The organism is Flavonifractor sp. An4 (assembly GCF_002161755.1).
GTDB lineage: Bacteria > Bacillota > Clostridia > Oscillospirales > Oscillospiraceae > Flavonifractor > Flavonifractor avicola.
On sequence record NZ_NFIL01000015.1, the window covers coordinates 1 to 55,455 of the forward strand.

Here is a 55,455-nt window from a genome sequence, read left to right on the forward strand (position 1 = left end):
CATCACCGCCGAACTCACCGCTCACCTGGAGGACCACCGGGACGCCCTGCTGGAGGCCCGCCCCGACCTGACCCCGGAGGAGGCCGAAGAGGCGGCTGTCCTGGCTATGGGTGACCCGGAGGAGCTGGGCCGGGCTCTGAATGAGAGCCACAGTCCCCTGCTGGGGTGGTTCCAGATCTGGTTTCAAGCGGTGGTGTGGCTCTTGTCGGCCATCATTATAATATTTTGCCTGTTCCACCTGCCCGGCACCTTGGAGAACCTGACCGGAAAGCCCGATTCTGTCAGCAGCGATCCCGCCCTCTACTTTGAGCGTCATGTCCACCCGGACAATCTGGTGGCTCAGTATGAGACCAATGCTGTCTATCAGGACCCGCCCTATACCTACACCATAAAACAGGTCGGTATTGAAAACTACTCCGGCGCCCGCTATGTGGACTGTATCCTCCAGGTAACGCAATCCAATCCCTGGCTGCGCTGTCCCGCCTTTGGCTATGACTTGTGGGCGGAGGACGATGTGGGCAACCGCTATCCCTCTCCCCGGGAGTGGCAGGCTCTGGACGAAACCGTCTTTTCCAGAGTGCAGGTCAGCACCCCCATGGGTGATTTCCCCTTTGCCACTCACTACTGCCTCACCGTCACCAATGTAGACCCGGCAGCCACCCAGTTGGCCTTCCGCTTCGACCGCTATGGAGAGGTCCGCCTCTCCCTCACCGTTCCGCTGAAGGGAGGCGAAGCAGATGGCTGAACGTCCTATCTCCCAGCGGGGCCGCAAATGGCGCCTCCTGCGGGACGCCGTGATCCTGCTGCTTACTCTGGTTTTCCTGGCTGTCACCCTGGATTTCCCCATGTTTACCGCCAGACAGGCCCTGCGGGCCACTCAGACCCGGTATTACTGGGAGGACGGCCAGGTGGTGGCCGATCTGGGGTCCGGTCCTCTCTATGACCGCCAGTACCTGCTGCGCATGGGAAACTGGTACGCCTGGTGCGGTCTGTCCCGGGAAGGGCTGCTCTGGGATTCCGGCACGCTTGTGTCCCTTTACCGGGACCCGGAACAGCCGCTGAGTGCCGTCACGCCCCACAATCTGGGGGTTGTTCTGGTGTTGGCCGGTGACCCGGACATTGTCCAGGTGGAGGTGGAATACCCGGTGTTGGTCTCTGAGTCGGACGCCGGCATGGTCTATGGCCTGAATACCCTCCGCCAGGGCCCGGCGGCAGATGGCTGCTTCTGGTTTCAGCTCACCGGGAACCTGCTCCCCGCCTATTATATGGACCGTATTCGCCTCCGTGGCTACGACGCCGACGGAAGGCTGATCTACCAGTCCCCTGAACCGGAATCCTGGACGACTCGTTATGAACTGAGGTGAGTGTATGTCCTCCAAAACCTTTGATAGTTTCTGCGATCAGGTGTGTGCATCTATCCGCTGGCCCCCCGCCCAGCGTCTGGCCCGTGAGGAACTGACCGCCCACCTGGAGGACCACGCCGCCGCGCTGGAGGAGAAAGGGATCTCTGCTGAGGAGGCCGCAGTCCAGGCCGTGGAAGCCATGGGAGATCCGGAAGAGATCGGACGCCAGCTGGACCGCTGTCACAGTCCTCTGCTCCCCCGGCTGTCCAAAATCTTTGCCCTGTGCGCCTGCGCCCTCTTTCTCATCGGCTTCTGCGCCAGCGTTCTGCATCAGACTGGTTTCTTCCGCTATGAAACCGTGCTGCTGCCCACCCCCACCCTGCCCGGCTGGGACGATGGAGACCTGCTCTGCGAGGGAGATGCCCAGGGCGGCGGCCATATGGGGGGCTATACCATCCGGGCCAAAGACGCCGCTCTGGTCCACCGCCCCAGCACCAAATTCCGCCCCTCCATGCTGGAAATCCAGGCCGCTGTCACCGTCTCCCACTGGCAGCCCTGGCTGGACCACCTGACCCCCTCCATCCCCGCCGTCTGGACCGACTCCGACGGCGCCTCCGGTACGGTCTCCTGTTGCCCCATGGCCTCCACCCTTCTGGCTCAAAACTGGTATCTGGTTCTGGAGGACCCCACCCCCGGCTGCAGCTGGTTCTCCGTCACTCTGGGCAGGCCCGGCGATCAATGCACCCTGGAAATCACTCTGGATAAGGAGGTGCCTCCGGCATGAAACACTTTCGCTATTACATCCTGCCCCGCCTCCTGCTGGTTCTGAGTATCATAGCCGCTCTGTTCTGTCTCTTCTTCCTGTGGCTTTCACTGGATGCCCCGCTCCCCTCCCCGGCCGCCATCTGCGCCCGGATAGATCGGGAAAACTACAGCTCCGGCGGCGAGATCGTGGCCTCCGGCCCCATCGATATGACGGAGGAAGGGATCATCATCAAAAGTGATTATACCGACCGGGACTGCTGGTGGTTCATACGCCGCAGCGGCGATCGCTTTCAGCTCCAGGTGCTGGAGCGGCTGGCCGGGTTCCTGTGGCGCCCATTGGACCGCGCTACCCGTGGCCGTTCCTATCAGCTCTCCCTCCAGGATCAGCCCATCGGATGTACCTTTGACATCACCCAGCTGACCTCCCTGGATGGCTTCTCTGGTATGGATGCCTCAAAGGTCATTCCCATCCTCCTCTGTGCGGACCCCGCTGTGGTGCGGGTGGAGGCCCAACTGGTTGCCCTGTCAGAGGAGGACTTGGCAGATCCACAGGCCGCCATCGCCCAGCGCGGAGTCTCCCCCACCTTCACCAAGGCGGGAGACGGAGTATGGGTAGGTCCCTCCCCCTATGTCCTGATCCCCTGGGTATCCTCTGACAACAGCGGCCATCTGGTGGCCTTCTGCCAGGGCTATGACGCCGACGGCAATCTGGTCTGCTCCTATGATCCCACCAAAGACAGGGAATGAGGTGAATCCGCCTTGTGCCAGCCATTTGAACAATTCTGCGACCAGGTGTGTTCTGTCATCCGACTGCCGCTGGCAAAACGTCTGGCCCGGGAAGAGCTGACCGCTCATCTGGAGGACCACGCCGCCGCACTGGAGGAACAGGGCATCGAACCTGAGGTAGCCGCCCGCCGGGCGGTGGAGGCCATGGGAGATCCCTATCAGATCGGCCATGAGCTGGACCGCTGCCACAGCCCCCTGGTCCCCGGCCTGACCGCCCTGTTCACCGTGCTGGGCGTCATGCTCATTCTGGTCAGCACCGTGGCCAGCGGCCTGCATCAGACCGGCCTCTTTGCCCACACCTCCCTGCTCCCGCCCTCCTGCACCCTTCCCTCTCAGCCGGACGAAACTCTGGTGATCTCCGGCTCCGCCTCCGGCAGCGGAACGGTGGGCGGCTATACCATCACCGCCCACGACGCCGCCCTGATCCGCACGCCGGATTACCCCAACCATCCCCAGCTGGAACTCCAGGTTTCCCTCTCGGTCTCCCACTGGCAGCTGTGGCTGGATAACCTGGAACTGTACGAGGTACCGTATACCTGGATCGACTCTACCGGCGCCACCGGGGAGGCCTATTGCTTCACCTGGTCCACCTCGCCTCTGGCCACCGGCGGGTATCTCGCCATCGCCGATCCCACACCCGGCGCCCAATGGTTTACCGTCACCCTGGGCAAGCCCGGCGACCAGATCATACTCCGCATCGATCTGGAGGAGGAGGTGCCGCTGTCATGACTCATTTCCGCTATTATACCCTGCCCCGCATCCGCTGGGTCCTGAGCATCCTGCTGCTCTGCCTAGGACTGCTCTCCGCCTGGATCGCCTTGGATACGCCCCTCCCCTCTTCCTCCGCCGCGTGTGAGCGCCTGAACCGGGAACACTATGTGATAGATAACACCATCCTGGCCTCCGGCCCCATCCAATACCAGGAGATCCAAGGTGACTATGTACCAAAAAACACCTGGTGGTTTGTGGGCCGTCAGGGGGACACCGTGCAGTTTTATACCCTGGACCAGCTGGTCGGTTTCCTGTGGCGGCCTGCGGATACCCTTCCCTTTTGGCAGCTGGATCTCACCCAGCTGGAAGATCCCATTTATTGCAATCTGTTCGGCTCTTGGCCCGGTTTTGACCTTGCCTTTGAGGCCACCCCTGTGGTGATCTGCACCGACCCCAGGGTGGTGCGGGTGGAAGCCCAGCTGATTTCTCTGGGTACCAGTGAGCGGGCCGATCCCCAGGCCGCCATAGACAGCCGCGGCGTCTCCCCTACCTTTACCCAGGTGGCCGACGGCGTGTGGGCCGCTCCCTCCACCCTGGCCCCCGGCCCATCCGATGACAGCGGTGCGGCCTGGCTGGCCTGGTGCCAGGGCTATGATGCCAGCGGTAATTTGATCTGCCAGAATTCTCCCACTTCCTGACCTGCTGGAAGCTCTTCCAATGATTGACTTGAAGTCCTCTTGATGCTAACATTGCCTTGGGTGGTTGGTCCCTCTGTCCAACCACCCAAGATGAGATGAAACAGGAGGGCGGTCACGTTGAAGAAAAGCCAGTGGATGGGCCACGGGATGGCCCTGATCTGCGTTGTGGTCTGGGGCTCCACCTTTATGGTGAGCAAGGGCCTGATGACCTTTCTTCAGCCCGTCCAGTTGATGCTGCTCCGCTTCATTCTGGCCTATCTTCTGCTGTGGGTCCTCCATCCCAAGTGGTATTTCCGCTGGCGGGAGGAGTGGCGTTTCCTCCTGTTGGCCCTGTTTTCCAACACCCTCTACTGTCTGGCGGAGACCAACGCCATCACCCTGACCCAGACCTCCAACGTGAGCATCCTGGTCTCCACGTCCCCCATCTTGATGGCGCTGCTTCTGGCGGTCATCCGAAAAGAGGAGCACCTGAAACGGGGCCAGATCACCGGCTACGCCGTGGCCTTCGTGGGCGTGGTGCTGGTGGTCCTCAACGGTATGACCGCCCTCCATCTGCGGCCTCTGGGAGACCTGCTGGCCCTGTCTGCCGCCGCCTCGTGGTCGGTCTACTGCCTGCTGCTGCGCCGGTGGTCCCCGCTGTACGACGGCCTGCTCATCACCAGAAAGCTGATGTTTTACGGCATCCTGACGGTGCTTCCTCTGGTCCTGCTGGACGGTCATCCCATTCCCTTTGAATCGGTGTTCACCTGGGAAAATGGGCTGAAACTGATGTATCTGGGCTTTGTGGGCAGCGCTCTATGCTACCTGTTCTGGAATAAGGCCACTCAGAAGATCAGCGTGCTGAAAGCCAGCCTGTACATCTACATGGTCCCCCTGGTTACCCTGGTGGTCAGCGCCGTGGCCCTCCATGAGACCATCACCGTCACCGGCGTGATCGGCATTTTCCTGGTGATTGCCGGCATGGTCCTGGGCACGCTTTAAACTACATAACCAACAAGAAGCACAGACGGTCAAACAGGCCGGTCTGTGCTTCTTCTGTTTGTTCTCCCCACCGGCTGTTACTCCACCATCTTCTCCAGTTCCTCCCAGGTGGGTCCCAAAGTCTCGATCTCGCCCCAAGTGGAAAACTTCTGTTCCATCAGTGCCCAGGTGATATACCAGTACACATATTCTACGCCCAAATGGGCGGGCAGAATGCTCTCAATGATCTCCCGCAATTCTTCAAACCCATCGGGGATTCCGGGTACATCAGGGAAGTAAACCTCTACCGTCCCCGCCTTTCCGGTCTCTCTGGCCTGGGCATTGATGCCGCAGCCTTTCAGGTTGTCATTGATGGCCGCCAGAGTGAAGCTGTCTCCACCGATGCGGAGCAGGGCGGCCAAGGCCGCCCGCCGCATTTCCAGATCGGCGGTCACCGGCCGCCGGGTCAGCAGGCTCTCCACAGCCTCCAGCCCCCGGTCCTCCGCCGTGGAGAGCAGCATCTCCCGCTGGATCTCCTCCAGACCAGCTTCCACGCCGTCCAGTGCCTGACCCTGGGCCTCCAGCTCCCCGCCGTTGGCGGTGCCCTCCAGTTCATAAACCCGCAGGGGCCGCAGCAGGTCCTTCAAATATTCCGCGTAGCCGCTCATGCCGTTCCCTCCGTCCGGGTGACCGAGACAGTGTTCAGTTGGGGCAGTACATCGTGCTCCACCGTCACATCGGCGGCGGGGGCGGTAAGGGTGTAGTTTTCCACTCCGTCCACCTCATAGATCAGCTGGCCCAGCTTAGCCCGCAGGATGTTCTGGCCCAGTCGCTGTCCATTAAACCAGCTCCGAATGGCCTGCTCCACATTCTGCCGCACCGTATCTCCATCCCGGTTGGCCGCTGTCTGGATCTGAGCGGTCACATCCACATTCTGTACCTCCGGGGCACGCACCTGCACATCCACGGCGATCTCCCGCCGCTCCTCAAAATAGGCCTGCAATTCCCCCAGCAGTTCCTCATCGGGCACTCCGGCAGCGGTAGCCACAACCACATCCACCGAGCCCACCCCTCTGGGCCGGGATACCACCGCCGCAGCCGCCACCTGAGGAAAGGACATGGCGCTCTGCTCATAGTAGGCGGCGTTTGCTCCGTTGGGCATCCGTTGGAAGGTCTCCATCACTCTGGCCCGCAGGGTCTCGTCGTCCTCCTCGTCCAGGCCGCCGGAGAAGCCGTCCGGGTTGGTGCACCGGCCGATCCCCACCGGGGCCACTGCCATGGCCCGGATGGCGCCTGCCGCCACATTGCCCGCCGTCCCCGGCTCCAGGGCGGTTGCCGGGGCGTCCACCTGGGTTTCACCGGCCTGGAGGGTAACCTCCTGGGTGGTCTCAAAGCGGATCAACCCCGCCGTCATACACACCGTCCCCGCCGGGATGGTCAGATCAGCCTGGGCGGCACTGTCCGTCTGGAAACGAATGGTCCCCTCCGCCGCCACAGCCTCACGGCGTTCCAGGCCCCGCAGCTGGGCGTGCTTGTCCAGATATTCCCCCTCCGCACTCTGGGGAAAGCACTGGCGGTTTACCCAGTCGGCCTGAATGTACAGGGCGTAGATCTGGGCAGCCACGGCGTACAGCCGCACCGCCATATCTCCGTCTCCGGCCAGAGCAATCCCCGTCTCTTTCTCAAAGATGGCCGTCATCTCTCCATAGATCTCGTCAATGGATCTCACCAAATCCCTCCCGTCTCAACCGTCAGCTTCAGCTCCTCCCCCTGCCAGGTCAGCGCCACCTCCATGGTGCCGTCCTCCTTCAGGCTCACGGCAGTCACCGTCAGGTCAGGCTCGTCCTCCAGGGCCTGGGCCACATATTGCTGGGCCAGGTTCTGTCGCTGGGCGGGCTTGCAGCGGCCCAGCTGGTAGAGCTGGCTGCCCAGGTTGGGCAGAAAGGGGAAGCTGCCCCGCGGGATGGATAGCTTCCACAGCACCCTCTGGAGCAGCTCCTGGCTGCCCTCCGCCCGCCGGTAGCCGCCCCCCTCGTCGGGCACATAGTCGCCGTCCCTTACCATCAGTTCCATCTGCTCACTCCCTTGTCATGACCTCCTTGCCGTTGACCAGCAGTTTGCCGGTCACGGACACCGTGCCGTCCATGCCCAGGCGAATGGAGGTGCCTCCGCTGTAGAGCAGCACCTCACCTTCTGCCACGCCGTACTCCTCGGCACACCGTGCCCCCGCTACGCAGGGGGCCTCACCGTCGGCGCCGGTCTTGAGGACCAGCACCTGGTCACCCCGGGCTGGACGCCATACATAGCCGCCGGGGGCAAATACCGGCAGGTCACGCCGCTCGCCGTCCAGGCATACCCCTGCCGGGTCGCCCCCCAGGGTAACGGTGCCCACCTGAGAACCTCCATCTTTTCTTCTACGCCGCTGCTGCTGTGCCAGCCACATCTTGTCTCCCTCCTACTTCAATGCCGCCGGGTCCCCCAGCACCAGCCGGGTGTAGGTTCCCTTCTCGTCCATTCCGCTCACCATTTCCGCTACCCGCCAGGTACCCCGACCCACCGGTTTGTTCAGGCGGACCTCTACCAACTCCCCCGGCCAGGTCACAAAGGCCCCGGGCAATTCCAGCTCCAGCTGCCGCAGCTCCTCCGCCGACCGCTCCAACTGGTAGCTGCCGGAATAGCGCATGGTCTGATAGCTGCTCTTCCCCGGCATGGTGAGCACCCTCCGGCACCGGCCGCCCCGCCGGGCGAAGTCCTCGTTTTCCACCGTCTGCACCGCTCCGGTGGTTCTGTCCCGCACCAGGATCTGGGACAGAACACCGTACCGCTGATCCCGCAGGGTAAGGGCGGTCACTCCCGTGTCCTCGGACAGCACCAGCTTCTCCCCTGTCTCCCAGGGGGTGACCACCAGCCTCCCCAGCCGATCGAACCGGGGGGTAATCCCGCCGTAATACCGGCAGAACTCATAGACCACCTGCCACTCGCTGCTTCCCACCGCCACGGAAAAGCCGGGCACGGCGGTGAGTTTGGCACCCGGCGCCGCCTCCACCCCGTAGGGCGTCACATGGTCCCGCAGGATGTCCTGCCAGGTGGCTACCTGGTAGTCCATACCCAGAGCCTCGTTGTCCAGCAGCCGGGCCGCCATACCTCGACCGGATATGGTCAAAAAGCTGCCCTGTTCATCCCAGCTCCGCTCGCACTCGTCCACCAGGCCGGTGAATACCCGCTGGCCCCCCTCATCGGCGGTAAAGCTGACCGCCTCCGCCAGCAGATCCTCCTCCGGTTCCCACAGGCAGCGCACCTCGAAGCTGTCGCAGGGGGTGCCCAGCCCATACTGAAACTTCCATTCCGTTATCTGGGGCAGAGCGATCTGACTTCCGTCCCAGCAATGCAGTACGGCCTCCATCACGCCACCCGCACTTTCTGCCCCGGGTAGATCAGGTTGGGATTTTTGATCTGGGGATTGAGGGCGATAAGGTCTGTCAGACTCACTCCATACCGCCGGGCAATCCCCCACATGGTGTCCCCCCGTACCACGGTGTACCACCGCTCTCCGGTGGAACCAGTCTGGGCAGTCCCTCCCGTCGTTCCGCCAGAGGTGGTGGTCACTCGGGTACCTGTGCTGTGCCCACCAAACTCCTCCCAGAAGGTGAAGGTGTACTTCACATAGTCGGCTCTGGGCTCCTGACTGAGGGAGAGCTCCACAAAGTAGGCGTTGGCCGTCTGCCACACCGGGTGGACCAGGATACCCGGCCCCTGGTTGTAAAAGACGGTGGCCAGCTTCTTAAACTCATCGTAGGCCCCCTCCCCCACAAACTCTCCTTCTCCCCGCATGATGCGGTAAGAGGGTCCCAGATCCTGCAGGGCATAGTGGCCGAAGGGCACCTCCCTGGCCCCCACCTTCCGCTTGAAGGAGATGGAATACACCCTGGGATTGTGGGGCCATACATAGTTTTTATAGCGCATTGCCGCCAGTCTCACAGCAGTTGAAACCCCCCGTCAAATCTTCGTGCGTCCCGCCGCACCAGCCGGTCCAGCCGCCGCAGCCCATCCTGACCGCCGTTCTGTTCTCTGCCCGGCGGCTCCAATGTCACCACTTGGGTCTGCCGCTCCGCCACCGGAAGGCCCGCCAGGCTGATCCGTACCGCCTGATCCAGCTCCCGGACAGCCTCCGTCCAGGCCCGGTCAGTCTCCGGCCCGCCATTCGTCCGGCGCTCCCCGGCCTGATCCAGCACATCTAACCCCACCATCCACCGGAGGATATCTCCGCCGGTGACAGTTCCGGAACCGCCCGCCGTCAGAGGCAAACCGGCCCCGTCCCTGCCCTCCAGACTGGACAAGACAGCTTCTTCCGTGTTCTCTCCGCTCTGTCCGGCCTCTTCTTCTCCCACAGCAGGGAGGGGGACCCGCACCGGGCCGGTCTTCCAGACCCCGTCCCTTTCCTCCCGCTCCAGCTGCTGCTCCAGCAGCTGTCCAATATAGTCGATCATGCCTGCTCCCCCCGCATCAGCCGTTCAAACCGCTCCTGATCGAAGGAGGCGTTCTGTCCACCCATGGTGGTCCCCGCCGGCTGTCCGCATACCGGGCAGCACACCTCCTCCGCCTTCTGTCGGCAGGAGGGACAGAGCTGCTCCAGCACTTCCTCCCGGTCCAGCATCAGGTTGAGCGCGCACCACAGGTAGTCTCTGGCCTTCATTTTTTGGGCCCGTTCCTCCGTTGGAAGAGCCCCAAACGTCTTGAGCACACGCCAGCGAAGGCGCTCATAAGGCGTATGCTCCAGGCTTTTTTTATGGGTTGGGTCTCCTCCTCCCCATCCTCAGGGGAGGGATTTTCCGCCCGATCCAGCTCATCCCACAGCCGGGCCAGGTTTGCCACCTCCCGGGCGCTGAGATGTTCCAGCACCGCCCGGCCGGAGGAGAACAGGGGCTTGCCGTTCTCCTCCAGGGCGCGGGCCAGCAGGCAGGCATTGGCGCACAGAGCCCGCTCCCCTTCGCCCTGAGCCAGTTCCTCCCCCTCCCGGCGTGCCTCCAGCACCTCCAGGGCGGAGAGCAGCCGCAGCTGGGTGCCGTCCTCCAGGGTCAGCCGGTCTTTTCGATTCAGCAGGGACTCCATCTTGCAGTCTCCCCCACTCATACCGCCGTCTCGATCCGCTTGGCCGCCACCACCGTGATCTTTTCCACTACCATAGCCCCCAGAGCACCGGTCTCGCCGATGGCGCTCCACTGGCAGCCGGAGTAGATGATCTTCCGGTCCGGCTTACAGATCACCAGGCTGAAATCCTCCAGGTCGTGGAAGTTGATGCCGTCCCGGATGGCCTCGTCGGTGGCGTACAGCCGGGTCAGCTCCAGCACGTGGCTGCGCGGACCAGGAATGGTAGCCACCGGCTCCTCCTCGCCGAAGGCCTCCACGCTCTGGCTGGAGCGGGTGGTCTTGGCGGTGTAGCTCTGGACCACCGCCACCTTTTTCCCGTCGATCTCCAGGTAGATGTCGCTGCTGGTGGGAAAACCAGAAATCTTCATGCCGTTGCCTCCTTATACCGTGATGTGGGCGGTGAGCCAGATCTGATTGAGGCCGTGGGCCACCGTAAAGGTAAAGTCCACCAGACAGACGGTGGGATTTTCCGTGTCCGCCTCCACCGTCACCTGATCGTAGCCGGTAATGATCTCCCTGGCCAGCTTGTTCTCCAGCTCCAGCACCACCTGGGAGCGGATAGCTCCCCGTGTCTGCTCCGTGTTCTTGGTCCTGCGGAACTTGGCCCGCAGGGAGTTGCGGATGGTGGGAATCACGTCGTCCACAATGCGGATGGTGGTCAGTTCCCGCCAGGTGGCATCCTCCGCCTCTCCGGTCTTGGTACGGGTAGTAACGCCCCGCACCACGCTGACCACGCCGCTCACATTTTCCAGGGGGGTAACGCCGCCCCGCACCAGGGTATCGATCTCGGTGTCAGCGTACCGGGCCTCCATCCCCTCCAGGCCCTTCAATTCCGCGCCGCCCAGAGGGATGGCGGGGTCGCTCTCTCCGGCAATGGCCCCTGCCACGGCAGCGGCGGCCAGTCCGGTGTCGTCTCCGGGGGCCGCCAGCACCACCCGCTCGCTGTTAAGCCCTTCCGCCCGCTGGACCAGGGCCTCCACATTCTCGCTCTGAGCGCCGCCCACCACGGCAATGCGCTCCCGTCTGGCCTGGGATGCGTCACAAACGCTCTGCCGCAAAGCCTGCTGGACGGTCAGTTCCGTGCTGTCGCACACCACCACAGAGATATCCTCCTCTGCCGCCAGCAGGTCAAAGGCTCCCTGATAGTCTTCCTGGCCGCTCACCGGGGCCGCCACCACCTTGGCCGCGCCGTTGCGGAACAACACCTGTACCAGCTTGGTCAGATTCTCCTCCTGCCCAAACTGGGTCACCGCGTCCTCATAGCGGTTAAGGGTATACAGCTTGCCACTCTCCCCCTCGCTGACCAGGCCCACCAGGCCCACCGTACGGCCGCCACCGCTGCCGCTGATCACGGTGGAGGCGTCGTAGCTGGAGTACACTCCAGGCCGTTCATGGATCGTCATACTCAAATCCGGCTCTCTCCTCTCACAATAAAGTCCAGGAAGGTGCCGCCCTCCTGGGCCACCGCATACAGGTAGCCCCGGCATACCGCCTCCACCGTCCGGTGGTAGAGGCCGGCCCCCTGGTCAAATTCCGTCTCTCCGCAGGAGAGCTCCTGGAGGGTGAGGCCGGGAGGTCCCTCCCGCTGCAAGGCCTCAGCCATCCGGTCAAAGGTCTCCTGGATGCCCGCCGCGCCGCAGCCCTGGGGAGCGTACAGGTCCAGCCCGAAGGTGAGGACGATCTTCCTCCCGTACAGCTCCTGCCACTGGCCGCTCTCCTGGTCGTACCGCTCTCCCAGGTAGTCCCGGAACCCCTCCGGTCCCCCCTGGCAGGCCCGGAGGGAAACGGCGGTTACCACTCCATCTCTCCGAGCCCGCCTCATCTCCGGGTAGGCGCATTGGGCGTCAATGCCCTGCTCCTGCAGATAGTCCGCCATCCGCTCCCGGATCGTTCCAAACTCCATTGCTCTCCCCCGCTTCCCACAGTCTTTCCACCCGTCAAAACACTCCAGGTCACGCTCAATCTCTTACCGCCAGCAGTCCCCACCAGTACACCAGTTCCTCCCCCAGGTATACCGGCTGGGCACTGCGCACCGTAAAGGTCTGGTCTCCCCAGGCAAGGTACCCGCCGTCCAGCTCATTCAGAGCCATATCCGGTCCGCCCAGACAGATCCACCGGTCCTGCCGCACCAGTCCCAGAGGGGTGGGCTGCCGCTGGAAGAAATCCGCCCCCTTCTCCAGGACGGGCTGGAGGAAGGCCCGGCACGCCGTGCCCTCCTCCTGTCCCTGCCGGTAGAGGGTGATGGTCTGACCATATCTGGATAAAATCCGTTCCCAGCGTCCGGTCATCCCTCCACCCCCTGGAACAGGAACCCCCGGTCTTTCAGATAGGGCCCCAGCACCGTCTCGCCCTGGAGCCGGAGGGCGGCGGAGCGCTCCCGATCCTGAACGCAGTCTGCCTCCCGGATGGTAACGCTTCCGGCAGTAAACTCGGTCCCGCCGCCGTACTGGCCTCCGGCCAGCCCTGCCAACGCCACCCAGGCGCACCCCAGCACGAAGGCCGGGCCGCAGTCCTCCGGACTTACCCCATCCCGGAGCCGTCCGGTCATCTCAGTCTCCGCCGCCCGGCACAGGGCCTCCAGGGCCGCCTGCTGGCCGTCGTCTACATGACCCAGACTCTGGGCCATGGCCATAATCTCCTCAATCATTTCAGCTTCAGCACCTTGGCGGCATCGGTAAACAACTTGGCAAAGCCGGAGATGGAGGTGATAGCGGCCCGCTCCAGCTGGCGATCAATGAGCTTGTCATACTCCACCATCACGTCGGAGCCCTGCACCATCTCCAGAGCGTAGTTCTTGTCCAGGCCAATAAGCTGACCACTCTCCAGAGCGGAGGTGCGCAGCAGGGTGGCCCCCAGGGGGGTGGCCAGCTTGCCGGTACCCTGGAAGTTGAGGCCGGTAAGGGGATTCTGGAACTCGTCCATCTTAAGCAGCTGGCGCATCATGTCGCCGGACACCAGCAGGGTGTTCATCTCGTAGGGGTCAAACTGGGCCCAGAAGTCCACCAGATCGTCGTAGGTCAGGGTACCGGAGGAGCCGCCAATGGGGTCGGAGCCCACGGTATACTCCTTGGCGGGGTTCTCGTTGCCGTCGCCGTGGAGAAGCACATCAATGGCATCCTCCAGGTGCATCCGGTTGATGTGGGCGCCGATCTGCCGCAGGGTGACGGAGAACAGGTCCAGCTTCTGATAGCGGATGGCCTCGTAGGAGGCCACCAGCATCCGGCCCCGCTTGTGGAGCTTGACCAGGTTCTCCTGGGTCTTGACCTGGGTCTGGGGGATGGTGGCGCCCTCCTCCACATGGCGCAGGGCCTTCTGGTCATCCTCGGGCACAGAGGCAATGGAGCGGTAGTCCATGCCATCGAAGCGGGTGACGGCTGCGGTGATGTGGGGCAGCAGGTCGGCCTCCTCCATACCCTGGCGCACCGACCGGGCGATGTACTCGGGGAAGAGGACGGCGGACTGGCTGGTGGAGAAGAACTTTTCCACCACGTCACTGCCCGCACCCTTCACCTTGATGTCAAAGCGCTTGAGCTGACGCTGATAGGCGTCCAGGCCCTCCAGAGGAGTGCCCTTGTACTGCTCCGAGGGATCCTCCCGCTCCAGCACCTGGGTAAAGGTGCGGCCCGCCTCGTTGTACATACCCTTTTCCAGTCTCAGATTATCAAACCGATAGCTCATATTCCCATCCTCCCTTTCTTACAAACAGATCACGGCCGCGTCAGTCTCCACCCGCACCACCAGATACTCGGTCCCGGTAGAGGTGTCCAGCTTCACGCCGCCGGAACCGTCCGCGGACAGCTTGCACCAGCCGGCGGTAATGCTGCCGCCGCTGGCAGGCACCTTTACCAGTCCGCCCAGCTGGATGGCAGCATATCCGTCCTCGGCGGACAAGGCCACGCCGCAGAACTTCTCGCTTGCGGAGCAGGCACCCACCGTGCCGTCCTCCGTTACCTTGACCACCTGACCGGCGGCCACACCCTCGCCGCAGGCAAAGGTAGCCACCACTTCGCCGATACCTTCAAAGGAAATCTTGCTGCTCATTTTTCTACTCCTTTCTTTTCGTAGGAGCGACCTTTACGGTCGCCTGTCCCCTTCTCAGATCAAAAAGGCCCCGTCTCTGTTTTCGGCCTGAATGGGCTGCTCCCAGGCGGGCAGTTGGGTCTCCACGCCCCAGGCCTTGTCCACCTGGACCTCAAAGGCCTTCTTCAGCGCGTCCAGTTCCGGCTCCTCCAGCTTCCGGACAATGCCCTTCAGCGTCTCCTGCTCCAGGGCCAGCCCGGCCACGCCGCCCAGGCGCACCACCTCATCCTTGAGCTGCTGGAGGTACTTGCGCCCCAGGGCGGCCTCCCGCTCCAGCTGTTCCATATCCTGTCTCATGCTCTTCATCACCCCCGCGTTTTTCTGGGCCGGCACCGCCACAAAGGACCACTCGTAGGCGTCGGTGGCGTGGACCAGATCGGCCCAGCACAGCTTGCCGCCGTACTCCCTGCCCTTCTCATGGGCGCACCGGCTTCTGTCATGAATGTTCTCCCCGCAGATGGAGCATCTGGCCTCCTCCACCGCGCAGCCCACGCTCACTTCCTTCTTGATGCCGCCCTCGATCTCAGCAATCAGGTCCTTGTTGCTCTCGGTCCGCAGCATATAGGCGTAGCCCTTCAGGTAACACAGAGCGTCCCCCGCCGCCGTGAGGACGCTCTCATCCCGCACCAGTTCGGTGCGGTAGATGCGGGCGGTCTGTCCGGCGGCGCTCCACTGGTGGTCGAAAATACCGCTCTTACCCACAAAGAGGGGGGCCAGCTCCTCCAGAGTCTCCGCCGGGAACCGCTCCCCGTCCCGATCCACCTCATTGTCGCACAGCCGCACGGCGAAGGTGTATACCTCCTCCTCTGTCAGCTTCTTGCGGCTCATGGCGTTGATGAGCCCCAGCTCGGTCTGGTCCAGGGCGGCGTTCTGGTCCACCCCGGCCTGCTTGTTGATGTTCATACCGTCTCTCCCTTCTCTCTGGCCTCGTTGTCCATCTCCACGGTCCTGGCCTGCTGGCGGTAAAGCTCTGCCCGAGCCTCCTCCACCAGGTCCTGGAGGTTCACATCCTCCCAGTCCACACTTACCTGAGGCCGGTAACCGTGGAGGGTGAGCCATAATTCACAGATCCGCTCCACCACCGGCTCCAGTCCCCGGCGGATGGCGGTGATCTCGCTGGTCATCATATCGGCCTGCTGGGTACTCATCCGCTCGGTGGAGGACCAGGACAATCCCAGCAGGAAGGGCGGGATGCCGGTGCGGGATACCAGCTGTTCCAGGATCTGCCGTACCGGCACCTCGCTGTCCAGCACCTGGTTGTCCGCGCCGATCACTTTGATGTCCACATCGCCTACCGCCACAAAGTCCCGGACATTGCCGTGCTTGCCCGCCTGCATGGCGGCGGACCACTCCCGGGCGATCTGGCGGCTGCGCTCCTGCACCATGCTCTGATCCAGGGGATTGTCCCCCGGCTTGTATACCACCGCAAAACGGACATTGCCCATCCGCTCCCAGTTCATGCCCATGGCCTGATAAATTTTGAGCAAAATTTCAGTCAGGAAGGGCATGGACCGCAGCAGACTCACCCCATAGGGGCTGTCCGTCTCAGGCTGAAAGGGGGTGAAGAGGAGCAGCTCCTGCCGGGGCAGTTCCCGCATGGTACCGTCGGTCCCCCGGCCCCAGATGGCAAACTCCATGGGGGTGGCCCCCTCTTTGATCTCGATGTCCGCCACATTGCCGCAGAGCAGAGCGGCAATATCTCTCCGCCTGCGGTCGGGCACGATCTCCCCTACCGCCCGGCCGCAGGTAAGCATGGAGTCCAGATAGCAGTCCAAAAAGGACTGGATACCCCGCTGACCCCGGCCTGTGTTCACGTGCTGGAGGAACCAATCCAGCTCCTCCTGGGCCCGTTTGTCTCCGCACTGCACAATCACCCCGCCTGCCAGCCGGATCAGTTTCCAGATGGCGGCATCCACAATGGGCACCGCCTCCCGAATACTGCGGTAGAGGGCAATCTCTCCCTGCTGCAGGGGCACATAGCCGTCCAATACGCCAAAGGGATGCCTGCCGCCCTCCCGGATCTGGACCGCCAGTCCGCCGCTCTCCGGCCCACTTTTCTTATGGAACAGTCCCATAACCACACTCCTTTTTCTCAAAACCGCTCCCGCTCCACGCACAGCCCTCCGAAAAATCCGCCCTCGCCTCCCGCCGCCACCGAGGCGGCGAAATACCGGATGTCGTCCATGGCGTGGTCGTGAACCTTTTGTACCCGGTCCCCCACAGCCTTCTCATCCCAGCAATAGAGGGAAAATTCCCGGATGGCGTCGGCGCAGGGCGTGCAGATCACCAACTTGCCCTGCCGTAACAGATCGGCGGTCACGCGGATACCGGCCAGCACGTCGTTATTGGCCTTTTCTACCCGCCAGCCCTGCCGCCGCAGCAGCTCGATAAAACTGGCGGCGGAGGGGTCGATCACCACCCGCCGGATGGTCCTTCCTCCTGCCAGCTGCTCCAGATCCCGGGCGTACTCTCCGTCGGTTTTCTGCCTGCCCTCCCGCCGGGAGTCGTAGTAAAACTCCTTGACCCGGTACCACACTCCATCCCGCAGACCCCACAGGCCGAAGGAAGAGGGATTCACCGTCCCGTAGTCGCAGGAGATGCACCACTGTTCCATCTCCCCCTGGGGCACAGGCTTCACATAGCTCTCATCAAAAAAGTCGTATACCCGCCCCTCTGCCGCCGCCCACTCTCCCAGCACGAACCGCCGGTAGAAGGTCCCGCTGAAGTTGCGGGTATACCGCCGGATGACTCTGGGGGAGAGGGCTGGGTTGTCCTGCATGGTAAAGTGGAGGTAGAGGGCATTGTGTTCCTCCTTCTTCTGGATCCACTCCTTGTAGAACCAGTGCTCCGGCCCCTCCGGGTTGCAGGAAAACCACATCCGGCTCCCCTCTACCGAGCACCGGGCGCAGGCCTGCTCCACAAAGGACCGGGGCATGAGGGCCACCTCGTCCAGCAGCACCCCCGCCAGGGTGATGCCCTGGATGAGGGCGGCACTTCCCTCGTCCTTTCCGCCGAAGAGGTAGAAGGTATTCTCCCGCCCGCCGAAGCGGACGATGATCAAATTTTTGGACACCTTCTCCTCCCACTGAAAGCCCAGCTCCCTGAGTACCGGTAGCAGCCCACCCAGCAGATTGCGCCGCAGACCGGTGACCGTCTTGCCGCACAGGCCGAAGGCCTGACCATGGAAGGTCCGCATGGCCCAACAGAAGAAGGACAGACCCATACACATGGTCTTGCCGCTGCGTACCGCCCCGTCGCAAATTAATGCTTCCCTGTCCCGCACTTCCGGGTCGCACCACCAGGTGAGCACCTGCTTCTGCTTGGGGGAAAACGTCCGAAATTTCATCTATCCTCCTCAGCCTTCCGTTCCCATGCCTGAAAGAACTCCGCCTGCTTGTCCTCCTGTCCGTCAGAAAGCTCCACCAGCAGTTTGAGTACCGTCAGCCGATCCACCAATTGAATTTCCACAGCTCCTTTGTCGGTACGTTTGAATCCAGTGAGCGCCGTCAAATCCAGTCTGTCAATTTCTCCCACTTCTCCTTCTTCCAAAAAGGCCAGCTTGACCGCATCGTTGGCCTTGCACTTGGCCAGTTTCTCCATCAGTTCCAACAGCCTGCCCCTCTCACTGTCCACCGCACTCACTCCTCACCCTTGGCGTCCCAGGGCCAAAAGTTGGATGTTTGCGTACACCGAAGGAGAAAAAAAGTCAAAAAAAATTTGGAACCGCTCCGGTCATCCCGGAGCAGCCCCAAATTTTGGTTTATTTACTTGTCTGTGTTACCGGATCAGTCGTCCCGGTCGGCATCCCAGTCGATGATTACACCGGTAACCGCGTTGATGTCGCAGTCGTACTCCATGTTGCCGTTGCGCATCTCCACTTCGTACACATACCGGCCGTCGTCCCGGTCCAGTTCGCACTTGACCACGGTGGTGCCGGCAGGAGCCTTGGCCAGGGCAATCTCCTTGGCCTTGGCCTCAGTGATGAGGTCGTCCTGGGTGGCGGTGCTGCTGCCGCTGCCCTTCAGGGAAAAGTCATCCCACTCCCGGTCATAGGAGAGCACCGCGCCGCTGGTGGCGTCGATATCGTAGTCGTACTCCGTGTTGCCGGCGTAGAACTCCACCTCATAGTGTACCCGGCCATCATCCCAGTCCAGCCCGGCTTTCACAAAGATGGCGTCGCCGGCCTTCACGCCCGCATGATTGAGGGCCGCATTCTTGGCCTGTTCCACGGTAATATAGTTGGAGGCGCCGGGAGTGGATGCAATATACTGGTCCTGCGTGGTAAGCACAGCAGTATAGGTGGCGGAATCGTAATCCACCTTCAGACCGGCGGCCTCGCAGATGGCCCGAACGGGGGCGTAGGTAGTACCGTTATAGGAGAAGAGGGGTACCTCATTTCCATCGGCGTCCTTGGGCTGGAACCGTGCGCCGTTCAGGGTCACCTGAATATCGTCCTCAACCTTAATGGTTCTGGTAGCCGCCATGGCGGTAACTCCCAATCCCACTGCCAGAGACACAACCAGCATACCGGACACAAAGCCTTTTCCAAAACCTCTTTTCATCTGAAAAACTCCTTTACAATGAAATTTATGATTTACTTCATGGGCCTCACCGGCCCTTCTGCCTATACAATGGTGCAGCCCGTCCAAATATTGCACAGAATCTGAAAGTTTTTTATTTTTTATTTTCCCGCGAAAAAATCTTGACTTTTTCCAAATATCTTATATAATAATAGGGCTTGTTTGTGACAAGCCATCCTTGCTCCCGCAAAGAGCGGGGGCCATATGTCCATAAGGAGGTGCAAAGAAAATGGCAAAGCTCAGCGGTAACTACGAGGTGGTCTACATCCTCAATCCCAACCTGGGTGAGGAGGCCACTGCTGCCATGGTGGAGAAGTTCAAGACTCTGGTGGAGCAGAACGGCACCCTGGCTGAGGTCGACGAGTGGGGCAAGCGCCACCTGGCCTATCCCATCAATGACCTGACTGAGGGCTACTACGTGCTGATGACTTTCGAGTCCAAGCCCGAGTTCCCCCGCGAGCTGGATCGTATCCTGCGGATCACTGACGGCGTGATGCGCTCCCTGATCGTCTGCAAGGACGAGTAAGAGAGGAGAGGCTTCATGCTGAACCGTATTATTCTCATGGGTCGTCTGACCCGTGACCCTGAACTCCGGCACACTCAGACCGGGACGGCTGTGGCCTCCTTCTCTCTGGCTGTGGACCGGGACTTTAAGGACAAGACCACCGGCGAAAAGGCCACCGATTTCATTGATATCGTGGCTTGGCGTCAGACGGCGGAATTTGTCTCCCGTTTTCTCACCAAGGGCCGTATGGCCGTGGTAGAGGGCCGGCTCCAGCTGCGTGACTGGACCGACCGGGACGGCAACAAGCGCCGCACTGCCGAGGTGGTGGCCGACAACGTGTATTTTGGCGACTCCAAGCGGGACGCCGAGGGCGGCGGATACAGCGCACCCTCCGGCGGCTACGGCACGCCCGGCGGCTATGCGCCCCCCGCGGCCCCTGTTGGCGGCGGCTATTCCGCCCCTGCCGGCGGCGACCAGTTTGCCGAACTCACTGAGGATGACGGCGAATTGCCCTTCTAAACCGAACACAGCGGCGGATGCCGCATCATAAAACAAGCCGGACTATAGGCCCGGAACAAGGGAGGTTTTCCAGTTATGGCTATGGATAGAGAGCGCCCCCGCGGCCGCAAGCGCCGCAAGGTCTGCACCTTCTGTGTGGACAAGGTGGAGCACATCGACTATAAGGACGCCGTGAAGCTGCGTCGGTTCCTGTCCGAGCGGAGCAAGATCCTGCCCCGCCGCACCACCGGCACCTGCGCCATGCATCAGCGTCAGCTCACTGAGGCCATCAAGCGTGCTCGTCAGATCGCGCTGCTGCCCTTCGTGACCGACTAATAGCGTCATTGAACAGCCGGGCCAATGGCCCGGCTGTTTCTTTTTGCTCTGACCATCCTCCAGTACCTCTGTAGGGGCCGATGCCCACATCGGCCCGTCTCTTCCCTCCCGAAACACCTTGACAGCCCGTCCCGGTTGTCATAGAATATTCCCGATGCAAACATCCCGGTGTTTTGTCAAAACCGGAGGTATTACATACAAATCAGACGAAGGAGAACAGACCTGTGATCGAACTGAAACACTTATCCAAGGTCTTTCCCACGGCGGACGGGGACTTTGAGGCCCTGTCGGATATCAACCTGACCATTGGGGACGGGGATATCTTTGGTATCGTCGGCATGAGCGGCGCGGGTAAATCCACCCTGGTGCGCTGCATCAACCTGCTGGAGCGACCCACCCAGGGAGAGGTCCTCATCGACGGAGAGAACCTGATGGAACTCTCCCCTGCCCGTCTGCGCCAGACCCGCCGGTCCATCAGCATGATCTTCCAGCAGTTTAACCTGCTGATGCAGCGGACCTGCCTGAAGAACATCTGCTTCCCCATGGAGATCGCCGGCGTCCCGGCGGCGGAGGCCAAAAAGCGGGCTCTGGAGTACCTGGACATCGTGGGCCTGCCCGACAAGGCCAATGCCTACCCCGCCCAGCTCTCCGGCGGCCAGAAGCAGCGTATTGCCATCGCCCGTGCTCTGGCTTCCAACCCCAAGATGCTGCTGTGCGATGAGGCCACCTCCGCTCTGGACCCCACCACCACCCGCTCCATCCTGAAGCTGATCCAGGACATCAATAAGCGCCTTGGCATCACTGTGGTGGTCATCACCCACGAAATGGCGGTGGTGGAGGAGATCTGCACCCATGTGGCCATTCTGGACCACGGCCATATGGTGGAGACCGGCACCGTGGAGGAGGTTTTCTCCAACCCCAAGACCGAGGCCGGCCGCAAGCTGGTGTTCCCCGAGGGCGCTCATATCGACCAGTTCCCCGTAGCCAGCGTGGTGCGGGTGGTGTTCAACGGCGGCTCCTCCTATGAGCCTCTCATCGCCTCTCTGGCCATCGACTGTGGGGTCAAGGTCAACATTCTGGGTGCCGATACCCGCAACGTGAACGGCAAGGCCTTCGGCTCCATGCTGCTTGGCCTGCCTGAGGACAAAACCGAGGCCGCTAAGGCCATGAACTATCTGCGCGCCCAGAAGGACGTGACTGTGGAGGAGGTGCCTGATTACCATGGCTGATCTGCTGCAAAATGAAGAGGTCCTCCGTCTGCTGGAGCTGAGCAAAAACGGCCTGCTCTTTGCCATCTGGGAGACCCTGTATGTAACGGTGATCTCCACCTTCTTTGCCTATGTCATCGGTCTGCCCCTGGGTGTCATCGCCGTGGTGGGTGAGCCCAATGGCGTACTGCCTCTGCCCCGTCCGGTGATGGCAGTGCTGAATTTTGTGATCAACATTCTGCGTTCGGTGCCCTTCCTCATCCTGATGGTGGTGGTTATTCCCCTGTCCCGGCTGATCCTGGGCACCTCTATCGGCACGGTGGCCACCATTGTGCCTCTAATCGTGGCTGCCTTCCCCTTTGTAGCACGTCTGGTGGAGGCCTCTCTCCGTGAGGTGGACAGCGGCGTGGTGGAGGCCGCCCAGTCCATGGGCTGCTCTCCCTTCCAGATCATCACCAAGGTGATCCTGCCTGAGAGCCGTCCCTCCCTGATCTCCGGCTTCACCACCGCCTTCATCACCATCCTCAGCTACGGCGCCATGGCGGGCGCCATCGGCGGCGGCGGTCTGGGCTCCATGGCCCTGAATCTGGGCTACCAGCGCCGCATGAATATCATCCTGTGGGTATCTGTGGTGGTGCTGGTCATTCTGGTGCAGATCTTCCAGTCCATCGGTACCCGGGCCTCTGTCCGGCTGGATAAGCGTATCCGCAGCACAGACCGGAAGAAGAAGCTCAAGACCAACCGGGCGGAAAAGTCCGGAATCCAATAATCATCTGTTTGGACGGGGTGCGTAAACTTTTTGGTATGCGCACCCCGTTCTTTTGTCGAAACTGTCTACTTGACGAATGAGTGAGGGAGGCATATACTAAATGCAACCCAAAGGGAACTGAATAACGCCCCTCAAACGCAATGAAGAGAAGAGTAACCAGAAAGATACGGCACAGAGAGCCCGGTATGGTGGGAACGGGTACGGAAGGTTTTGGTGAAGATGGTCTTGGAGCGGCGCACCGACTACCGTTTGGTATAGGCTGCGACGGGAGCGCCCGTCAGCGCGCAGGAGTATGACTGTACTCCATAAGGCCCCTGTCGTGAGGCAGAGGTGAAACAAGGTGGTACCACGAAGCGGAAAGCTCTCGTCCTTGAACTTTATTCAAGGGCGTTTTTTTGTACTCTGATTTGGGTAACACCTGTGAACATGAAAAGGAGAAATGTACCATGAAGAAGCTTGTCTCTCTGCTCCTGACCGGCGCTCTGTCTTTCGGCCTGCTGGCCGGCTGCGGCGGCGGCAACTCCGGCTCCGCCAACACCCCCGCCGGTAATTCCGAGACCCCCTCCGGCAACTCCGAGACCCCCGCTGTGGAGAACACCGCCTCTCTGGAGGGCACCACCATCAAGGTCGGCGCCACTCCCGCCCCCCACGCTGAGATCCTGGAGATAGCCAAGGGCATCCTGGCTGAGCAGGGCATCACCCTGGAGATCGTGGAGTTCAACGACTACATCCAGCCCAACCTGGCGGTGGAGAGCGGTGAGCTGGACGCCAACTACTTCCAGCACATCACCTACATGAACGAGTTCAACGTCAGCGACGGCACCCACCTGGTCAGCGCCGCTGAGATCCACTACGAGCCCTTCGGCCTGTATGCCGGCAAGACCGCCAGCATCGACGAGCTGGCTGACGGCGCTCAGATCGCCGTGCCCAACGACACCACCAATGAGGCCCGCGCCCTGCTCCTGCTCCAGCAGGAGGGCCTGATCACCCTGAAGGAGGGTGCCGGCATCACCGCCACCAAGGCCGACATCGCCGAGAACCCCAAGAATCTGGACATCGTGGAGCTGGAAGCCAGCCAGCTGCCCGTCCGTCTGGGCGATGTGGATATGGCCGTCATCAACGGCAACTATGCCATCGACGCCGGCCTGAAGGTTTCCGATGCTCTGGCCGTTGAGTCCGCCGACGGCGAGGCCGCCCAGGCTTACGTCAACGTGCTGGCCGTCAAGGAGGGCCACGAGAACGATCCCGCCATCCAGGCCCTGGTGGAGGCCCTCAAGAGCGACGAGGTCAAGACCTTTATGGATGAGACCTACGAGGGCGCCGTTGTCCCCATGTTCTAATCTTTCCAGCATCTAAGCAAGGCCCGCCGGATGGTGGGCCTTGCTTATTGTCCAAAATTCCTATTGAATTCGTGGGATTTATGTGGTATGCTGATAGCAACCTGAGAAAAAATGATGGGAGGCAATCTACCATGAAAATCGCCCATTCCATTCCTGAATTGATTGGCAATACCCCCCTGCTCCGTCTGGAGCGCTTTGCCCCCGGCGGCGGTATCCTGGGCAAACTGGAAAGCTTTAATCCCCTGTCCTCCGCCAAGGACCGTGCGGGACTGTATATGATCCGGGCCGCTGAGGAGGCCGGCCTGCTGAAGCCGGGTGCCACCATCGTGGAGCCCACCAGCGGCAATACCGGCGTGGCCCTGGCCTATATCGGCCGCCAGCGGGGCTATCGTGTGGTGCTTACCATGCCTGAGACCATGAGCCAGGAGCGTCGCTCCCTGCTGTCCGCTCTGGGGGCGGAGCTGGTACTCACGGAGGGTGCTAAGGGCATGAGCGGTGCCATTGCCAAGGCCAAGGAGCTGCTGGAGGCCGACCCCTCCGCCTGGATGCCCGACCAGTTTAACAACCCCGCCAACGCCAAGGCCCATTATGAGACCACCGGCCCTGAGATCTGGCGGGATACCGATGGCACGGTGGACGTGTTGGTGGCCGGCGTAGGTTCCGGCGGCACCATCACCGGCGCGGGCCGTTTCCTGAAGGAGCAGAATCCCAACATTAAGGTCGTGGCGGTGGAACCCGCCGAGTCCGCCGTTCTGTCCGGCGGCCAGCCCGGCCCCCACAAGATTCAGGGCATCGGCGCCGGCTTCGTCCCTGGTACCCTGGACATGGGGGTGGTAGACGAGGTCCTCCCCGTCCCCGGCGCGGAGGCCATTGCTGCCGCCAAGGAGCTGGCACGGGCCGAGGGTATTCTGGTGGGCATCTCCTCCGGTGCCGCCGCCTGGGCGGCCCGGGAGCTGTCCAAGCGGCCCGACTTCCAGGGCAAGACCATCGTAGCCGTTCTGCCCGACACCGGCGAGCGCTACCTCTCCACCGGCATCTACGCATAAAAAAGAAAGGGCGCTGCTCACGCAGCGTCCTTTTTTCTTTCCTCAGCGTTTTGGAACCCCCAGCAGCCACAGGGCTGCGCCAGGGATGGCGCATATCTGAAGGCGGAGCACAAGGAATACCAACTGGCGATTCATGAGCCATATATACGCCGGGATCTGAGGAACTTCTACCAGCGCATCATAGGGCACACCCAATGCGGTCTGGATCACCTGGATCAGTCCCACCACCAGCGGCGGAAGCAGCAACACCACATATACCGCCAGCAGAAGCAACACACCCCGCCGGGCCCAGGCCATCCACGTCCGCTCTTCCGGCGGCCGGATCACTCGCAGCAGCCACAGCCCCTGAAGGGCACACCAGCCCAATATCAGCCATAAGGCGGGCCTCAGCAAACCGTTGGTAAGGGCGGTCACCAGCACCGCCCCTACATTGCCACGCTTTAGCATCTCATTCAGCCACGGTGCAGGAAGCGTCAGCAGCAGAAAAATCGCCGCCAGGGTCAGACAGCCCACTGCCAGCCGCTTGGCCTCCCGCTGCTTGTCCTGCTCCACAGGCAGGCCGTACAGCACCTGATTTACATCAGTCTCCAGCGCCTGGGCGATCCTGACCAGCATCTCAATGTCCGGCCTGCTCCTGCCCGTCTCGTAGTTAGACACCGTCTGTCGGGTAACAAATAGAGCTTGCGCCAGTTCCTCCTGGGTCATGCCCTTTTTCTCCCGCAGCGTCCTGATGTTCTTTCCAATATCCCGCATATCCGCTCACCTCGTCTACAGGATAAGCCGGACCTTCGGATTTGTCACGCAAAGAACCTTTTACATAGGAACTCAGTCGGCGTTTTCGCAACTCTCCGGACACTTCTCCTGATGCCGGCGGACCAGATCGGCCAGGGTCACATGATCCACCACCCCGGACACCGCAGCCTGGATCTCCCTCCAAATCTCCACGGTAACGCACCTGTCTGCCCGTCCGCACCGGCACACATCGTCGGCATCGGCACAACTCACCGGAGCCAGATTACCCTCCAGCACCCGCAGGATCTCGCCTACCGTGTATTCCTCCGGCTCCCGGGTCAACAGGTAGCCGCCGCCGGCGCCCCGCACCGAGCGCACCAGACCAGCCCGAGAGAGCTGGGTCACAATCTGCTCCAAATATTTGTCGGAAATATCCTGCCGCTGGGCCACATCCCGCAGAGGTACCGCAGTACCGTGGCTATGGAGCGCCACGTCCAGCATCAGCCGCAGGGCATATCGTCCCTTGGTAGAAATTTTCATACGATCCCTCCTGACTTTTCAAATATAATACCATAATACTGGTAGGATTTCAAGCAAAATTTCCCCTTGACTTTCGCACCAAAAAGTGCTAAAGTCTCTTTCAAAGGAAGGAGCGTGCCCGTCATGCTGAAGCGTACCGGTTATGGATACGGCTATTACCGCTGCTATTTTGCCAGCGGTGTTTCTGCCTGCCCATAACCGGCTGACCGGGTTTCGTTCTGATAACGGACGGAAAAGATCCGCAGCTGCCTTTGGGCGGCTGCGGATCTTTTGTATTTGGAAAGGAGAACACATATGGTCGTTATTATGAAGCGGGGCTTTACCCCCGAGGAACTGGAAAAAGCCATCCTCACCATGGAGGAGGGCGGCGTCAAGGTCATGGTGTCCAAGGGCGCTGAGACCACCATTTTGGGTGCCGAAGGCAATGCCGACGGCATTGACCAGGAGAAGCTGTCCCTGCTGCCCGGCGTGGACCGGGTGATGCGGGTCACCGAGCCCTATAAGAAGGCCAACCGGAAGTACCACCCGGAGGATACGATCATCGACCTGGGGGGCGGCGCTCTGGTGGGCGGCGAGAAGCTGGCCGTCATTGCCGGTCCCTGTTCGGTGGAGAGTGAGGAGCAGATCGTGGGCGTGGCTCAGGCCGTCCAGGCCGCCGGAGCCGCCGCCCTGCGTGGAGGCGCCTTCAAGCCCCGCACCTCCCCCTACTCCTTCCAGGGCATGGGCAATGACGGCATCCGGCTGCTTCAGGAGGCCCGCGCAGTCACCGGCCTGCCCATCGTCACCGAGATCATGTCCACCGACAACGTGGAGATGTTCGAGATGTGTGTGGACGTGATCCAGGTGGGGGCCCGCAATATGCAGAACTTCGACCTTTTGAAGCAGCTGGGCAAGACCACCAAGCCCATCCTGCTCAAGCGGGGACTCAGCTCCACCATTGAGGAGTGGCTCATGTCCGCCGAATACATCATGGCCGGCGGCAACGAAAAGGTCATCCTGTGTGAGCGGGGCATCCGCACCTTCGAGACCTTCACCCGCAATACTCTGGATCTGTCGGCAGTGCTGGCGGTGAAGCAGCTGTCCCACCTGCCGGTGGTGGTGGACCCCTCCCACGCCTGCGGCAAGGCCTGGATGGTGGAGCGGATGAGCATGGCGGCCCTGGCTGCCGGGGCCGACGGCCTCATTGTGGAGGTCCATAACGATCCTCCCCATGCCCTCTGTGACGGGGCCCAGTCCATCACCCCCGCCCAGTTTGACGCTCTGATGGACAAGCTGCGTACCCTGGCCCCCTGCGTGGGCCGTACCCTGTAAAAAGGAGAGTCCCGGTATGAAAAAAACACTTGTTATCGTGGGTCTCGGTTTAATCGGCGGCTCCATGGCTCTGGCCCTAAAGGGCTTTGAGGACTATGAAATCGTAGGCGTGGACGTGTCCCAGCCCACCCTGCGCTACGCCAGCGAACACGGCGTGGGCGACCGGGTCACCGAGTACGCCGCCGATGTGATCCCCCAGGCCGATGTGGTGGCTCTGGCCCTTCATCCCCAGGGCATCCTGGACTTTCTGCACACCTACAAAGACCAGTTCAAGCCCGGCGCACTGGTGTGGGACGTGTGCGGCGTTAAGTCGGCCATTCTGGAGGGAGCAAACTGTCTGCCCGACACGGTGGACTTCATTGGCTGCCATCCTATGGCTGGTACTGAGTTCTCCGGCGTGGAACACGCCTTTGCCGAGCTGTTTCAGGGCTCTCACTTCCTGCTGATCCCCCGGGAAACCAGCCAGCCGGAGCACCTGGCCCTGTTGGAACGTCTGGCCGCCTATATGGGCTGCAAGGATGTCCACCGCACCACCGCCCAGGCTCACGATGCCCTCATCGCCTATACCAGCCAGGTGATGCACATTATCGCCGTGGCGGTGTGTGATGACCCCACCCTCTTTGATTGCAAGGGCTACGAAGGCTCCTCCTTTCGTGGCTGTACCCGGGTGGCCGCTCTGGATGTGGGACTGTGGACCCAGCTTTTCTCCCTCAACCAGCCCGCTCTGCTGGAGGTACTGGACCGGCTCATCGGCAATCTTCAGTCCTACCGGGAGGTGCTGGCCACCGGCGACCGGAAGGCCCTGGCAGAGAAGCTGGCCTTCTCCGCCGCCCGCAAACGGCAGATGGACCTGCCCGGCCCCGATCTGCTGGAGTAAATCAAAAGGACGTGCCTTTGAAGCACGTCCTTTTTGATTATTGGTATTGGAAGATGTTCATGTCCTCCAGGGTCAGATCCTGGTCGTAGGGGTTGATGAGCTGATTGACGGTCTCCAGGGTCTCCTCCGGGTAGAGCTGATAGCAGTATTGGCCCCAGCCTGGATAGTAGGTGTTTCCGTCTCCAGTGAGGGTAGCACTGGTCATGCCGTTCTCAAAGTCAAAGCCCAGAGCAGGCTCCGCAAACCACAGCATCTCACCAAACTCCAGGTTGGTGTTCACATACTCCAGGAAGATCTCGATATAGCGGTTAATCTTCTGGGGGTTAGACAGCGCTTTTTTCAGAATGGTGCCGATCAGCTGCTGCTGGGTCCTGGTACGCCCAATGTCGTTGTCCGGATAGGCGGAGTAGATGTTGTTGGGATAGGTGCCAGGACCATCGGAGTTTTTCCGGCACCGGGCCACGTTAAGCACGTCCTGCCCGTCCAGATGCTGGAGGCCCGGCTCATAGTGGATGTGCAGATCCTGGGTGGGATCGTCGTAGGCCATGTGGACGGGCACGTTGAACTCAATACCCCCCAACTCATCCACCAGCTCCTTGAATCCATCCATGTTGACTCCCACATAGAAGTCAATGGGGATACCCAGCATATCGGAAATGGTATCCCGCAGAACCTCGATCCCCTGCTGGTAGACCGCGTTCAGCTTGCCGCTCTCCACCAGGGTATCTCTGGGGATGGATACCATGCCCACCGTCTGCGCCACCGTATCGTAGGTACAGACGATCATGGTATCGGCATTGCTGCCCACCTGGTCCTTGGCCACCAGCAGAAAGGTATAGGTATAAGGTTTCCTCTGCCGGCCTGTGGTGGGCTCGGCACTGGTCCCCGGCTGAGCAGGTTCCGGCGTGGGCTCCGCCGCCATTTCCGGCTCCTTGGCCAGCAGCTTGTAGACGCAGAACAGCGTCACGATCAAAGCTGAGATGACCACAAGGATTCCATAAAAAATCTTCGCCGCCCGCCGTGCCGGGGAAGTCCGGCGGCGGCGTTTCTTTCGGTGTGTCTGGGCCACTGAGGCGCGCCCCTTTCTCCAATCGCATTATGTCAACAAACAGTATCAGTATAGAGGAGAATGGCCCATCTGGCAAGTGTTTGCCGCAAATTTTTATCAAGTTGTCAGATTCTCCCCTCCCAGTGGAAAGACAGTGCCCGCCGTCAGCAGCTTTTCCCGCAGATCCGCCCGGTAGTCAGGCTGTGCCGGGTCCAGGCTGTTGACCACCACCCCGTCGCTGCCCGCTCGGGCAGTGGAGTGGATGTACCTTCCCTCCCCCAGATAGAGGGCGATGTGCCCCGAAAAATAGAGCAGATCGGCAGGGCGGCAGGCCTCCAGAGGAATGGGCCGGACCGGGTACCCCGGCACAATGCGGGCATCCCGGTAGAGAAGCACTCCACTGAAAAACCAGGACATGAAGGTAAGTCCCGAGCAGTCGATCCCCATGGGGGACTTTCCGCCCCAGCGGTACTGGGTGCCCAGATAGCTCCTGGCCCGCCCCACCACCCTGGCCCGGAGCTGTTCCTCCGGCAAATCACAGGGTTTAGCGCAATATTCCTCCAGGAAACTACCTTTTGTATAGCCTTTCCGTCCATCTGGCAGTTCGATCAGCCGCCAGCCCTCCGGAACAGCTTCCTCTATGGCAGCGACCAGACTGCCCCGGGGCAGGGTAGTCAGCACCGGCCGCTCCACCTCCGGCCCGGCCAGTATATCGGCAAAGGGAGCGGTCACCACCATTTTCCCCTGAAGGGGCCATTCCCCCGCCGGGGCCAGCTGCTCCCGCCGCACCCAGCCAGAATAGCCGTAGTGGGTACGGACCCGCCACCAATCCCCCTGGGCTTCCTCCGGTCCATAGACCGGCCAACCCATCAGGATCTCGTCCACCCGTTCTTTCTCCCCACCCGGTCCCGCATGAAGGGGGCAGAGGGGAACTGCTGCAACATATATCATAGGCCCTCGCAATCTCCACCCATTTGTGGTATGCTGAATGTACGGTTTATGGGACAGTAAATATGATAGTCTAACTGGTAACACGGTAATAAAGGGGGTCGCTTCCATGCCGAAAAGCGCCAATCAAAAGTTGAAACTGCTCTGTCTGTGCAAGCTGTTGTGGGAGAGCACCGACGAGGAGCACACCCTTACCGTCCCTGAAATCATCTCCCGTCTGGAGGAGTGGGACATCAAGGCCGAACGGAAGAGCATCTACTCCGATATGGAAGCCCTGCGCCAGTTTGGGCTGGATGTGCAGTGCCGGAAGGGCCGCTCGCCGGGCTGGTTTTTGGGGGAGCGCCCCTTCCAGCTGGCGGAGCTGAAGCTGCTGGTGGACGCGGTCCAATCCTCCCGCTTCATCACCCAGCGGAAGAGCAGCCAGCTGATCCACAAGCTGGAGTCCCAGGCCAGCATCCACCAGGCCCGTCAGCTCCAGCGCCAGGTCTATGTGGACCGTCGGGTAAAGACCATGAACGAGAGCATCTATTACACCATCGACAAGCTCCATACCGCCATTGCAAACCGGAAAACTGTGACTTTTCTCTACTTTGAGTATAACGTCCGCAAGGAAAAGGTGTTCCGCCATGATGGCCGCCGGTACACCGTCTCCCCCGCCGGTCTGATCTGGGACAATGAGAACTACTACCTGGCCGGCTATGACCACCGTTCCAAGGAGCTGCGCCACTACCGGGTGGATAAAATGGCCGATCTGGCCGTCACCTGCCTGCCCCTCACCGGGGTACCGGAGCACTTCGATATGGCAGCCTATGCGGGAAAACACTTCGGTATGTTCTCCGGCCGGGAGGGACAGGTTACGCTCCGCTGCCGCTCCGGCCTGGTGGGCGTGGTGCTGGACCGCTTCGGCCTGGATGCCATTCTGGTGCCCGACGGAGAGGATCATTTTACCGTCACCGTCTCCGCCGTGGTCAGCCCCCAGTTTTTAGGCTGGCTCTTCGGCCTGGGGGATGGGGTGCAGCTGCTCCGGCCCCAGTGGGCGGTGGAGGCCCTTCAGCAGCAGCTTTCTGCGGTGGCCGGACTGTACCGGCGCTGACTCAGCTCCAGCTCTCCCAAACCTCCGGGCAGTAGCCCACGGTGGCCTGCCTGCCGTTGCGGACGATGGGGGTCTTGAGCAGCTTGGGATTGTCCAGCAGCTTGTCCAGCTTGTCAGCGTCATAGGCCAGGTAGTTGAGCAGGGCGGCGTCCGGATGCTTCTGATCAATGAGGTTATTCAGTCCCACCGCATTGACCACGCTTTTCAGCTCCCCGGCGCTCATGCCGTACTTACCCAGGTCCACCGCCTGGAACTTGATGCGCCGCTCCTTGAACCAGCGCTCGGCTTTTTTCGTGTCAAAGCATTTGCTCTTACCAAAAATCTGAATGTTCATGACTTACTCTCCTATATAGGTGAACCGGGGACCCTGATAGCCGTCCCGCTCCACAATCTCATTCCACATGGCCGCCGGCCGCACCCAGATGCCCCGCTCCCCGTAGAGGGCCTGATAGACCACCATGGGCTCCAGAGTCTCCGAATGACGGGCCACATAGAGCAACTGATATTCGTTGCCCTTAAAGTGGCGGTAACGGCCAGGCCGCAGTTGCGCCTCTTCCATTCATTCCACGCTCCTTTCCATTTTCTTCGGTATTGTATCATATCTGCACCTCCAGAACAACCAAGGGAAACCCTGTCGCAAAATAATGGTATACTTTCCCCGGTTTGCGTGGTATAATACAGATGCTAATTATGGCTTTATGCGCAATATTGCGCTTTGAATAAGGCAAGGACACAGCATGGATAGAGGCGCCAAGCGGTGCATGGCCGTTCCCTTTTTCCGGCGAGGCAGGGCCGGAAAGAGCGGAATACCACCGCTTTTCTTTTTGTGCGCTCAGATCCGGACCGTGCCCACTAATAAATACGGAAAACGGATTGATTGTAAAGGAGTGTAGTAAGACTTTTATGGCTGAAAAACTGAAAATCATTTCTCTGGGTGGTCTGAACGAGATCGGCAAGAACCTGACCGTCTATGAGTACGGCGGGGATATGATCATCGTGGACGTAGGTATGGGCTTCCCGGATGACGATATGTACGGCATTGACGTGGTCATCCCCGACTTTTCCTACCTGATCAAGAACAAGGACCGTATTCGGGGTATCTTCCTGACCCACGGTCACGAGGACCACATCGGCTCCATCCCCTACCTTCTGCGGGATGTGAACGTACCCATCTACGCCACCCGGATGACGGCCGGCCTGGTGAAGCTGAAGCTGGAGGAGCACCGTCTTGTGAACAAGACCAAGCTCATCACCTGTGAAGCGGGCGAGACCGTGAAGGCGGGCAAGTTCACCGTGGAGTTTATCCACGTGAACCATTCCATCGCCGACGCCTGCGGCTTTGCCATCAAGTGCGCCGTGGGTACCGTCATCCATACCGGTGACTTCAAGATCGACCCTACCCCCATCCAGGGCGGCATGATCGACCTGGGCCGTCTGGGGCAGTTGGGCAAGGAGGGCGTTCTGGCCCTGCTGGCCGACTCCACCAATGTGGAGCGCCCCGGCTTCACCAAGAGCGAGCGCAGCGTAGGCGATTCCTTCGACGCTCTGTTCCGGGGCTGTGAGCAGCGCATCATTATCACCACCTTTGCCTCCAATGTGGACCGCATCCAGCAAATCATCGACGTGGCCGCCCGGTATGGCCGCAAGGTGGCGGTGACCGGCCGCTCCATGGAGAACGCCATGAAGGTGTCCACCGAGCTGGGCTATATGAAGATTCCCGACGGGGTTCTGGTAGATCTTGCCCATATCAAGAGCCTGCCTAAGAACAAGATCTGCATCATCACCACCGGCAGCCAGGGCGAGACCATGTCGGCCCTCACCCGTATGGCCTTCAACACCCACCGCCAGGTGGATATCCAGGCCGGTGACCGGGTGATTCTCTCCGCCTCCGCCATTCCGGGCAATGAAAATGCCATCGGCAGCGTGATCAATGAGCTCTACCGCAAGGACGCCGAAGTGGTGAACGAGCGGGAGCGTGCCCTCCATGTGTCGGGCCACGCCTGTCAGGAGGAGCTGAAGATCATCCACGCTCTGGTGAAGCCCAAATTCTTCATCCCCGTTCACGGCGAGCAGCGGATGCTGAAGATCCACGCCAAGCTAGCCCAGCAGATGGGCATGAACCCCAAGAATATCATCATCAGCGACATCGGCAAGGTCATCGAGCTGACTCCCAACTCCGCCAAGATCAACGGCACTGTGCCCGCCGGTCGGGTATTCGTGGACGGCTATGGCGTGGGTGATGTGGGCAGCGTGGTGCTGCGGGACCGCAAGCATCTGGCCGAGGACGGCATGATCGTGGTGGTGGTGTCCATGTCCGGGGAGGACGGCTCCGTGGTGTCTGGCCCCGATATCATTACCCGCGGCTTTGTCTATGTGAAGGAGTCCGAGGGTCTGATGGAGGAACTGCGGAAGGTGGCCATTACGGCGCTGGAGAACTGCCAGCGGGACAGTCTCACCGACTGGGCCGCCATCAAGTCGGAGATCAAAAACTCCATGTCCAACTTCCTGTACAAGAAAACCAAGCGCAACCCCATGATCCTCCCGGTCATTATGGAGGTCTGATGCAAACAATGAAAGCGGCTGCCGCAGATGCGGCTGCCGCTTTTTTATATAAAAAACGGGTCCGCTGCCATTGGCAGCGGACCCTTGTGCTTGTCTTCTGTTGTCACGCTTCGCGCCCTCCGCGACGGCACACAGCTCACCGCTGCGCAAAAAACACCTTTGGCCTGCGGCCAAACTGCTTTTTTGTCTCCGCGGCTCGCTGTGCGCCTGCTCCCGGGCGCTCAGCGCTTCTCCTTACTTCAGGTTGAAGAAAGCGTCCTTGCCCAGGTACTGAGCCACATCGCCCAGCAATCCCACAGAAAGCTGTAGCTTTCTGCGGGGGCCCAAATTGATTTTACTTGCTCGGGGCAAATGAATTGCCCCTGCGCCAAGGTTTTGGGCAAGCCCAAAACGCTTGTACGGCGCAAAGCGCCGCCCCATCCATGATGGGGCCCAGGAGGAGCCGGGCGATACAAAAAACGGGGCCGCTGCCATTGGCAGCGGCCCCGTTGTGCTTGTCGAAACTTACTTCAGGTTGAAGAAAGCGTCCTTGCCCAGGTACTGAGCCACATCGCCCAGTTCCTCCTCGATGCGGAGCAGCTGGTTGTACTTGGCCACACGGTCGGTGCGGCTGGGAGCGCCGGTCTTGATCTGGCCAGCGTTCAGAGCCACAGCGATGTCGGCAATGGTGGCGTCCTCGGTCTCGCCGGAGCGGTGAGACACGATGGCGGTGTAGCCGGCGCGGTTGGCCATCTGGATGGCGTCCAGGGTCTCGGTCAGGGTGCCGATCTGGTTGACCTTGATCAGGATGGAGTTGGCAACCTTCTTCTCAATGCCGGTAGCCAGACGGGTGACGTTGGTGACGAACAGGTCGTCGCCCACCAGCTGCACCTTGTCGCCGATGGCCTTGGTCAGCATAGCCCAGCCTTCCCAGTCGGTCTCGGCCATGCCGTCCTCCAGGGAGATGATGGGGTAGGTCTCGGCAAACTTCTTCCACATATTGACCAGCTGCTGCTGAGTCATCTTCTTGCCGGACTTGGGCTGGATATAGCACTTCTCTTCCTCGTTCCACCACTCGGAAGAAGCGGCGTCGATGGCGATCATGAAGTCCTCGCCGGGCTTGAAGCCGGCCTCCTCGATGGCCTTCACGATGACCTTCAGAGCGTCCTCGTCCTTCTTCAGGTTGGGAGCGTAGCCGCCCTCGTCGCCCACGCCGGCGGCAGGAGTGCCGTTCTCCTTCAGGGTGGTCTTCAGCTTGTGGAAGACCTCGGCGCACATCCGCAGAGCCTCACGGAAGCAGCAGGCGCCCACGGGCATGATCATGAACTCCTGGATCTCCACGTTGTTGGTGGCGTGAGCGCCGCCGTTGAGGATGTTCATCATAGGCACGGGCAGAGTCTTGGCGTTGACGCCGCCAATGTAGTTGTACAGGGAGGTACCCAGGCTCTCGGCAGCAGCCTTGGCGCAGGCCAGGGAAGCGCCCAGGATGGCGTTGGCGCCCAGCTTGGTCTTGTTGGGGGTGCCGTCCAGAGCGATGAGAGCCTTATCGATAGCGGTCTGGTCCAGCACGTTCATGCCCACCAGGCACTCGGCGATCTCGGTGTTGACGTTCTTCACAGCGGTGAGGACGCCCTTGCCCAGGTAACGGCTCTTGTCGCCGTCGCGGAGCTCACAGGCCTCATAGATGCCGGTAGAAGCGCCGGAGGGCACCGCAGCGCGGCCCACGGTGCCGTCTTCCAGATAAACCTCAACCTCAACGGTGGGGTTGCCGCGGCTGTCCAGGATCTCACGGCCCAGAACGTCAACGATCTCGATGATCTGCTTCATGGTAAAAAACTCCTTTCGTATTGGCGGCGGGGGATGACCCCCGCCATACAGGGGTATCGGATTGTGGGGGGCGGGCCTTCGGCCCGCCGGGTCAATATTTGGTACGGCGGAACTTCCGCCGGATACCGCTTAGTTGAGGATCAGAGTTTCGCCATCCATCTCTGCGGGCTTTTCCAGGCCCATCAGATCCAGCATGGTGGGGGCGATGTCGGCCAGGCGGCCGTCCCGCAGCTTCACGTCGGCGCCCACGATGTAGAAGGGCACCAGATTGGTAGTGTGGGCGGTGTAGGGAGTGACCCCGTCGTCGTCCAGCATCCGGTCGGCGTTGCCGTGGTCGGCGGTGATGAGGGTCACGCCGCCCATCTTGGTGGTGGCCTCCACCACCTTGCCCACGCCCTCGTCCACAGCCTCCACGGCCTTCACAGCGGCGTCAAACACGCCGGTGTGACCCACCATGTCGCAGTTGGCGAAGTTGAGGATGATGACGTCGTACTTGCCGCTCTCGATGCGCTTAACGGCCTCCTCGGTGACCTCGGGGGCGCTCATCTCGGGCTGCAGGTCATAGGTCGCCACCTTGGGAGAGGGGATCAGGCACCGATCCTCGCCGGGGAAAACCTGCTCGGCGCCGCCGTTGAAGAAGAAGGTCACATGGGCATACTTCTCGGTCTCGGCGATGCGCAGCTGGGTGTAGCCCTGGCGGGCAATGTACTCGCCAAAGATGTTCTCCAGCTCCCGGTGGGGGAAGGCAATGAGCACATTGGGCATGGTAGCATCATACTCGGTGGTGCAGACGTAAGTCACGGGGAAGTAACCCTTCTTCCGCTCCACGTCGGTGAAGGCGGGGTCCACAAAGCAGCGGGTGATCTCCCGGGCCCGGTCGGGGCGGAAGTTCATGAAGATGATGGAGTCGCCCTCCTTCACCTTGCCCTCCTTGGTGCACACGATGGGCTCCACGAACTCGTCGGTGACGCCGGCATCATAGGACTTCTGTACACCGTCCACAGGATCGGCGTTCTCAGTGCCCACACCCAGCACGATGGCGTCATAGGCCCGCTGCAGGCGGTCCCAGCGCTTATCGCGGTCCATGGCGTAGAAGCGGCCCATAACGGTGGCCACCTGGCCCACGCCCAGCTCCTTGCACTTGTTCACCAGCTGCTCCACGTACTCCTTGCCGGAGGCGGGGGGCACGTCACGGCCATCCAGGAAGCAGTGGACAAACACCTTGTGCAGGCCGCGCTTCTTGGCCATCTCCAGCAGGGCGAAGATGTGGGTGATGTGGCTGTGGACGCCGCCGTCGGACAGCAGGCCGAACACGTGCAGCGCACCGTCCCGCTCCTTGCAGTCGTCCATAGCCTCGATATAGGCCTCATTCTCAAAGAAGGTGCCGTCCTGAATGGACTTGGTGATCCGGGGCAGGTCCTGGAACACCACCCGGCCTGCGCCGATGTTGGTGTGACCCACCTCGGAGTTACCCATCTGTCCCTCAGGCAGGCCCACATCCATGCCGGAAGCCGCCAGCTTGCAGCCGGGGTTCTCGGCAAAGATCTTGTCCAGATTGGGGGTGTGGGCGGCGGCGATGGCGTTGCCGGTCTTGTCGCCCCGCAGGCCGAAGCCGTCCATGATAATGAGGGTAGTCGGTGTTTTACTCATAGTTTACCTCTGTTCTCTGCACAAAAGCGGGGGCTTATTCCTGATTGGCAGCGTTGATGATCTGCACGAAGTCGGGGGCCTTCAGGGAAGCGCCGCCGATGAGGCCGCCGTCCACGTCGGGCTGAGCCAGCAGCTCCTGGGCGTTCTTGGCATTCATGGAGCCGCCGTACTGGATGGTGACGGAGCGGGCCACGCGGGCGCCGTACAGCTTGCGGATGACGGCACGGATGGCCTCGCACACCTCGTTGGCCTGCTCGGCAGTGGCTGTCTTGCCGGTGCCGATGGCCCAGATGGGCTCATAGGCGATGACCACATGACGCATCTTGTCGGCGGGCACACCGGCCAGAGCGGCCTTCACCTGATAGGAGATCAGCTCCATGGTGACACCCAGCTCACGCTGCTCCAGGCTCTCGCCCACGCACACGATGGGGTACAGGCCAGCCTCCAGGGCGGCGTGGACCTTCTTGTTGACGGTGAAGTCGGTCTCATTGTAGTACTGACGGCGCTCGGAGTGGCCGATGATGACGTACTTCACGCCGATCTCCTTGAGCATCTCAGGAGAAACCTCGCCGGTGAAGGCGCCGTGGGACTCATAGTGGCAGGTCTCGGCGCCGATGGCCACGCGGCTCTCCTTGAAGAGGCGCACAGCGGCCTGGAGGTTCACAGAGGGCACGCACAGCACAACCTCGCACCACTTGGGCTTGCCGATGAGGGGCTTGAGCTCCTCAGCAAAGGCGCGGGTCTCGGAGAGGGTCTTGTTCATCTTCCAGTTGCCGGCAATGATGGTCTTGCGATATCTTCTGTTCATGGGTAAATGGGCCCCTTTCTTCAAATCTTCTCTCTTAGGTTTTGACCCGGTTGGGCCTGATGTCACGCTGTAGCAGCGCTTATCTATTTAGGCGTCCAGCAGGCAAGCCACGCCGGGCAGCTCCTTGCCCTCCATAAACTCCAGGGAAGCGCCGCCGCCGGTGGAGATGTGGGTCATCTTATCGGCATAGCCCAGCTGCTGCACAGCAGCAGCGGAGTCGCCGCCGCCAATGATGGTGATGGCGTTGCTGTTGCTCAGGGCCTCGGCCACAGCCTGGGTGCCCTTGGCAAAGGCGGGGAACTCAAACACGCCCATGGGGCCGTTCCAGATCACAGTGCCCGCATCCTTCACAGCGTCAGCGTAAGCGGCGATGGCCTTGGGACCGATGTCCATGCCCATGCAGTCGTCGGGGATGTTCATGCTGTCCACCAGGATGGGCTCGGCGTCGGCAGAGAACTCCTTGGCGCAGATGGTATCCTCGGGCAGGAGCAGTTTGACGCCCTTCTCCTTGGCCTTCTTCATCATGTCGTTGCAGTAGTCCAGCCAGTCCTCTTCCAGCAGGGACTTGCCGATGGAGCCGCCCTGAGCCTTGAGGAAGGTGTAGGTCATGCCGCCGCCGATGATGATGGTGTCGGCAATCTCCAGCAGGTTGTTGATGACGCCGATCTTGGAGGACACCTTGGAGCCGCCCAGGATAGCCACCAGGGGACGCTTGGGATTGGCCAGAGCGCCACCGATGATCTCCAGCTCCTTCTGGATCAGGAAGCCGGACACGGCGGGCAGGTAGGCAGCCACACCGGCGGTGGAGGCGTGAGCGCGGTGGACGGCGCCGAAGGCATCGGACACATACACCTCAGCCATATCAGCCATGGCCTTGGCCAGAGCGGGATCGTTCTTGGTCTCACCCTTCTCAAAGCGGGTGTTCTCCAGCAGCAGGATCTGGCCGGGCTGGAGAGCGGCGGCCTTGGCCTGGGCGTCGGGGCCCACCACATCGGAGGCCATGATGACCTCACGGCCCAGCAGCTCGCTCAGGCGCTTGGCCACAGGAGCCAGAGACAGCTTGGCCAGGGACTTCTTCCACTCCTCCTCGGTGATGGAGGCGGGGTCCTTGCCCTTCTCGGCCTGCTTCTTCACATAGGAGTCAAAAGTAGCCACGGGCTTGCCCATATGAGAGCAGGCAATCACGGCGGCATTCTGGTCCAGCAGGTACTGGATGGTGGGCAGGGCCGCGCGGATACGCTTGTCGTCGGTGATGACGCCGCTGCCGTCCTTGGCCATGGGCACGTTAAAGTCGCAGCGCAGCAGTACCTTCTTGCCGGCTACGTCGATGTCTTTTACGGTCTTCTTGTTGTAGTTCATACTATACTAGCTCCTTTCATCTCGCCTTCCCCGGTCAATCCGGGAAAATCCAGTTGTCGCAGGGCTTCGTACGCTAGGATCGCCGCTGAGTTGGAAAGATTGAGGCACCGGGCCTCCGCCCGGATTGGGATACGAATACAGCGCTGGCGGTATTTCTCCCGGAAGGCCTCCGGCAGCCCGGCGGTCTCCTTACCGAAGATGAGATAGCACCCATCCCGGAACGTGGCCTCTGTATAGGGCCTCGGGGCTTTGGAGGTGGCCAGCCAGATATCCTCTGCGCCGGTTTTCTGAAAGAAGTCCTCCAGATTTTCATACACCCGCAGATCCACCAGATGCCAGTAGTCTAAGCCGGCCCTTTTTACGGCTTTATCACTGATATCAAAGCCTAACGGCTTAATCAGGTGGAGTCGAATCCCGGTAACAGCGCAGGTACGGGCGATGTTTCCGGTGTTTTGGGGTATTTCCGGTTCGTAGAGCACGATATTCAGCATTTTATTCCCTCTTTACACCTCTATCACTGTTCAGCGCAGGCTATTGTACTCCAAAATTCCGTGGATTTCAACCGTAAAAGCATGAAAAAGTGGTAAAACGTATAGTTTTCTTTGCGCAAACCATCACTTCTTTCCTTTACTGCATTGCGAAACTGTGGTATGATGCTCTCAGACGCAAGATCAGGCAAGGAGGATGAACGCTTTGCAGCGCAAGAAAGAGGTACGTCGATTGGTGGTCAAGGTGGGTACTTCCACCCTCACCCGGGACACCGGGAGCCTCAATCTTCAAAATATGGAACGACTGGCCAGGGTGCTCTCCGATCTGGAGGGGATGGGCTATCAGGTGGTGCTGGTCTCCTCCGGCGCCATCGGCATCGGCACCAAGAAGCTGCGGCTGGATGCCCGCCCCACCGAGCTGCGGATGAAGCAGGCCACCGCCGCCGTGGGCCAGTGCATGATGATGCACATCTACGACAAGCTTTTCGCAGAGTATAACCGCACCGTGGCTCAGATCCTGCTCACCGGCGAGGATGTAGACGCCCCCGTCCGGTCGGAGCACCTGCACAACACCTTTGAGGCCCTGCTGGAGCTGGGGGTCATCCCGGTGGTCAACGAGAACGACTCGGTGTCCTCAGCGGAGATCGAGACCGGCCAGTGCAAGGTGCTGGGCGACAACGACACCCTGTCCGCCATTGTAGCCCGGCTGTGCGGGGCCGACCTGCTGGTGCTGCTCAGCGACATTGACGGACTGTACGACGCCGACCCCCGCACCCATCCCGAGGCCCAGCTGATCCACCATGTGGAGGCTGTCACCCCGGAGCTGCGGGCCATGGCCGGCGGCGCCGGCACCTGGCGGGGCACCGGCGGCATGGCCACCAAGCTCAACGCCGCCCAGATCGCTCTGGACGCCGGTATCGAGATGGTCATTGCCAATGGCAGCAACATCGAGTCTCTTTATGATATTGTAAACGGCGCCGACATCGGCACCCGCTTCGCCGCCCTCTGAATTCCCTCGCCCAACCTTATACATAAAAGGAGTGACAAGTTATGACGCAGCTGGAAATGCAGGGTCTGGCCGCCAAAAATGCCAGCCGGGTGCTCTCCATTGCGGGCACCGCCAAGAAGAACGCCGCTCTGGAGGCCATTGCCTCCGCTCTGGAGGCCCGCCAGGAGGAGATTCTGGCCGCCAACCAGGAAGATATGACTGCCGCCAAAGCCGCCGGAATGCGCCCCTCCCTCCAGGACCGGCTGGCGCTGGACGGCTCCCGCATCGCAGGTATCGTGGACGGTGTGCGGCAGGTGGCCGCCCTCCCCGACCCCATCGGTGAGACCACCAAAATGTCCACCCGTCCCAACGGCCTGGTCATCGGCAAGCGCCGGGTGCCTCTGGGTGTCATTGGCATCATCTATGAGGCCCGGCCCAACGTCACTGTGGACGCCGCCGCCCTCTGCCTGAAGTCGGGCAACGCCGTCATTCTCCGGGGCGGCAAAGAGGCCTTTCACTCCAACCAGGCCTTTGTCTCCATCATGCGGGACGCCCTGGAATCCGCCGGTCTGCCCCGGGACTGCGTGGCTCTGGTCACCGACACCACCCGCCAGAGCGCCACGGAGCTGATGAACCTGACGGAATATCTGGACGTGCTCATCCCCCGTGGCGGCGCCGGTCTGATTAAAAATGTAGTAGAGAACGCCAAGGTGCCGGTAATCCAGACCGGCGTGGGTGTGTGCCATGTGTATGTCCACGGGGAGGCCGACCTGGATATGGCCGCCCGCATTATCCACAATGCCAAGACCTCCCGGCCCTCGGTGTGCAACGCCGCCGAGTGCCTGCTGGTGGACCGGGCAGTGGCCCGTGACTTCCTGCCCATGGCCTGGCAGCTGCTCCAGACCAAGAACGTGGAACTGCGGGGCTGCCCCGAGACCCGGGCCATCCTGGGCGACTTCGTGGTCCCCGCCACCGAGGAGGATTGGGACACCGAGTTCGGCGACTATATCCTGGCCGTTAAGGTGGTGGGCGGCTTTGACGAGGCGGTGGAGTTCATCCACGCCCACGGCACCGGCCACTCCGAGGCCATCGTCACCAACAACTACTTTGCCGCCCAGCAGTTCCTGGACCAGGTGGACGCGGCGGCGGTGTACGTCAACGCCTCCACCCGCTTCACCGACGGCAACGAGTTCGGTCTGGGCGCCGAGATCGGCATCTCCACCCAGAAGATGCACGCCCGGGGTCCTATGGGCCTGGAGGAGCTGACCTCCAGCAAATTTGTCATCTACGGCACCGGCCAGATCCGCTGAGCATAGGATGGAGCGGCCCCATACTGAATTCTTGTTACATACGGCGGGCAGCAATGCCCGCCGTATGAATTTGTAGGGGGTGCTTCCATGCTGGAACGCCAGATCAAGCCGGAGGGCGGCGTGGTATACTGCGATTTGGGCAAGCTGTGCCCGGAGGCCGGGCAGATCATTGACTGCTCTCTGGTGCTGGCCGGGGTGCTGCCGGAGCGGCGGGTGGCCCTGGCGGCGGAACTGATGGACGGGGATACCTGTCTGGGAGCCCGGCTGTTCACCATCCCGCCCCACCACGAACCGGCCGCCGCCGATCTCAGGCTCACCGGCCTGCGCTTCTACCTGCCCGAAGGGATCGACCGGCCCCTCACTCTGCGATCCGACGCCCATTATATCGACCGGAACGAGCGCTGTTTGCTTTAAAACATACAGGGGCCGCTGCCATTGGCAGCGGCCCCTGTGGTTTTTATTGTTCATCCATGACTTGGAAGATATAGAATTTCAGATAGAGGGACTGGTCCGCCCCCCACAGCACCGGATGGTCGGCGGCCTGGGTGCGGTACTCCACCTGCCGCAGGCGGCGGTGAGCGTCCCGGGCGGCCTCCCCGATGGTCTTGGCCAGCAGCTCGGGGGTCATGAAGTGGGAGCAGGAACAGGTGGCCAGATAGCCTCCGTTTTTCACCAGCTTGATGCCCCTCAGGTTAATCTCCCGGTAGCCGGTCACCGCCTTCTTGACGGAGGCCCGGGACTTGGTAAAGGCAGGCGGGTCCAAGATCACCAAGTCAAATTTTTCGCCCTTTCTTTCGAGCTCAGGCAGCAATTCAAACACATCATGGCACTCAAATCGCACCCGGTCGCTCATGCCGTTGAGCTCCGCGTTGCGGGTAGCCTGATCCACACCCAGCTGGGAGGCGTCCACGCCCAGCACCTCCCTGGCGCCGCCCTTGGCGGCGTTGAGGGCAAAGGCGCCCGTGTGGGTGAAGCAGTCCAGCACCCGGCCGCCCTTGGCCAGAGGCTGGATGGCCAGCCGGTTGTACTTCTGGTCCAGGAAGAAGCCGGTCTTCTGGCCCTCGGCCACATCCACCTGGTACCGGACCCCGTTTTCCACAATTTCCACCACCGGGTCAAAGGGCTCGGACAGGAAGCCCTTCACCCGCTCCATGCCCTCCTTCAGGCGCACCTTGGCATCGCTGCGTTCATAGATGCCCCGGATGGCGATGCCGTCCTCCGCCAGAATATCCACAAGCAGCTTCAAAATGGTGGATTTCATCCGGTCAATGCCCAGGGCCAGGGATTCCACCACCAGCACGTCCGAGAACTTATCCACCACCAGGCCGGGCAGGAAGTCGGCCTCACCGAAGATGATGCGGCAGGAGGAGGTGTCCACCGTGTCCTTGCGGTACTGCCAGGCAGCGCGCACCCGCATCTCCAGAAAAGCCTCGTCAATAACGGTGTCCGCTTTCCGGGACAGCGCTCGCACCGTGATGGTGGAGGCCCGGTTGAGGAAGCCCACCCCCAGAGGGTAGCCGTTGTAATCCTCGATGCGGATCACATCGCCGTCGGCGGGCTGACCCACGATCTCACCGATCTCATTGTCATAGATCCAGGGGCCGCCGGCCTTGAAGGAGCGGCCCTCTCCCCGCTTCAGGCGGATAGCAGGCATATCAGCCATACACAAAATCCTCTCTATATCAAAATGGGGCGGGGCAGAGCCCCGCCCCTATGGTTTTTCCTTCTCAGCCGTGGTCAGGTTACACGCCGTGCTTCACCCGGTCGTGCTCCTCGGCCCGCTTGGCGTTGTTGAAGCGGTCCAGGGTGCCCACCAGGTAGCCGGTGATGCGGCGGATGCGCTCAAAGGGCACGCCGTCGGCCTCGGTGCGGCCGCAGCCGGGGCAGCGGTCTCCGATGATGCCGGAAAAGCCGCACACCGGGTCCCGGTCCACCGGATGGTTCACAGAGCCGTAGCCGATGCCGCTCTCCTTCATGCAGCGGATGACCTTCTCAAAGGCCTCCAGGTTGTCGGTGGGATCGCCGTCCATCTCAATGTAGCTGATGTGTCCGGCGTTGGTGAGGGCGTGGTAGGGCGCCTCGATCTTGATTTTGTCGTAAGCGGAGATGGGGTAATACACCGGCACATGGAAGGAGTTGGTGTAGTAGTCCCGGTCGGTGATCCCCTCCATGACTCCAAAGCGGGCCTTGTCCATCCGGACAAAGCGGCCGGACAGCCCCTCGGCGGGGGTGGCCAGCAGGGAGAAGTTGAGGCCCCGCTTTTCACTCTCGGCGTCCATCCGGGCCCGCATATGGGAGATGATCTCCATGCCCAGCACCCGGGCCTTCTCACTCTCGCCGTGGTGAACACCGATGAGAGCCTTCAGGGTCTCAGCCAGACCGATGAAGCCTACGGACAGGGTGCCGTGCTTGAGCACCTCCCGCACCTCGTCGTTCCAGTCCAGCTTCTCGCTGTCCAGCCACACCCCCTGGCCCATGAGGAAAGGGAAATTGTAGACGTGCTTGCGGCACTGGATCTCAAACCGCTCCAGCAGCTGGTCCACGCACAGGTCCATCATCCGGTCCAGAGACTCGAAGAAGGTGTTGAGATCCCCCCGGGCTTTGATGGCCAGCCGGGGCAGATTGATGGTGGTAAAGGACAGGTTGCCCCGGCCGTTGCAGATCTCCCGCTCAGGGTCGTACACGTTGCCGATGACCCGGGTGCGGCAGCCCATGTAGGCGATCTCGGTCTCGGGATGGCCGGGCTTGTAGTACTGCAGGTTAAAAGGAGCGTCGATGAAGGAGAAATTGGGGAACAGCCGCTTGGCGGAGCACCGCATAGCCAGCTGGAACAGGTCGTAGTTGGGCTCGCCGGGGTTGTAGTTGACCCCCTCCTTCACCCGGAAGATCTGGATGGGGAAAATGGGCGTCTCGCCGCCGCCCAGGCCGGCTTCGGTGGCCAGCATGACATTCTTCATCACCATGCGGCCCTCAGGAGAGGTGTCCATGCCGTAGTTGATGGAGGAGAAGGGAGTCTGGGCACCAGCCCGGGAGTGCATGGTGTTCAGGTTGTGGATCAGGGCCTCCATGGCCTGATAGGTGGCCCGGTCGGTCTCCTTTACCGCCCGCTGCTGGGCAAACTTCTGGGCCTTCTCCACAGTGGCCTCGTCTCCGAACTTGGGCACCAAAGCCGCCCGCTCGGCGGCAAAGTATTCCTCACTGCCCGCCAGAATGGGGCACAGGCCGGTCTTCTTTTCCAGATCGGCCATAACAGCCTTCAGCTCCTGCTCGGGGTCGCTCTCGTCCTCCAGCAGCATGAGGGCCCGGGCCAGGTTCTGGCGGTACAGCCGCTTGAAGGTCTTGCGGACGCCGTCAGCCATGCCGTAGTCGAAGTTCACCACGCTCTGGCCTCCGTGCTGATCGTTCTGATTGGACTGGATGGCGATGCAGCAGAGAGCTGCGTAGGAGGCAATATCGTTGGGTTCCCGCAGGGTGCCGTGCCCGGTGGAGAAGCCCCTTTCAAACAGCTTCTTGATGTCGATCTGACAGCAGGTGGTGGTGAGTGTCAGGAAGTCCAGATCGTGGATGTGGATATCACCCTCCCGGTGGGCCCGGGCGTGGTCGGGATTGAGGACGAACATATCGTAGAACTGCTTGGCGCCCTCGGAGCCGAACTTGAGCATGGAGCCCATGGCGGTATCCCCGTCAATGTTGGCGTTCTCCCGCTTGATGTCCGAGTCCTTGGCGGCAGAGAAGGTGATGTCCTCGTAGGTTTTCATCAGCCGGGTATTCATCTCCCGGGCCCGGCTGCGTTCCTCCCGGTACAGGATGTAGGCCCGGGCAGTCTGGATGTAGCCGTTGTCCATCAGTACCCGCTCCACCAGATCCTGAATATGCTCCACGCCGGGCTGCTTCTCCCCCTCCACCTCCAGGATGGAGAGGACCTCGTCGGCCAGCCGTCTGGCCTCGGCCTCCTTGCCCGGCTTGTAAGTGGCTCGGAAGGCCTTGTCAATGGCGCCGGCGATTTTGTCCTCGTTGAACTCCGCCAGTCGGCCGTCCCGTTTTCTGATTTTGGTGAGTGTCATTGCGATCCGTTCCTTTCCCGCTCCACGGTTGCAGGCGATTACCGCCCGTTATATTCCGGCACAATATCTTGTGTTTTGGTTCTTCGCGCAACATCCATGATACAGTATCTTGATATGTGCCGTCAAGGCGCAAAACAAAAAGCCCGTCCCAAAAAGGGGACGTGCTTTTTGTCTGTTTCGCTGATTTTATTTTTATTTTGGGGCCCGAAGGTCCCTTGACAGGGCTTTTTACAGCAGCACCAGGCCGTACCGGCCTGCCATCTCCCGGAGGAAATCCTCCTCCAGATCTCCGGTACCATCCCAGAAGGCCCGGCCCTGGTAGAGCCGCAGGGCCTTCTCCAGCAGCTCGGGTACATCGGACCATAGGCACAGGGCATCCTTCACCACATACTGATTCTCGGCAAAGATGTCCAGGTCGTCTTCCTCCAGGATGGCAATCTTCAGTGCACCCTGGGGGGACTCCTCCTCGGCCTCCAGGATGTCCTCCATCAGGTCGGGGGTACACTCGATGGTCTCACCCACATCTACATCGGGGGTAATGAACCGGGCCTCCTTCTCGCTGGCGCAGGGAATCACATCCGGGTCCCGCTCCACCGGCTGGAAGGCGGAAAAGTCCACCTGAGCCATAGCCCGTGCCACTTCCTCCAGATGTTCCGGACCCGCCCCGCAGCATCCGCCGAAGACCCGTGCTCCGGCGGCGGCATATCGCGGCACAAAGCCCGCCAGCTCCTCCGGGGTACAGCAGGCCCCGGGCAGCCCGGCAGAGGGCTTTGCGATCAGGGGTACGGAGGCATAGGGGGTCAGCCGCTCCAGCTGCTCCGCCGTGTCCTCGGGGCTGGTGCAGTTGAGGCCGAAAGCAGACACCCCCATGCCCTGCATAACGATGAGACCGGCCAGCACATCGGTGCCTCCGGGGGTGCGGCCCTCGTCGTCACAGGTGAAACACACCCACACCGGCTTGTCCGACACACTCTTGCAGGCAAGCACCGCCGCCCGGGCCTGAGCCATGTCGGTCATAGTCTCCAGGAAAAACAGGTCCACCCCGGCAGCCTCCAAAGCGGCGGCCTGCTCCGTGTAGACTGCCACCAATTCCTCAAAGCTGCTCTCGCCAAAGGGCACCAGCGTCAGCCCGGCGGGGGCCATGTCACCCGCCACCAGTACGCCGTCGCCTGCAGCCTGCCGGGTGAGCTCCACCAACCGCTGGTTGTATTCTCTTACCTGTCCCATGATGCCCCTGCGCTCCAGGCTGGCCCGGTTGGCCCCAAAGGTGAGGGCAAGCAGAATACGGCTGCCCGCCTGCACATAGCGCCGCTGTACCTCCAGCAGAGCCTGGGGATGCTCCAGCACCCACTGCTCGGTGCAGGCTCCGTCGGGCATACCCAGCCGGCGCAACTCGGTTCCGGTAGCGCCGTCCATCAGAATGGGCATGGATAAGGGAATGGTGTCCATAATTGCTCGGTTCCTCCTGTATTGCACATTTGGATGGTATTATATCACAGTTTCACGATTCAATGCAAGCCTGATTGCGAAAGCAAAAGAGACCTGCAGTCAAGCCAATGTCATTAAATTAAGGGTGGGAAGGTACCTTTCCACCCTTAATTGTTTTTAGAAAATTTGTGAAGTGGTTAAATTTACACTCCGTTCACACATACTACCGCAATTTGAGGTAGTATAAAAGTGGCCTTGTAGCCCACATGAGAGTTTTTGTATTTGATATTTGTGTTTAATGAATTTACTTGTTGATTGCTAATTTTTAAATTTTGAGAGATTTATAACACAAAGCGTTGAGTTGCTATCAAATGGTTGAGTGATATGCACCGCGCACGATAATCGTATTACCCCGTCGTCGGAGGGGGGTACGGTTGTTGTGCGCGGTTTTTTTGTATTTTCTTCCGACCACGGATATATAAAGCAGGCCGAAGAAGATGCTAATTCCGTGTCCTCACCTTCTTCATGATTCACGCGAAAGGAGTTATAACCATGAAGTACTATCTTCAAGTTCTTTTAGCCATTTCTATCTATATGAGTCATTTTGATCCTTTCCATTCTATGTGCTGGGTATTTATCTCCAGAGATACCAGGGACTTTGATATCATTCGTGAGGCAGATCGAATTGCTTCAAAAGTCTCTGCTTCGCTCTGGGAAGCAGCTTCTTGCGCTACTCCAGATATAAGAACAGGCGAAGTTCACATTGAGGCCCATTCTTTTAATTATGTTGGTAACTACAAGAATATTGTTATTGCCGATAATCCTGTTTATGAAAAGTGGAACCCAGATTTGAGCAATCTAATGGAAGAGAAATACAAAGAGATCAAAGCTGACATGGTATCTTTGCTCACTGACATGGCGGCATCTTACTTTGACGGCACCATAAGCCCTGGAGGGGATCATTATGTCATCCGCGTTAGAGATTAACTTAGCCCTCAATGGCGCTATCACCGATACAGCCGCTCATTATAGCGGGACCCGGGAATTTTCCCGGGCCCGCAAGTTACCACTTGAAACTGTCCTTCGGCTCCTAATAGGAGCCGAAGGCGGTTCCCTGGCAAAAGAGTTACATAGTGCAGGTATCAATGCCACCCCTGCCGCCGTGTCACAGCGCAGGGCGCAGATTGCACCCGAGGTTTTCCGAAAAGTCTTTCATTCCTTTAACGCCGCTTGCGCCGACGCCGATACATTCCGTGGCTATCGTATCCTTGCAGTAGATGGAACAGCGGTAAACATGCCACGCAACCCCAATGCTCCGTCCTTTGTCCAAAACGAGAGTGCCCCAAAAGGATACAATCAGCTACATGTCAATCCGCTGTATGATGTGCTGAACAAGACTTATTTTGATGTGATAATACAGCCAGAACCGCAAAAGGATGAAATCGGTGCTCTGGTTGAGATGTTGAAACAAAATGACTTTAGTCAGAAAACATTGGTTGTTGCTGATCGAGGATATGAGAGTTACAATTTGTTGGCCCACCTCATTGAAAAGCCAAACACGGATTTTCTCATCCGAGTCAAACAAAACCATTCGGCTATGCGGGAGATAGCTCGTTTGCCTATGTTTGAGCTTGATTGTGACATTAGTTTCACAATCACGACAACGCAAACAAATGAGGACAAGCAGCGGCGGCATATCTTCCTACAAGTGCCGAAAAAGAGCAAACCAGGTTCAAAGACTCGGCGGGGCCGCTGGGATTTTCAAAGCCCCTATACAATGAAGCTGAGGATTGTTCGCTTTCAGTTGGAAACAGGAGAATTTGAAACGATTGCGACCTCACTTTCGCGTTCGTTTACATTAGAAGATGTCAAAGAGTTATATCACATGCGCTGGGGTATCGAGACCAGCTTTAGAGACCTAAAATATTCGCTCGGTCTGGTTAATCTCCACGGCAAATCTGACGCTTTTGTGGAACAAGAAATTTACTCTGCACTGACAATGTTTAATTTTACCAGCAGGATCGTGCGTGAAGTAGTGATCCAGCAGCCCAAGGATGGCATATATGCCTACCGTGTCAATTTCAAAATGGCGGTGGTATTGTGCCGCGAATATTTCAGAACGCCGAAAGGCAGCAGTGACAAACTTATGCGGCAAATTGCCCGCCACACGATTCCAATTAGGCCCGGACGCCGGGATAACCGAAATCTTCGTATAAAAGGATTTGTTGGCTTTACATATCGTGTTGCTGCATAGAAAAAGCAAAAAAAGAGGGGCAGGGGGCTAATCTTCCTGTCCCTCCCCATATATATTTTTTCAAAAGGCTATTTTCCTGGCTCAAAAGCAGCGTTTTTCCAAAAAAGGAAGCCGTCTTATCTTAATGCCATAGAAAAAAGCAAAAATAAACATATGTAGGCGCAAAATTATAACATGTCAAGCAGATGTATTGAAAAAGCAATGATTTTCTATAAAGCCGATATAGCTCTATATAGGAACAAAAATCAACTAGTTCCATTTACGGTGCAAAAATACTGACTGTGTTTTGAGACAGGTCATATTTTTTTGAGATTCACTCCGGGAAAACAGCCATTAAGTTTAGAGTTTTTGCAAATATCAACTAGTGGCAACAATGTTCCAAAAAGAATGGACATTTGTTGAGAAATCTGGTAATCACAATCCCTTGTCTGGAAAAATCAACTAGTCTATGATATGCTTAATAAAAGAAGCAAATTATCTCCGGGAGGAAGAAATACCATGACAGATGTGCAGCAGCGGGCAGCGGCAAAAGCATTTATAGAATATTGGACTGGCCGTGGTGACGAAAAGCAGGAGACCCAGCGTTTTTGGATCGACCTGCTTCGCAATGTCTACGGCATAGCAGAACCGGAAAAGGCTATCGAATTTGAGTATCCTGTAAAACTAGAGCATGTCAGCTTCATCGACGGGTATATCCGGGAAACCCGCGTTCTCATTGAGCAGAAGGGTGCGGATATTGATTTGCGGCGGGGCTACAAACAGTCTGATGGTTCCATGCTGACGCCCTATCAGCAAGCCCGCCGCTATGCGGGCTACCTGCCCCACGATATGAACCCCCGGTGGATCGTGGTGTGCAACTTCCGGGAGTTCCATATCCACGATATGAACCGCCCTAATGACGAGCCGGAAGTAGTAGCACTGGCCGACCTAGAGAAAGAGTATCACCGTCTGAATTTCCTGGTGGACACCGGGGACGAAAATATTAAGAAGGAGATGGAAATCTCCTTGCAGGCGGGTGAGATTGTTGGCACCTTGTACGACGCCCTTTTGAAGCAGTACAAAGACCCGGAGTCTCCAGATACCCTAAAAAGCCTGAACGCCCTGTGCGTGCGGCTGGTATTCTGCCTGTATGCCGAGGATGCGGAGATTTTCGGTGGCCACGGTAAATTCCACGACTATATGCTCCGGCACCAGAATGATGCCCGCCGTGCCCTGATTGATCTCTTCCAGGTACTGGACACCAAGCCGGAGGACCGGGACCCCTATATGGACGACGATCTGGCCGCATTTCCCTATGTCAACGGCGGTCTGTTTGCGGATGAGAATATTATTATTCCACGGTTGGATGAGACTATTGTAGACCTGCTCCTCCACCGGGCAAGCTCGGACTTTGACTGGTCCTCCATTAGCCCTACCATCTTCGGCGCTGTGTTTGAGAGCACCCTAAACCCGGAAACTAGGCGCTCCGGCGGGATGCACTATACCAGCATTGAGAACATCCACAAGGTCATCGACCCGCTGTTCCTGGACGACCTGAAAGCAGAGCTAGCCGAAATCCAGAGCATCACCGTGGAGACCACTCGGAAGCGCCGCCTGAAAGACTACCAGCACAAGCTGGCCGGATTGAAATTCCTTGATCCCGCCTGTGGTTCCGGCAACTTCCTGACGGAGACTTATATCTCCCTGCGCAAGCTGGAAAATGAGGCGCTCCGCTCCCTTTCCGACCAGATTATGCTGGGCGATGTAACAAACCCCATTCAAGTCTCCATTGGCCAGTTCTACGGCATCGAGATCAACGACTTTGCCGTGACCGTAGCCAAGACGGCCTTGTGGATCGCGGAAAGCCAGATGATGAAGGAGACCGAGGACATCATGCACATGTCCCTGGACTTCCTCCCTCTAAAATCCTATGCCAATATTGTGGAGGGCAACGCCCTGCGGATGGATTGGGAAAGTGTGGTGCCCAAGCAGGAACTGAACTATATCATGGGCAACCCGCCGTTTGTGGGGGCCAGAATGATGAGTCCTGAGCAAAAGGACGATTTGAACAGTGTTTTCCCAGGATGGAAAAACGCCGGAAACTTGGATTATGTCTCCTGCTGGTATAAGAATGCGGCGGACCTAATGGACGGCACTGCTGTCCGTTCGGCGCTGGTTTCCACCAACTCCGTAACACAAGGTGAGTCGGTTGCAAACCTGTGGAAACCGCTTTTTGAAGCGGGCATCCATATCGACTTCGCCCACCGCACTTTCCGGTGGGACAGTGAGGCCAAGATGAAAGCCCATGTCCATTGTGTCATTGTTGGATTTAGCGTGGCGCCCAACAGCAAGCCCAAGGTGATCTTCACCTCAGACCGTCCGCAGATTGCTGAGAACATCAACGGCTATCTGCTGGATGCAGACAATGTGTTTGTGGAGAGCCGAAACAAACCTATCTGCGATGTACCAGAAATCGGGATTGGGAATAAGCCAATTGACGGTGGAAATTACCTGTTTACAGAAGAAGAAATGCAGGAATTTGTTGAAAAAGAGCCTGCATCTAAAAAATGGTTCAAGCCATGGTACGGTTCGCAGGAGTTTATCAATCGCAAACCGCGATATTGCCTTTGGCTGGGTGATTGTCCACCCAATGAGCTGCGGAAAATGCCGGAGTGCATGAAGCGTGTGAATGCTGTGCGGCAATTGCGACTAGAGAGCAAGAGCGCTGGGACAAGAAAGCTGGCAGACACACCAACAAGGTTCCATGTAGAGAATATGCCGAAGGGAACTTACATTGTTATTCCAGAGGTATCTTCTGAGAGAAGAAAATATGTGCCTATGGGATTTATGAGCCCGGATATTCTTTGTAGCAATCTTGTTAAAATTATTCCAAACGCAACCCTTTACCACTTTGGTATCTTAACCTCCAATGTCCACATGGCCTGGATGCGGGCAGTCTGCGGGCGCTTAAAAAGTGATTATCGCTACTCCAAGGATGTAGTTTATAACAACTTCCCGTGGCCCACGCCTACCGACGAACAGAAGGCCAAAATCAAGGAGAACGCCCAGGCCATCCTGGACGCCCGGGCCCTGTACCCTGACTCCAGCCTTGCCGATCTCTACGACGAGACCACCATGCCCCCGGAGTTGCGTAAGGCCCACCAGCAAAACGACAAGGCCGTTATGCGCGCCTACGGCTTCGACATCAAGACTACCACCGAGACTTCCTGCGTGGCGGAACTGATGCGGATGTATCAAAAGCTGACGGAAAGAAGTAAACGCTAAGATGAAATTTTTCAGATTTGAAGTCATTAATAACACAATACATATACTGGATGGCCCAGCGGCAGATAAAATATTAGAACTTCCAAATGACCGTATTGTAAAAAGGCTCAAAGATATGCTATTGCATTGGAATGACTTGATGGAGGCAAAGTCGTGCCTTGAGGCGTTCAATGAAAAAAATACCGATATAGTCAACAAGTCATTAGCACAAAATGCAATCGTACTCTTCTATAAGTGCTTCGGCAAAAGCGATTTCCGGGATAATTCACTCAAAAAAGATACAATATTAGCTGGTTTTCCACCTGCTGCAAAAGATGTTTTCGATTACTACAAAAATATTCGGGACAAGTTTATTGCCCATGATGCAAGCCGCCACGCGCAAGCTCTCGCGGGAATAATTCTTGAAACAGAGAAAACGCCCCCATTTGTTGACGAAATACATATGCTGGCTACCACCGAAATGTTCAAAACTAAGGAAGAAATAGAGGGGTTGAAGTCTTTCTATCGCCTGGTAACGGTATCAATAAAGTGGACTGAAGATACAATTGATAAATTGTGTGACAAAATCAAAGAAACCTATCAAACGCAGCCATTATCATACTTCAAAGACTTTGCCACTCTTCAACTCCGAGCTCCATCGGAACAAGAGATGTTCCAAAAGAGATATTGATAAAAGCACCACCTGTCTCAAAAATTCATGAGCAGGTGGTGCTTTTTTTATGAGCGCAAAAAGCCTAATTTAATGACATTGGCAGTCAAGCAGGTCTCTTTCCAGTGGTCCCGGTTCAGCCCGCCCCCACCCGCTTGGTGGAGGTGTGGTAGATGGGTTTCCACTCCACCTTTTTCACCAGAGCGGCAATGGAGATGGGAATATACGTAAACATGAAAATGGGGAAGGTAAAGACGTAACCCAGCTTCCGCAGAGGAGTCGCACTGATGTGTTTCCATTCGGAAAGCACCGTCAGCAGGCCGTAGAAAAACAGGCCCACATAGAAGTTCCACAGGGCAGACAGCATAAATCCGACAGTTACATCGATGACCTTGGCGGCGATATAGGCGGGCTGGGTCATGCAGCTGGCCAGGATGATGCCGTTGAACAGGATCATCACCAGGGTGAGCAGCATACCGGGGGCCACGGTCACGAACATATCGTAGCAGGAGGTACCCAGCCGTCCGGGGCGGAAACAGCCCTTCAGCAGGGGCACGGTATAATCCCGGTCCACCTCATAGAAGCCCTTGGACCACCGCAGCCGCTGGTCCCAGGACTGGCGGAAGGTGGTGGGCTGCTCGTCGTACACCACGGCGGTATCGCAGTAGCCGATCTTGCGGCCCTGGATGGCACAGTCCACAGAGAACTGGATATCTTCGGTGAGCAGGTGGAAGGGCCAGCCCCCGTTGTCCCGGATGACCTTGGAGGACACCAGGAAACCGGTACCGGACACATGGCAGTTGGTGCCCAGCAGGGTACGGGGGAAGTTGAGGAAGCGGGCCTCCCGCAGGAACCAGATGGAGTATCCGGCGGAGATCCAGTTGTCCCCGAAGTTCTTGGAGTTGCGGTAGCAGGTGATGGCGTCGTACCCCTTGTCAAAGGTCCGGTTCATCTCAGCCACAAAATTGGGGTCCACCAGGTTGTCGGCGTCAAAGACGAAGTAGCCGTCGTAGACGTCCTTACCCTCCTCCTCCAGACGGTGGAAGAGGTAATCCATCGCGTAGCCCTTGCCCTTCTTCTGCTGGTCGAAGCGCTCATACACAAAGGCGCCGGCCTTGCGGGCCACACCGGCGGTATCGTCAGTGCAGTTGTCGGCCACCACATAGAGGTCCAGCAGCTCTTTGGGATAATTTTGCTTGTTTAAGCTATCCAGCAGTTCTCCGATTACCTCTTCTTCGTTGCGTGCGGATACTACCACAGCAAAGCGATGGAGCTTTTCAGGCTGATGGGTCTCTTTCCAGCGCCGGCGCACCAGCCCCACCACCACATAGAAGCCCTGGTAAAGATAGAGCAGGGTAAAAAGCAGCACCACTGCAAAATTCAAATCTTTTACAAATTCTAATATCGTCATTCCATGATCCTCCGTCTGTTGATCGCTGAAGGAACCTGCCCGCGGTGGATAGCCGCGTGCATTGCATATCATACCACACCCAAAAAAGATTA

The 55,455-nt window shown here is 59.5% G+C and carries 61 protein-coding genes and 1 other annotated feature; of the genes, 25 read left to right on the plus strand and 36 right to left on the minus strand.

Annotation, left to right across the window (positions count from 1 at the left end):
- The 7 genes from B5F94_RS16435 to B5F94_RS08085 all read left to right on the plus strand — a co-directional run.
- The coding region (locus B5F94_RS16435; RefSeq protein WP_087329260.1) for a permease prefix domain 1-containing protein at positions 1-745 on the plus strand (745 nt) is incomplete at its 5' end.
- Positions 738-1,364, plus strand: a complete 627-nt coding sequence (locus tag B5F94_RS08060; protein WP_087329262.1) for a DUF5044 domain-containing protein — start codon at positions 738-740, stop codon at positions 1,362-1,364. The genes B5F94_RS16435 and B5F94_RS08060, both read left to right, overlap by 8 nt.
- Positions 1,365-1,368: 4 nt before the next feature.
- On the plus strand, positions 1,369-2,127 hold the full coding sequence (locus B5F94_RS08065; RefSeq protein ID WP_087329264.1) for a permease prefix domain 1-containing protein: 759 nt from the start codon (positions 1,369-1,371) through the stop codon (positions 2,125-2,127).
- The gene (locus tag B5F94_RS08070; RefSeq protein ID WP_087329266.1) at positions 2,124-2,855 is read left to right on the plus strand and encodes a hypothetical protein; all 732 of its coding nucleotides are present in this window, start codon (positions 2,124-2,126) and stop codon (positions 2,853-2,855) included. Before B5F94_RS08065 ends, B5F94_RS08070 begins: the two co-directional genes overlap by 4 nt.
- Before the next feature lie 12 nt (positions 2,856-2,867).
- Positions 2,868-3,623 (plus strand): permease prefix domain 1-containing protein, encoded by a 756-nt coding sequence (locus B5F94_RS08075; protein ID WP_087329269.1) that lies wholly within the window; start codon positions 2,868-2,870, stop codon positions 3,621-3,623.
- Positions 3,620-4,303, plus strand: a complete 684-nt coding sequence (locus tag B5F94_RS08080) for a hypothetical protein (RefSeq protein ID WP_087329271.1) — start codon at positions 3,620-3,622, stop codon at positions 4,301-4,303. Before B5F94_RS08075 ends, B5F94_RS08080 begins: the two co-directional genes overlap by 4 nt.
- Before the next feature lie 117 nt (positions 4,304-4,420).
- Positions 4,421-5,284, plus strand: coding sequence for a DMT family transporter (locus B5F94_RS08085; RefSeq protein WP_087329273.1), 864 nt, complete (start codon positions 4,421-4,423; stop codon positions 5,282-5,284).
- A 77-nt stretch (positions 5,285-5,361) separates the two neighbouring features.
- On the opposite strand, the gene B5F94_RS08090 is transcribed toward B5F94_RS08085, so the two are convergent.
- From B5F94_RS08090 to B5F94_RS08190, 21 genes are all read right to left on the minus strand, one after another.
- Positions 5,362-5,931, minus strand: coding sequence for a DUF2313 domain-containing protein (locus B5F94_RS08090; RefSeq protein WP_087329275.1), 570 nt, complete (start codon positions 5,929-5,931; stop codon positions 5,362-5,364).
- Complete coding sequence (locus tag B5F94_RS08095) at positions 5,928-6,992, minus strand: baseplate J/gp47 family protein (protein ID WP_242965635.1); 1,065 nt, start codon at positions 6,990-6,992, stop codon at positions 5,928-5,930. Before B5F94_RS08095 ends, B5F94_RS08090 begins: the two co-directional genes overlap by 4 nt.
- A complete protein-coding gene (locus tag B5F94_RS08100; protein ID WP_087269399.1) occupies positions 6,989-7,336 on the minus strand; it encodes a hypothetical protein in 348 nt (115 codons plus the stop codon). Before B5F94_RS08100 ends, B5F94_RS08095 begins: the two co-directional genes overlap by 4 nt.
- A gap of 4 nt (positions 7,337-7,340) precedes the next feature.
- The gene (locus B5F94_RS08105; protein ID WP_087188074.1) at positions 7,341-7,706 is read right to left on the minus strand and encodes a hypothetical protein; all 366 of its coding nucleotides are present in this window, start codon (positions 7,704-7,706) and stop codon (positions 7,341-7,343) included.
- A gap of 12 nt (positions 7,707-7,718) precedes the next feature.
- Positions 7,719-8,666 (minus strand): hypothetical protein, encoded by a 948-nt coding sequence (locus B5F94_RS08110; RefSeq protein ID WP_087329277.1) that lies wholly within the window; start codon positions 8,664-8,666, stop codon positions 7,719-7,721.
- Positions 8,666-9,241 carry a SafA/ExsA family spore coat assembly protein gene (gene safA / locus B5F94_RS08115; protein WP_343212806.1) on the minus strand — a complete coding sequence of 192 codons (576 nt, stop codon included), beginning with the start codon at positions 9,239-9,241 and terminating at the stop codon, positions 8,666-8,668. Before safA ends, B5F94_RS08110 begins: the two co-directional genes overlap by 1 nt.
- Positions 9,238-9,750 (minus strand): hypothetical protein, encoded by a 513-nt coding sequence (locus B5F94_RS08120; RefSeq protein WP_087329281.1) that lies wholly within the window; start codon positions 9,748-9,750, stop codon positions 9,238-9,240. The genes safA and B5F94_RS08120 overlap by 4 nt, the downstream gene beginning before the upstream one ends.
- The gene (locus B5F94_RS08125; protein ID WP_087269384.1) at positions 9,747-9,956 is read right to left on the minus strand and encodes a molybdopterin oxidoreductase; all 210 of its coding nucleotides are present in this window, start codon (positions 9,954-9,956) and stop codon (positions 9,747-9,749) included. The genes B5F94_RS08120 and B5F94_RS08125 overlap by 4 nt, the downstream gene beginning before the upstream one ends.
- Positions 9,953-10,372 carry a hypothetical protein gene (locus B5F94_RS08130; RefSeq protein ID WP_242959096.1) on the minus strand — a complete coding sequence of 140 codons (420 nt, stop codon included), beginning with the start codon at positions 10,370-10,372 and terminating at the stop codon, positions 9,953-9,955. Before B5F94_RS08130 ends, B5F94_RS08125 begins: the two co-directional genes overlap by 4 nt.
- A gap of 17 nt (positions 10,373-10,389) precedes the next feature.
- Complete coding sequence (locus tag B5F94_RS08135; protein ID WP_087329283.1) at positions 10,390-10,779, minus strand: hypothetical protein; 390 nt, start codon at positions 10,777-10,779, stop codon at positions 10,390-10,392.
- A gap of 12 nt (positions 10,780-10,791) precedes the next feature.
- Positions 10,792-11,814: a phage tail sheath C-terminal domain-containing protein gene (locus B5F94_RS08140; RefSeq protein ID WP_242965640.1), complete on the minus strand. Its 1,023-nt coding sequence runs from the start codon at positions 11,812-11,814 to the stop codon at positions 10,792-10,794.
- Positions 11,815-11,816: 2 nt separating this feature from the next.
- Positions 11,817-12,314, minus strand: a complete 498-nt coding sequence (locus B5F94_RS08145; RefSeq protein WP_087329286.1) for a hypothetical protein — start codon at positions 12,312-12,314, stop codon at positions 11,817-11,819.
- 55 nt (positions 12,315-12,369) lie between these two features.
- Entirely contained in the window at positions 12,370-12,699 is a 330-nt protein-coding gene (locus tag B5F94_RS08150; protein ID WP_087269372.1) for a hypothetical protein, read from the minus strand.
- Positions 12,696-13,058, minus strand: a complete 363-nt coding sequence (locus B5F94_RS08155; protein WP_087269369.1) for a hypothetical protein — start codon at positions 13,056-13,058, stop codon at positions 12,696-12,698. Before B5F94_RS08155 ends, B5F94_RS08150 begins: the two co-directional genes overlap by 4 nt.
- Positions 13,055-14,089: a phage major capsid protein gene (locus B5F94_RS08160; protein ID WP_087189281.1), complete on the minus strand. Its 1,035-nt coding sequence runs from the start codon at positions 14,087-14,089 to the stop codon at positions 13,055-13,057. The genes B5F94_RS08155 and B5F94_RS08160 overlap by 4 nt, the downstream gene beginning before the upstream one ends.
- A gap of 18 nt (positions 14,090-14,107) precedes the next feature.
- Complete coding sequence (locus tag B5F94_RS08165) at positions 14,108-14,452, minus strand: hypothetical protein (RefSeq protein WP_087269363.1); 345 nt, start codon at positions 14,450-14,452, stop codon at positions 14,108-14,110.
- Between the two features lie 54 nt (positions 14,453-14,506).
- Positions 14,507-15,394: a hypothetical protein gene (locus tag B5F94_RS08170; protein WP_087329288.1), complete on the minus strand. Its 888-nt coding sequence runs from the start codon at positions 15,392-15,394 to the stop codon at positions 14,507-14,509.
- The gene (locus B5F94_RS08175) at positions 15,391-16,566 is read right to left on the minus strand and encodes a phage portal protein (protein ID WP_087329290.1); all 1,176 of its coding nucleotides are present in this window, start codon (positions 16,564-16,566) and stop codon (positions 15,391-15,393) included. Before B5F94_RS08175 ends, B5F94_RS08170 begins: the two co-directional genes overlap by 4 nt.
- Before the next feature lie 17 nt (positions 16,567-16,583).
- Positions 16,584-17,837 carry a PBSX family phage terminase large subunit gene (locus B5F94_RS08180; RefSeq protein ID WP_087329292.1) on the minus strand — a complete coding sequence of 418 codons (1,254 nt, stop codon included), beginning with the start codon at positions 17,835-17,837 and terminating at the stop codon, positions 16,584-16,586.
- A complete protein-coding gene (locus B5F94_RS08185) occupies positions 17,834-18,124 on the minus strand; it encodes an XRE family transcriptional regulator (protein ID WP_087329294.1) in 291 nt (96 codons plus the stop codon). The genes B5F94_RS08180 and B5F94_RS08185 overlap by 4 nt, the downstream gene beginning before the upstream one ends.
- A gap of 152 nt (positions 18,125-18,276) precedes the next feature.
- Entirely contained in the window at positions 18,277-19,053 is a 777-nt protein-coding gene (locus B5F94_RS08190) for a PepSY domain-containing protein (RefSeq protein WP_087329296.1), read from the minus strand.
- 247 nt (positions 19,054-19,300) lie between these two features.
- Between B5F94_RS08190 and rpsF the strand changes: the two genes are divergently transcribed.
- The 7 genes from rpsF to cysK all read left to right on the plus strand — a co-directional run bounded on the left by rpsF (position 19,301) and on the right by cysK (position 24,773).
- Positions 19,301-19,597, plus strand: coding sequence for a 30S ribosomal protein S6 (rpsF, locus tag B5F94_RS08195; protein ID WP_087189288.1), 297 nt, complete (start codon positions 19,301-19,303; stop codon positions 19,595-19,597).
- Positions 19,598-19,612: 15 nt separating this feature from the next.
- Entirely contained in the window at positions 19,613-20,095 is a 483-nt protein-coding gene (ssb, locus tag B5F94_RS08200; protein ID WP_087269348.1) for a single-stranded DNA-binding protein, read from the plus strand.
- Between the two features lie 75 nt (positions 20,096-20,170).
- Entirely contained in the window at positions 20,171-20,410 is a 240-nt protein-coding gene (gene rpsR / locus B5F94_RS08205) for a 30S ribosomal protein S18 (protein ID WP_007490771.1), read from the plus strand.
- Positions 20,411-20,634: 224 nt separating this feature from the next.
- On the plus strand, positions 20,635-21,639 hold the full coding sequence (locus tag B5F94_RS08210) for a methionine ABC transporter ATP-binding protein (protein ID WP_087189290.1): 1,005 nt from the start codon (positions 20,635-20,637) through the stop codon (positions 21,637-21,639).
- Positions 21,632-22,387: a methionine ABC transporter permease gene (locus tag B5F94_RS08215; protein ID WP_087269345.1), complete on the plus strand. Its 756-nt coding sequence runs from the start codon at positions 21,632-21,634 to the stop codon at positions 22,385-22,387. Before B5F94_RS08210 ends, B5F94_RS08215 begins: the two co-directional genes overlap by 8 nt.
- Before the next feature lie 131 nt (positions 22,388-22,518).
- Positions 22,519-22,762, plus strand: a binding site (T-box leader).
- Between the two features lie 71 nt (positions 22,763-22,833).
- A complete protein-coding gene (locus B5F94_RS08220; RefSeq protein ID WP_087269342.1) occupies positions 22,834-23,727 on the plus strand; it encodes a MetQ/NlpA family ABC transporter substrate-binding protein in 894 nt (297 codons plus the stop codon).
- 131 nt (positions 23,728-23,858) lie between these two features.
- Positions 23,859-24,773 (plus strand): cysteine synthase A, encoded by a 915-nt coding sequence (cysK, locus tag B5F94_RS08225; protein WP_087329298.1) that lies wholly within the window; start codon positions 23,859-23,861, stop codon positions 24,771-24,773.
- A gap of 42 nt (positions 24,774-24,815) precedes the next feature.
- Here cysK and B5F94_RS08230 read toward each other — a convergent pair whose 3' ends face one another.
- Together B5F94_RS08230 and B5F94_RS08235 are read right to left on the minus strand one after the other, a co-directional pair.
- Positions 24,816-25,526 carry a helix-turn-helix domain-containing protein gene (locus tag B5F94_RS08230; RefSeq protein ID WP_087329300.1) on the minus strand — a complete coding sequence of 237 codons (711 nt, stop codon included), beginning with the start codon at positions 25,524-25,526 and terminating at the stop codon, positions 24,816-24,818.
- A gap of 72 nt (positions 25,527-25,598) precedes the next feature.
- Positions 25,599-26,045, minus strand: coding sequence for an RrF2 family transcriptional regulator (locus B5F94_RS08235; RefSeq protein ID WP_087189295.1), 447 nt, complete (start codon positions 26,043-26,045; stop codon positions 25,599-25,601).
- A gap of 294 nt (positions 26,046-26,339) precedes the next feature.
- On the opposite strand from B5F94_RS08235, the gene aroF reads away from it, so the two are divergent.
- Positions 26,340-27,356, plus strand: coding sequence for a 3-deoxy-7-phosphoheptulonate synthase (gene aroF, locus B5F94_RS08240; RefSeq protein WP_087269331.1), 1,017 nt, complete (start codon positions 26,340-26,342; stop codon positions 27,354-27,356).
- A gap of 16 nt (positions 27,357-27,372) precedes the next feature.
- Positions 27,373-28,233, plus strand: a complete 861-nt coding sequence (locus B5F94_RS08245; RefSeq protein ID WP_087269328.1) for a prephenate dehydrogenase — start codon at positions 27,373-27,375, stop codon at positions 28,231-28,233.
- 37 nt (positions 28,234-28,270) lie between these two features.
- Here the strand turns inward: B5F94_RS08245 and B5F94_RS08250 are convergent, their stop codons facing one another.
- Together B5F94_RS08250 and B5F94_RS08255 are read right to left on the minus strand one after the other, a co-directional pair.
- On the minus strand, positions 28,271-29,302 hold the full coding sequence (locus tag B5F94_RS08250) for an LCP family protein (RefSeq protein WP_242965636.1): 1,032 nt from the start codon (positions 29,300-29,302) through the stop codon (positions 28,271-28,273).
- Positions 29,303-29,398: 96 nt separating this feature from the next.
- Entirely contained in the window at positions 29,399-30,166 is a 768-nt protein-coding gene (locus B5F94_RS08255) for a C40 family peptidase (RefSeq protein WP_242965637.1), read from the minus strand.
- Between the two features lie 172 nt (positions 30,167-30,338).
- On the opposite strand from B5F94_RS08255, the gene B5F94_RS08260 reads away from it, so the two are divergent.
- Positions 30,339-31,322 (plus strand): helix-turn-helix transcriptional regulator, encoded by a 984-nt coding sequence (locus tag B5F94_RS08260; RefSeq protein ID WP_087329304.1) that lies wholly within the window; start codon positions 30,339-30,341, stop codon positions 31,320-31,322.
- A gap of 1 nt (position 31,323) precedes the next feature.
- On the opposite strand, the gene B5F94_RS08265 is transcribed toward B5F94_RS08260, so the two are convergent.
- Together B5F94_RS08265 and B5F94_RS08270 are read right to left on the minus strand one after the other, a co-directional pair.
- Complete coding sequence (locus B5F94_RS08265) at positions 31,324-31,656, minus strand: arsenate reductase family protein (protein ID WP_087329306.1); 333 nt, start codon at positions 31,654-31,656, stop codon at positions 31,324-31,326.
- 3 nt (positions 31,657-31,659) lie between these two features.
- The gene (locus tag B5F94_RS08270) at positions 31,660-31,881 is read right to left on the minus strand and encodes a DUF1653 domain-containing protein (RefSeq protein ID WP_087329308.1); all 222 of its coding nucleotides are present in this window, start codon (positions 31,879-31,881) and stop codon (positions 31,660-31,662) included.
- 344 nt (positions 31,882-32,225) lie between these two features.
- On the opposite strand from B5F94_RS08270, the gene B5F94_RS08275 reads away from it, so the two are divergent.
- Positions 32,226-33,884 (plus strand): ribonuclease J, encoded by a 1,659-nt coding sequence (locus tag B5F94_RS08275; RefSeq protein ID WP_164496938.1) that lies wholly within the window; start codon positions 32,226-32,228, stop codon positions 33,882-33,884.
- Between the two features lie 504 nt (positions 33,885-34,388).
- Here the strand turns inward: B5F94_RS08275 and eno are convergent.
- The 5 genes from eno to B5F94_RS08305 all read right to left on the minus strand — a co-directional run bounded on the left by eno (position 34,389) and on the right by B5F94_RS08305 (position 39,998).
- Entirely contained in the window at positions 34,389-35,690 is a 1,302-nt protein-coding gene (eno, locus tag B5F94_RS08285; protein WP_087329314.1) for a phosphopyruvate hydratase, read from the minus strand.
- A gap of 129 nt (positions 35,691-35,819) precedes the next feature.
- Positions 35,820-37,340: a 2,3-bisphosphoglycerate-independent phosphoglycerate mutase gene (gpmI, locus tag B5F94_RS08290; protein ID WP_087329316.1), complete on the minus strand. Its 1,521-nt coding sequence runs from the start codon at positions 37,338-37,340 to the stop codon at positions 35,820-35,822.
- 34 nt (positions 37,341-37,374) lie between these two features.
- Positions 37,375-38,148, minus strand: a complete 774-nt coding sequence (gene tpiA, locus B5F94_RS08295) for a triose-phosphate isomerase (protein WP_087329318.1) — start codon at positions 38,146-38,148, stop codon at positions 37,375-37,377.
- Between the two features lie 87 nt (positions 38,149-38,235).
- A complete protein-coding gene (locus B5F94_RS08300) occupies positions 38,236-39,507 on the minus strand; it encodes a phosphoglycerate kinase (protein ID WP_087329320.1) in 1,272 nt (423 codons plus the stop codon).
- Positions 39,504-39,998, minus strand: a complete 495-nt coding sequence (locus B5F94_RS08305) for a tRNA (cytidine(34)-2'-O)-methyltransferase (RefSeq protein WP_087269297.1) — start codon at positions 39,996-39,998, stop codon at positions 39,504-39,506. The genes B5F94_RS08300 and B5F94_RS08305 overlap by 4 nt, the downstream gene beginning before the upstream one ends.
- A gap of 193 nt (positions 39,999-40,191) precedes the next feature.
- Here B5F94_RS08305 and proB point away from each other — a divergent pair, with 193 nt between their 5' ends.
- From proB to B5F94_RS08320, 3 genes are all read left to right on the plus strand, one after another.
- Positions 40,192-41,004: a glutamate 5-kinase gene (proB, locus tag B5F94_RS08310; RefSeq protein ID WP_087329322.1), complete on the plus strand. Its 813-nt coding sequence runs from the start codon at positions 40,192-40,194 to the stop codon at positions 41,002-41,004.
- Positions 41,005-41,045: 41 nt separating this feature from the next.
- On the plus strand, positions 41,046-42,293 hold the full coding sequence (locus B5F94_RS08315) for a glutamate-5-semialdehyde dehydrogenase (protein ID WP_087187857.1): 1,248 nt from the start codon (positions 41,046-41,048) through the stop codon (positions 42,291-42,293).
- Between the two features lie 87 nt (positions 42,294-42,380).
- Positions 42,381-42,707 (plus strand): hypothetical protein, encoded by a 327-nt coding sequence (locus B5F94_RS08320; protein WP_087329324.1) that lies wholly within the window; start codon positions 42,381-42,383, stop codon positions 42,705-42,707.
- Positions 42,708-42,750: 43 nt separating this feature from the next.
- On the opposite strand, the gene B5F94_RS08325 is transcribed toward B5F94_RS08320, so the two are convergent.
- From B5F94_RS08325 to B5F94_RS08335, 3 genes are all read right to left on the minus strand, one after another.
- Positions 42,751-43,956, minus strand: coding sequence for a class I SAM-dependent rRNA methyltransferase (locus tag B5F94_RS08325; protein ID WP_087329326.1), 1,206 nt, complete (start codon positions 43,954-43,956; stop codon positions 42,751-42,753).
- A 79-nt stretch (positions 43,957-44,035) separates the two neighbouring features.
- Positions 44,036-46,357 (minus strand): anaerobic ribonucleoside triphosphate reductase, encoded by a 2,322-nt coding sequence (locus B5F94_RS08330; protein WP_087329328.1) that lies wholly within the window; start codon positions 46,355-46,357, stop codon positions 44,036-44,038.
- 228 nt (positions 46,358-46,585) lie between these two features.
- Entirely contained in the window at positions 46,586-47,806 is a 1,221-nt protein-coding gene (locus B5F94_RS08335) for a homocysteine S-methyltransferase family protein (RefSeq protein ID WP_087329330.1), read from the minus strand.
- Between the two features lie 531 nt (positions 47,807-48,337).
- Here B5F94_RS08335 and B5F94_RS08340 point away from each other — a divergent pair.
- The 4 genes from B5F94_RS08340 to B5F94_RS08355 all read left to right on the plus strand — a co-directional run bounded on the left by B5F94_RS08340 (position 48,338) and on the right by B5F94_RS08355 (position 53,973).
- Positions 48,338-48,772: a hypothetical protein gene (locus B5F94_RS08340; RefSeq protein ID WP_087329332.1), complete on the plus strand. Its 435-nt coding sequence runs from the start codon at positions 48,338-48,340 to the stop codon at positions 48,770-48,772.
- A complete protein-coding gene (locus B5F94_RS08345) occupies positions 48,750-50,039 on the plus strand; it encodes an IS4 family transposase (RefSeq protein WP_087329334.1) in 1,290 nt (429 codons plus the stop codon). Before B5F94_RS08340 ends, B5F94_RS08345 begins: the two co-directional genes overlap by 23 nt.
- 498 nt (positions 50,040-50,537) lie before the next feature.
- Positions 50,538-53,303 (plus strand): DNA methyltransferase, encoded by a 2,766-nt coding sequence (locus B5F94_RS08350; RefSeq protein ID WP_087329336.1) that lies wholly within the window; start codon positions 50,538-50,540, stop codon positions 53,301-53,303.
- Position 53,304: 1 nt separating this feature from the next.
- Complete coding sequence (locus B5F94_RS08355; RefSeq protein WP_087329338.1) at positions 53,305-53,973, plus strand: hypothetical protein; 669 nt, start codon at positions 53,305-53,307, stop codon at positions 53,971-53,973.
- Positions 53,974-54,088: 115 nt separating this feature from the next.
- On the opposite strand, the gene B5F94_RS08360 is transcribed toward B5F94_RS08355, so the two are convergent.
- Positions 54,089-55,363 carry a glycosyltransferase family 2 protein gene (locus tag B5F94_RS08360; RefSeq protein WP_087269275.1) on the minus strand — a complete coding sequence of 425 codons (1,275 nt, stop codon included), beginning with the start codon at positions 55,361-55,363 and terminating at the stop codon, positions 54,089-54,091.
- Positions 55,364-55,455: the final 92 nt, after the last annotated feature.

Excerpts from the sequence above, each read along its gene's own strand:
- B5F94_RS08060 (WP_087329262.1), top strand. The coding sequence starts at position 738 with ATGGCTGAACGTCCTATCTCCCAGCGGGGCCGCAAATGGCGCCTCCTG.
- B5F94_RS08065 (WP_087329264.1), top strand. The coding sequence starts at position 1,369 with ATGTCCTCCAAAACCTTTGATAGTTTCTGCGATCAGGTGTGTGCATCT.
- B5F94_RS08070 (WP_087329266.1), top strand. The coding sequence starts at position 2,124 with ATGAAACACTTTCGCTATTACATCCTGCCCCGCCTCCTGCTGGTTCTG.
- B5F94_RS08080 (WP_087329271.1), top strand. The coding sequence starts at position 3,620 with ATGACTCATTTCCGCTATTATACCCTGCCCCGCATCCGCTGGGTCCTG.
- B5F94_RS08090 (WP_087329275.1), bottom strand. The coding sequence starts at position 5,931 with ATGAGCGGCTACGCGGAATATTTGAAGGACCTGCTGCGGCCCCTGCGG.
- B5F94_RS08100 (WP_087269399.1), bottom strand. The coding sequence starts at position 7,336 with ATGGAACTGATGGTAAGGGACGGCGACTATGTGCCCGACGAGGGGGGC.
- B5F94_RS08105 (WP_087188074.1), bottom strand. The coding sequence starts at position 7,706 with ATGTGGCTGGCACAGCAGCAGCGGCGTAGAAGAAAAGATGGAGGTTCT.
- B5F94_RS08110 (WP_087329277.1), bottom strand. The coding sequence starts at position 8,666 with ATGGAGGCCGTACTGCATTGCTGGGACGGAAGTCAGATCGCTCTGCCC.
- B5F94_RS08120 (WP_087329281.1), bottom strand. The coding sequence starts at position 9,750 with ATGATCGACTATATTGGACAGCTGCTGGAGCAGCAGCTGGAGCGGGAG.
- B5F94_RS08125 (WP_087269384.1), bottom strand. The coding sequence starts at position 9,956 with ATGAAGGCCAGAGACTACCTGTGGTGCGCGCTCAACCTGATGCTGGAC.
- B5F94_RS08130 (WP_242959096.1), bottom strand. The coding sequence starts at position 10,372 with ATGGAGTCCCTGCTGAATCGAAAAGACCGGCTGACCCTGGAGGACGGC.
- B5F94_RS08135 (WP_087329283.1), bottom strand. The coding sequence starts at position 10,779 with ATGAAGATTTCTGGTTTTCCCACCAGCAGCGACATCTACCTGGAGATC.
- B5F94_RS08140 (WP_242965640.1), bottom strand. The coding sequence starts at position 11,814 with ATGACGATCCATGAACGGCCTGGAGTGTACTCCAGCTACGACGCCTCC.
- B5F94_RS08145 (WP_087329286.1), bottom strand. The coding sequence starts at position 12,314 with ATGGAGTTTGGAACGATCCGGGAGCGGATGGCGGACTATCTGCAGGAG.
- B5F94_RS08150 (WP_087269372.1), bottom strand. The coding sequence starts at position 12,699 with ATGACCGGACGCTGGGAACGGATTTTATCCAGATATGGTCAGACCATC.
- B5F94_RS08155 (WP_087269369.1), bottom strand. The coding sequence starts at position 13,058 with ATGATTGAGGAGATTATGGCCATGGCCCAGAGTCTGGGTCATGTAGAC.
- B5F94_RS08160 (WP_087189281.1), bottom strand. The coding sequence starts at position 14,089 with ATGAGCTATCGGTTTGATAATCTGAGACTGGAAAAGGGTATGTACAAC.
- B5F94_RS08165 (WP_087269363.1), bottom strand. The coding sequence starts at position 14,452 with ATGAGCAGCAAGATTTCCTTTGAAGGTATCGGCGAAGTGGTGGCTACC.
- B5F94_RS08170 (WP_087329288.1), bottom strand. The coding sequence starts at position 15,394 with ATGAACATCAACAAGCAGGCCGGGGTGGACCAGAACGCCGCCCTGGAC.
- B5F94_RS08175 (WP_087329290.1), bottom strand. The coding sequence starts at position 16,566 with ATGGGACTGTTCCATAAGAAAAGTGGGCCGGAGAGCGGCGGACTGGCG.
- B5F94_RS08180 (WP_087329292.1), bottom strand. The coding sequence starts at position 17,837 with ATGAAATTTCGGACGTTTTCCCCCAAGCAGAAGCAGGTGCTCACCTGG.
- B5F94_RS08190 (WP_087329296.1), bottom strand. The coding sequence starts at position 19,053 with ATGAAAAGAGGTTTTGGAAAAGGCTTTGTGTCCGGTATGCTGGTTGTG.
- rpsF (WP_087189288.1), top strand. The coding sequence starts at position 19,301 with ATGGCAAAGCTCAGCGGTAACTACGAGGTGGTCTACATCCTCAATCCC.
- ssb (WP_087269348.1), top strand. The coding sequence starts at position 19,613 with ATGCTGAACCGTATTATTCTCATGGGTCGTCTGACCCGTGACCCTGAA.
- rpsR (WP_007490771.1), top strand. The coding sequence starts at position 20,171 with ATGGCTATGGATAGAGAGCGCCCCCGCGGCCGCAAGCGCCGCAAGGTC.
- B5F94_RS08215 (WP_087269345.1), top strand. The coding sequence starts at position 21,632 with ATGGCTGATCTGCTGCAAAATGAAGAGGTCCTCCGTCTGCTGGAGCTG.
- B5F94_RS08220 (WP_087269342.1), top strand. The coding sequence starts at position 22,834 with ATGAAGAAGCTTGTCTCTCTGCTCCTGACCGGCGCTCTGTCTTTCGGC.
- cysK (WP_087329298.1), top strand. The coding sequence starts at position 23,859 with ATGAAAATCGCCCATTCCATTCCTGAATTGATTGGCAATACCCCCCTG.
- B5F94_RS08230 (WP_087329300.1), bottom strand. The coding sequence starts at position 25,526 with ATGCGGGATATTGGAAAGAACATCAGGACGCTGCGGGAGAAAAAGGGC.
- B5F94_RS08235 (WP_087189295.1), bottom strand. The coding sequence starts at position 26,045 with ATGAAAATTTCTACCAAGGGACGATATGCCCTGCGGCTGATGCTGGAC.
- aroF (WP_087269331.1), top strand. The coding sequence starts at position 26,340 with ATGGTCGTTATTATGAAGCGGGGCTTTACCCCCGAGGAACTGGAAAAA.
- B5F94_RS08245 (WP_087269328.1), top strand. The coding sequence starts at position 27,373 with ATGAAAAAAACACTTGTTATCGTGGGTCTCGGTTTAATCGGCGGCTCC.
- B5F94_RS08260 (WP_087329304.1), top strand. The coding sequence starts at position 30,339 with ATGCCGAAAAGCGCCAATCAAAAGTTGAAACTGCTCTGTCTGTGCAAG.
- B5F94_RS08265 (WP_087329306.1), bottom strand. The coding sequence starts at position 31,656 with ATGAACATTCAGATTTTTGGTAAGAGCAAATGCTTTGACACGAAAAAA.
- B5F94_RS08270 (WP_087329308.1), bottom strand. The coding sequence starts at position 31,881 with ATGGAAGAGGCGCAACTGCGGCCTGGCCGTTACCGCCACTTTAAGGGC.
- B5F94_RS08275 (WP_164496938.1), top strand. The coding sequence starts at position 32,226 with ATGGCTGAAAAACTGAAAATCATTTCTCTGGGTGGTCTGAACGAGATC.
- eno (WP_087329314.1), bottom strand. The coding sequence starts at position 35,690 with ATGAAGCAGATCATCGAGATCGTTGACGTTCTGGGCCGTGAGATCCTG.
- gpmI (WP_087329316.1), bottom strand. The coding sequence starts at position 37,340 with ATGAGTAAAACACCGACTACCCTCATTATCATGGACGGCTTCGGCCTG.
- tpiA (WP_087329318.1), bottom strand. The coding sequence starts at position 38,148 with ATGAACAGAAGATATCGCAAGACCATCATTGCCGGCAACTGGAAGATG.
- B5F94_RS08300 (WP_087329320.1), bottom strand. The coding sequence starts at position 39,507 with ATGAACTACAACAAGAAGACCGTAAAAGACATCGACGTAGCCGGCAAG.
- B5F94_RS08305 (WP_087269297.1), bottom strand. The coding sequence starts at position 39,998 with ATGCTGAATATCGTGCTCTACGAACCGGAAATACCCCAAAACACCGGA.
- proB (WP_087329322.1), top strand. The coding sequence starts at position 40,192 with ATGAACGCTTTGCAGCGCAAGAAAGAGGTACGTCGATTGGTGGTCAAG.
- B5F94_RS08315 (WP_087187857.1), top strand. The coding sequence starts at position 41,046 with ATGACGCAGCTGGAAATGCAGGGTCTGGCCGCCAAAAATGCCAGCCGG.
- B5F94_RS08320 (WP_087329324.1), top strand. The coding sequence starts at position 42,381 with ATGCTGGAACGCCAGATCAAGCCGGAGGGCGGCGTGGTATACTGCGAT.
- B5F94_RS08325 (WP_087329326.1), bottom strand. The coding sequence starts at position 43,956 with ATGGCTGATATGCCTGCTATCCGCCTGAAGCGGGGAGAGGGCCGCTCC.
- B5F94_RS08330 (WP_087329328.1), bottom strand. The coding sequence starts at position 46,357 with ATGACACTCACCAAAATCAGAAAACGGGACGGCCGACTGGCGGAGTTC.
- B5F94_RS08335 (WP_087329330.1), bottom strand. The coding sequence starts at position 47,806 with ATGGACACCATTCCCTTATCCATGCCCATTCTGATGGACGGCGCTACC.
- B5F94_RS08340 (WP_087329332.1), top strand. The coding sequence starts at position 48,338 with ATGAAGTACTATCTTCAAGTTCTTTTAGCCATTTCTATCTATATGAGT.
- B5F94_RS08345 (WP_087329334.1), top strand. The coding sequence starts at position 48,750 with ATGTCATCCGCGTTAGAGATTAACTTAGCCCTCAATGGCGCTATCACC.
- B5F94_RS08350 (WP_087329336.1), top strand. The coding sequence starts at position 50,538 with ATGACAGATGTGCAGCAGCGGGCAGCGGCAAAAGCATTTATAGAATAT.
- B5F94_RS08355 (WP_087329338.1), top strand. The coding sequence starts at position 53,305 with ATGAAATTTTTCAGATTTGAAGTCATTAATAACACAATACATATACTG.
- B5F94_RS08360 (WP_087269275.1), bottom strand. The coding sequence starts at position 55,363 with ATGACGATATTAGAATTTGTAAAAGATTTGAATTTTGCAGTGGTGCTG.